We start from the raw sequence: 57671 nt of genomic DNA, 5'->3' as shown, positions 1-57671 counted from the left end.
GCCCTGCCCGGGTGCGGACGGCGTACCGGACCTCGCCCACCAGGCGCGGCAGGACCCAGTGCGCCCCGGTCACCGGCGGCACCTCGGAGAACGGGCACTCCTCGATCTCGGCGGCGTACAGCAGCCGGGCAAGGGCGGCGCGCTCGGACTCGCTCCAGCCGGTGCCCACGGCTCCGACGTAGCGCAGCCCGCCGGCGTGACGCTGTCCCATGAGGACCGATCCCGGCATGCCGGACAGCCGGCCGCCGCCGGGCAGCCAGCCGCCGATGACGACGTCCGCGGTGCGCATGTTGCGGATCTTGATCCAGTTCCGTGACCGCGCTCCGGGCTCGTACCGGGAGGTGATCCGCTTGCAGACGAGCCCCTCCAGACCGTGCTCGCGGGTCGCCCTGAGCGCCTCCTCGCCGTGGCCCACCAGGGCGCGCGGCGTCGACCAGGCCGGGCCGTCCAGCGCCAGCCGTTCGAGCTCCTGCCGCCGCTGCGCCCAGGGCAGGCCGGTCAGCAGCCGTCCGTCCAGGAACACCACGTCGAACAGGACGGCGTGGACCGGTTCCCGTACGGCCAGTCGCCGTGCCCGTGCGGGAGAGCCCGCGAGGCCCATGCGGGGCTGGAGCCGGGCGAAGTCGCTGCGCCCCTTCTCGTCGAGCACGACGATCTCCGCGTCCAGCACGGCCGCCCGGCCAGCGGGCAGCGCCCGGCCCAGCGGCAGGAGTTCCGGATAGGCGGCGGAGACGTCCTCGCCGGACCGCGAGCGCACCACGAGCGTGCCGTCACCCGCGAGATAGAGCATCGCCCTTTGGCCATCTTGCTTGGTCTCGAAGGCCCACTCGGCGTGCCTCCCGGGGGGTGGCAGCGGGCCGGGCGTGGCGAGCATCGGCGCGATACGAGGAAGATCCACGGCTCAGTCCTCACCCGAGGGGGCCACCGCTACTCCCGGATCGCGGCCGATTCAGCCATGAGGCACACGGAACCGGCGGTTCAACGGCTCGTCGCGGCCGACGCCTCCCGAGGCGACTCCCCGCTCGACTCCGCGGGCGACCTCGCGAGCATTCCCTTGGCAATTCCCACGGGCAACTGCCCGAGCACGCCGGGCAGGTGGCGCAAAGCGTGCGCCCTCGGCGCTCTTCGCGCGTCGCCTCCGGTCAGCGGGTCCTGGTTGGCGGGGCTGTGGTGCACACTTGCTGCCTGGTACAGCGCTCACGGGGAAGGCGGCGGCCGGCATGCTGACGGGGATCGAGGAGGTCGACTGGGCCTCGCTGGGCCATGCCTACGGCCCCGCGGACGATGTGCCGGGGCTGCTGCGCGGACTCGCCTCGGAGGATGCGGCGGAGCGCGAGCTCGCCCTGGACGGGATGTACGGCGCGGTGCACCACCAGGGCGACGTGTACGACTCCACGCTCGCCTGCATCCCCTTCCTGCTCGAACTCGTCGCCGATCCGAAGGTCCAGGACCGGGGCGGCATCGTCGAGTTGCTGACCAGCATCGGCGGGATCGACCTGAGCGGCGACGACGAGCTGGACCAACTCGATCCGGACGACGAGGAGTTCATCCCCGCCGCCAACTACGCGATGGCGGCCGCTGCCGTCGCCGCCGGAGCCGACGTCTTCCTCGGGCTCGTCGAGGACCCGGATCCCGAGGTGCGGCTGGCCGCCCCCTGCGCGCTCGCCTCGCTGCACCCCGACCCGGCCCGGGTCCTGACCCTGCTGCGGGAGCGGCTGACGGTCGAGTGCGACACGGAGGTGCGGCTCGCCCTGGTGGAGGCCGTCGGGCGGATCGCGCGCCGGCACGAGTCGCTGCGGGCCGAGACCGTCGAGTGGCTCGGCTGGCTCGCCCGCGCGGCCCAGGCGCCCGGGCTGCGGCTCGCCGCCCTCACCCAGCTCGCCCGGTGCGCACCGGGCGAGGTCCCCGACGACGTCGTGGAGCGGGTGACGGAGCTGCTCGACGAGGTGCGGAGCGCGCCCGCCGGGCCGGCCGCCCCCGAGCGGCCGTCCACGCCCACCCTCATCGGGCAGGTCCGCGAGCTGTTCGAGGAGTACTCCGCAGGCCGCCCGACCCCGTGGACCGACGAGCTGATGCGCACGCTCCACACCGCCCTCGACGACCGCGTGGAGGACCGGATCGCGCTGGTCCTCGCCCAGCTGCGCAGCCCCGACCGCTCTCAGAGAGCGGAGGCGATCTGGCTGTGCGGTGGGCTGATACGGGTGTGGCGCGGGCGGTACGAGGAGGTGGTGCGCCTCGTCGGGGCGCAGCTGGCCGAACCCGAGCCGCGGCTGCGCGAGGCCGCCGCCACGTTCCTCGAGGGGCTGTTCGAGCTGACCGGTCCCGCGACCGACGCCCTCGCGACGCGGCTCGCGGCCCAGGAGTCCGGGGCGTCCGGGGCGTCGGGAGCGTCCGACGGCCGCGGCAGGGAGCTGCTCGCCCTCGCCCGGTCCGGGGATCCGCGCGCGGTGCCGCTGCTCGCCCGGGCCCTGGGGGAGCCGGAGGTCCGGCGGGATCTGCTGTACGCGGTGCCCACGCTGGGCCCCGCCGCCGTCCCGCTCGCCTCCGCGCTGCGCCGCCGCCTGGCGCGGGTCGAGCTGGACGACCGGCTGTACGAGCAGGCGGCGCCGCTCCTCTTCGCGCTGGCCTCGGTGCGGGGCGTCCAGGCCCTGCCCGAGGTCCTGCGGGTGCTGCGCGGGGCGCCGTCGAACCGCAGGGACTGGGTGCAGGAGGCGGCGCTGCGGGCGCTCGCGGCCTTCGGGCCCGCCGCCCGGGAGGCGCTGCCGGACGTACGGGCCCTGCTGGACAGCGACGCGGCCGCGGTCTCGGCGCAGGCGGCGCTCGCGCTGTGGTCGGTGGAGGGCGACCGCGGGGCGGTGCTGCCCGCTCTGGAGGTCCGGCTGCGGCCGGGCGCGCCGGAGGCCGACCGGTGCGTGGCCGCTCGGGCCCTGGGCGTGATCGGCCCGGCCGCGGCCGGCTGCGCGCCGGCCCTGCTTCCCGGTCTCGCGGCGCGTGACCTGTGGGTGCGGGTGCGGTGCGCGACGGCGCTGTGGCGGGTGTCGGGGGACGTGGCCTCGGCGCTCCCCGTGCTCATGGCGGCCTGGGAGGAGAACCGGCACGCGCGCGTGGACATCGCCGAGTGCCTGGCGGAGATGGGCCCCGCGGCCTCGGCGGCGGAGGGGCTGATCCGTGCGGAAGTGGCCCGGAGTCGCCGCCACAACGTCCGCGAGAGCGGCTACAGCAGCCATGACGTGCACGAGGACGAGAAGCTGCTCACGTTCTGCCGGGCGGCGCTCGACCGGATGGAGCTTTGAATCCTCCCCTCCCTGATGGGAGGGGATTCCTGGCTCAGGCCGCCTCCTGGGGCAGCGCTCCAGGAGGTCTTCCGCCATCGGCACCAGCCGGGTTGAGACCAGCCCGGACGAGCATCACGCGTGCGGAGTTCTTGTCCCGTGGGGACACGGTTCCGCACGCGGCGCAGGTGTAGGTGCGCTCACCCAGCGGCAGTGCGTGCTTGGCTCTCGCATCGCAGTGCGCGCAGTCCATCGTGGTGTGCGCGGGGTGAACGAGGCGGATGTCCCGCCCGTGCTTGCGGCCCATCTCGATCAAAGCAGCCTTGGTTGCGCCGATGGCGGCGTCAGCGGCCTTGCGGGCCATCGTGGTCCTGGCCAGGAACTTCGGACGGAAGTCCTCCACAGCGAGGACGTCGTGGTCGCGGACAACCTTCTTGGCCCACTTGCGACCGGTGTCCTCGCGCTGCCTCGCGACCTTCTTGTACGCCTTCGCCCGCAGCTTCTTCGCCTCGCGATAGCCTTTCGATCCGGGCCGGCCCTTCTTCGGCTTGCGGCGGGCCATCATCCGGTCGTACCGAGTCAGCTTCTCCTTCGCCTTCTTGCCGTGCTCGGCGTGTGGCAAGTCGTGCGCGTCGGACGTGGTGGTCGCGGTCTCCTTCACACCCCAGTCGACGCCGAGTGCGCGGCCGGTCTCGGGCAGGTGCTGGACCTGGGCGGGCACGATGAACGAGCAGTACCAGTGCCCGAGGCTGTCCTGGTACACGCGCACCGAGGAAGGCTCAGCCGGCAATTCCCGCGACCACACCACTGTCACGACGATGCCCCCGGCCAGGTGCAGCCGGCCGCCCTTCAGGCGGAACCCGCGCCTGGTGTAGTTGAGGGTCGGCAACGCCTCGCGCTTGGTCTTCCACTTTGGCATCCCGGCCCGGCGTGCCAAAGGCAGGCGCTCTTTGATGTCCTTGTGCGCCTTCGCGCGGGAGCGGCCGAAGTCCCGGATGAGCTGCTGCTGGAGAACCGACGAGCCCTCACGCAGCCACTGCGTACGGGCCCGGGCCTCGGTCAGCATCCTGTCGAGCTGCGCCGGACCGCACGTCTGCTTCTGCCCGGTGGCCTTGTTGCGCAGGTGTACGGCCTTGGACTTGGCAACACATTCGTTCCACACCCACCGGCACCGGTCCCACTCCGCCGTCAGGGCGGTGCGGGCGATGGACGACACGCGCAGCCGGTAGGTGTAGCGGGCGTGCCCGGCCTCTGCAATCGCCCTCACCCGCGTCATCCCGCCCCCTTCACGGTCCCCCGAATCGGGCGCCATGGCATCCCGAACCCTCCGAAGGACCATACGTACGACAGCCGCACACATGCACCCCGATCCCACGACCGCCACCCCAACCAGCGATCACAGGCACACGCGTTCGCATCACCTCGGCGGTACGACAGCGGTACGGGCGCTCCGCGCCCCGAACCGGATGCGGCGACGCTCCGCGCCGCAACACCCGGATGCGATTCCTCCCCGCATGAACGCCGGGGCATCCTCGCAAGAAGCGGGTGACGGCTTCGCGGTGGCGCCTATGGGCCACTGTTACAAGGCCGCAATAGCGGACATTTAGCTTCGAATCCGTCAGCCTTCCCGCGAGGATCCGGAGCCGTCCCCATGAGCACGCCCACCGCACCCGCGCCGCAGGACCTCCGCCGCCGGTGGCCTCGGGCGCCCCGCCGCCGTCTGCTGGCCGGCTCCGCGCTCGCCCTGACCGTCGGCGGGGGCCTGCTAGCCTGCTCCACCGGCGCGGGCGCCGCCCCGGCGCCCGATGTGAGCGTGCGGAACGCGGCGGCGGCGCCGGTCCGGCACGAGGCCGACCCGATGGCGGCCTCCGAGCCGACGCGACTGGCCGTCCCGGCGGCGGGCGTGGACACCGGTCCGGTCCTCCGCCTCGGGCTCGACGCCGAGCAGGGGCTCCAGGTGCCGTCCGTCGAGCAGGCCGGTCGGGCCGGCTGGTACACGGGCAGCGTGACCCCCGGGGAGAAGGGCGCCTCGGTCCTTGTCGCGCACTACGACACGGCGAGGGGCCCGGCGCTGCTCCGGGACGTCGCCGAGGTGAGGACCGGGGACCTCATCGAGGTGGCTCGGGCGGACGGCTCCACCGCCGCCTTCGAGATCCGCGAGATCCGGCAGGTAGACAAAAAGGACTTCCCTACGAATAAGGTCTACGGGAAGACCGACCGTCCCGAGCTCCGGCTGATCACCTGCGGGGGCCCGATCAAGGACGGTCACCGCACCGACAACATCATCCTCTTCGCCGACCTGGTGAAGCGGTGACCGCAAGCCCCGGAGGAGCAGTGTGAGACAGCGCGGACGGCCGCTCGTCGCCGCCGTGGCCCTGGCCGCGGCGGCGCCGCTCGTGCTCTCCGGCTGCGGCGGCGAGGGCGGGTTGGAGAGCGCGGGCCCCACGCCCGCCGCCATCGGGCCCGTGCGCCTCTGGCCCGACCTGCCGCCCGCGACCGCGCCGCCCCTCGACTACGGGGAGACCGACACCGAGCGGGTCCCCGGCATCCCGGTCCCCGACAACGACGTCCACCGCGTCGACGCCGTGGCCGTGGTGCGGGCCGAGGTGAACGCGCACCCCGACACGTACTCCGGCGCGGACGGCATGTACGAGGAGACGGCGCGGCTGATCGGCCGGTGCGGGACGGAGCCGAAGAAGTGCCCCGTCATGCCGCCGTACTACCGCGATCTGACCGGGAACGGCCGCGACGAGCTGATCGTCGGCATCCGGATGCCCGACCAGCAGGTCGGCGTGCGGGTCTACCTCGCCGAGAACGGCAGCCTCACCCGGATCATGGCCACTGTGGACCAGGTGATCAGCGTGGAGCTGGCGGGCCGGGACGTGATCGTGCGGGCCGCCTCCGCCGGCATCCCGGGGTACGAGTACCGCACCGCCTGGTCCTGGGACGAGCAGCAGCGCGCGATGCTGCCGACCCGGGACGAGATCGTCCGCGTCAAGCCGCCGGGCCCGTCCCTCTCCCCGACCCCCGCGCCCCGTCTCGTCGAGCCGGCTCCGGCGCCGGCCCCCACCGGAGCATCCCGATGACGCCGAGAAGGCGCCCCCGCCTCCCCGCCTGGACCGCGACCCTCACCTGGAAGTCCGCGGTCTTCATCACGGTCATGTGCTGCGCCCTGGCGGCGCTGCTCGGCGTGCTCGTCCATGTCTCGGTGGCCGGGCAGACCGTGAACGACTCCCGCGAGCGGGCGCTGACCCGGCTGGCCGCCGCGAGCCGCGCCTACGAGGCGGGCGATCCGCTCCCGCGGTTCTCCGGAATCGACCCCGAGGGCCTGCCGGACTCGCTGCGCGCGCTCGCCCTGCGGGGCGAGCGCGGCACGGTGGTCGAGGAGCACCGGGGCCGGCCGACGATGTGGGCGGCGGGCCCGGCGGACGGCCGCGCCCTCGCCGTACAGCTGGACTACTCGACGAGCGCGGAGACCATCGACGGGCTGGACCGCTCGATCCTGGCCTCCTCGGTCCTGGCCATCGGGGCGACCCTGCTCGTGGGCGCCTTCGCGGTCACCCGGGTCACCCGGCGGCTGCACCTGACCGCCCAGGTCGCCCGGCGGATCAGCGCGGGCGACCTCGACGCCCGCGTCAACGACCCCCGTACGAAGGACCCTTCGCGCCCCCAGGACGAAGTGGCCACGGTCTCCGGGGCGCTCGACACCATGGCCTCCTCGCTCCAGCGCAAGCTGCAGACCGAGCAGCGCTTCACCGCCGATGTCGCACACGAGCTGCGCACCCCGCTGACCGGCCTGTCGGCCGCCGCCGAACTGCTGCCGGAGGGCCGCCCCTCGGAGCTCGTACGGGACCGGGTGAAGGCGATGCGCGGGCTGACCGAGGACCTGCTGGAGATCTCCCGGCTCGACGCCCGCAACGAGACGGTGGATCTGGCGGTGCACGACCTCGGCCCACTCGCGCGCCGCGTGGTGCGGGCGTCGGGGACGGAGACCGAGGTGCGGATCGTCCGGGACGCCACGGTCGAGACGGACAAGCGGCGCCTTGAGCGGGTCCTCGGCAATCTCGTCGCCAACGCCCACAAGCACGGCGCCCCACCCGTCGTCCTGACCGTGGAGGGCCCGGTCGTCACGGTGCGGGACCACGGCCCCGGGTACCCGGAGTACCTGCTGGTGTCCGGGCCGCAGCGGTTCCGTACGGAGAACGGCGGCAAGGGGCACGGGCTCGGGCTCACGATCGCGGTGGGGCAGGCCGAAGTGATCGGCGCGGAACTGGTCTTCGCGCCCGCGCCGGACGACGGCGGCGGGGCGCTGGCACGGCTGACACTGCCGGAGTACGTGGCGTTCGACGAGGTGGAAGCGGAGCCGGGGGCCTGAACGGCGCACCGTCACACATAAGGGATATAAGGCTTATTGCTTGCTACGTTGCGGACCATGACCGCAACGACGGCGGACGCTCCCCCGCCCGGGCCACGCACCCCGAAGCGCCGCGGCGTGGAACTCTCCCTCCTCGTCTGCGCCGTCCTCATCTCCGTGCTCGGCTACGCCGACGTCGGCCTGGCCAGGAGCGGCGCCGTGCCGCCGGACGCCGCCCGCTACGGCGCCGGGCTCGGCGCGCTCGCCCTCCTCGCCCATCTCGCCGTCCGCTTCCGCGCGCCGTACGCCGATCCACTGCTGCTGCCCATCGCCGTGCTCCTCAACGGGCTCGGCCTGGTGCTGATCTACCGGCTCGACCTGGAGACGCCCCACGACCAGGCCGCCTTCACCCAGCTCGTCTGGTCGACGCTCGGGGTGGCGCTGTTCATCGGCGTCGTCGTGCTGCTGCGCGACCACCGGGTGCTGCAGCGGTACGCGTACCTGTCGATGGCCACCGCGCTCGTCCTGATGCTCGTGCCGATCTTCTTCCCGGCCGTGAACGGCGCCAAGATCTGGATCCGGATCGGCGGACTCTCCTTCCAGCCGGGCGAGTTCGCCAAGATCCTGCTGGCCGTCTTCTTCGCCGCGTACCTCGCTGCCAACCGCAACGCGCTGGCGTTCACCGGCCGCAGGATCTGGAAGCTGCAGTTCCCCACCGGCCGGGTGCTCGGGCCGATCGTCGCGATCTGGGTGCTGAGCGTGGGCGTCCTGGTCCTCGAACGGGACCTCGGCACCTCGCTGCTCTTCTTCGGACTCTTCGTGATCATGCTGTACGTGGCGACGGGACGGACCGGCTGGATCGCGGTCGGGCTCCTCCTGGCGGCCGTCGGGGCCTTCGCCGTCGGCTCCCTCGAACCGCATGTGCACAGCCGGGTCGAGGACTGGCTGAACCCCTATCTCTCCATCGAGGCGGGCGACGGACCGGGCCAGCTCGCGCAGTCGCTCTTCTCCTTCGCCGCGGGCGGGATGCTCGGCGCCGGGCTCGGACTCGGGCACTCCATCCTGATCGGCTTCGCCGCCAAGTCCGACTTCATCCTCGCGACGGCGGGCGAGGAGCTCGGCCTGGTCGGTCTGACCGCCCTGTTCCTGCTGTACGCGCTGCTCGTCGCACGCGGCTACCGGGCCGGCCTCGCGCTGCGCGACCCCTTCGGGCGGCTCCTCGCGATCGGGCTCGCCTCCATCCTGGCGCTCCAGGTCTTCGTGATCGCCGGTGGGGTGATGGGCCTGATCCCGCTGACCGGCATGGCGATGCCGTTCCTGGCGCAGGGCGGTTCGTCCGTCGTCACCAACTGGATCATCGTGGCGCTGCTGATCCGGGTGAGCGACTCGGCCCGAGCCCCGCTCCCGGACACCGTCGAGACCGGGGTCATCGCCCCGATCGTGGAGGACGCCCGGTGATCCCGTACATCCGGCGCGCGGCCGCGCTCTGTCTCGCCCTCCTGGTGGCGCTCCTCGTGAACGCCGCACGGGTGATGGTCCTCGAGGCGGACGAGCTGGACGAGAACCCGGCCAACCGGCGCCTGGCGATCACCCGTTGGGGTCAGCCGCGCGGCGAGATCGTCGTGGACGGGCGGCCGGTGACCGGCTCGCGGGACAGCGGCCAGCAGCTGCGCTACGAACGGACCTACACGCAGGGTCCGTTGTACGCCCCGGTGACCGGCTACGCCTCCCAGACGTACGGCACCTCTTTCGTGGAGAGCGCCGAGGACGCCGTCCTCGCCGGTACAAGTCCGTTGCTCGCCCCGCTGCCGTTCTGGAACGACATCAGCCGGGGACAGCAGCCGGGCGGGGACGTGGTGACGACGCTGCGGGCGTCGATGCAGGAGGCCGCGTACCGGGGGCTCGGCGGGAAGCGCGGGGCGGTCGCGGCGATCGAGCCGTCGAGCGGGCGGATCCTGGCCCTGGTCTCCTCGCCGTCGTACGACCCGGGGGTGCTGTCCGGCACGGGCCAGACGGTCAAGGAGGCCTGGACGCGACTGAACTCCTCGCCGAACCAGCCGATGCTGAACAGGGCGATCCGGCAGACCTATCCCCCGGGGTCCACGTTCAAGATCGTGACGGCCGCGGCTGCGCTGGACGCGGGCGTGGTGACGGACGTCGACGCGGCGACGGACACCCCGGACCCGTTCGTGCTGCCGGGGACCCGGCAGGTGCTGCCGAACGCGACGAAGGGGTGCGGGAACGCCTCGCTGGCGTACGCGATCCAGTGGTCGTGCAACACGGTCATGGCCGGGCTCGGGGTGGACGTGGGCCTGACGGGGATGGTCGACGCGGCCGAGAGGTTCGGCTTCGACGACACGAGGCTGAAGGTCCCTTCCTGGGTCGCGCGGTCCAACTTCGACACGGACATGAGCGCCGACCAGCTGGCGCTGTCGTCGATCGGCCAGTTCAACACGACGGCGACCCCGCTGCAGATGGCGATGGTGGCGGCGGCCGTCGCCAACAACGGGGAGATCGCGTACCCGTATCTGGTGGAGCGGACGACGACGTCGGGCGGCACGACGGTCGACTCCACCGGCCGCCGCAGCTACCGCCAGGCGATGCGCCCCTCGACCGCGACCCAGCTCCAGCGGCTGATGGTCAAGGCGGTCGAGGAGGGCACGGGCACGAACGCGGCCATCCCCGGGGCGAGCGTCGGCGGCAAGACGGGCACGGCCCAGCACGGCCTCGGCAACACCGGGACTCCGTACGCCTGGTTCATCGCCTGGGCGCAGGCCGCGGACGCGGCGCAGCCCGCGGTGGCGGTGGCGGTCGTCATCGAGGACGCCGAGGCCAGCCGTACGGACATCAGCGGCGGCGGCAGCGCGGCGCCGATCGCCCGGGCGGTGATGGAGGAGGCGCTGCGCCCGGCCCCCTCCGAGGGCGTCAGCTGATCGGCTTGCGCATCTCCGCGCGGACCTTGGCGGTGGTCTCGGCGAGCTCGGCCAGGTCGATGTCCTTGGGGTCCGCGGTGGCCGACTCGGTGGTGACGACCGCGACGAAGGAGGCGGTGTTGTCGTCGCCCCAGGCGCACATCGGGAGGGTGGAGGTGCCGAGGGCGTCCTTCGCCTGGGTGACCTGGCAGCTGACGGTCACGTCGTGGCCGGCCGGCGTGAAGTCCTTGGGCGGGACGACCAGCGTGGTGCCCTTGTCCTTCGCGGCGCCGGACAGGATGGAGGCGCGGGTGCCCTCGGGGTCCCTGAGCCGGCCGTGGAATCCGGAGACGACGAGGACGGCACTGTCCTTGCCGGTGTACTGGGCCATGGCCGCCTTGGCGTCCTTGACCGTGGGGTCGTAGGTGTCCTCGACCTCCTTGCCCTCGGTCTCGGAGACGTCCTTGGTCAGCGTGTACTCGCCGGCGAGGAGGGTCTTGGGGACGACGAGCTCGTGCGTCGCCTCGGGGAAGGAACCGGTGACCCCGGCGCCGTCGAGCATGAGCTTGCCCGCGTAGCCGAGGCCGCCGACCAACGCCAGCGCCCCGACGACGATCCCGACGATCAGCCCCGTCCGCTTCTTCTTGGGCGGCGGCCCCATGGGCGGCTGCCCCCAGGCGCCGCCCCCGGGCCCGGGGTACTGCTGGGGGAAGCCCTGCACGGGCGGGGGGCCGTAGGCCCCGGGCTGCTGCGGGGGCGGGACGGGACCGCCGTACGGGTTGTGCGGCGGCTGACTCGGCGGTGGCGGCATGCTCATGCCGGGCACGGTACGTCACCGGCGTGAGCACCCGTGAGTCCGGGCCCCGGCACCGCCGCCTACCCCTCCGCCGCGCCCTCGGCGATCGCCTCCTCGACCTCCGCCACCCGCTCGCTCTCCTCCGTCGCGAAGCGCTCCCGGTCCAGTGCCTCGGCGATCTCCTCGTCCTGGGTCATCAGCAGGTCCAGGTTCGAGTCGCCCAGGTCGAAGACGCCCATGTCCAGATAGGCCTTCTGCAGGCGCTCGCCCCACAGGCCGATGTCCTTCACGCACGGGACGATCCGGCTGAACAGCAGCTTGCGGAAGAGGTGCAGGAACTCGCTCTGCTCGCTGAGCTCCTCGGCCTCCTTCCTCGGGATGCCGAAGTTCTCCAGCACCTCGATCCCGCGCAGCCGGTCCCGCATCAGGTAGCAGCCCTCGATCACGAACTCCTCGCGTTCGCGCAGTTCCGCGTCCGTCAGCTGCTTGTAGTAGTCGCGCAGCGCCATCCGCCCGAAGGCGACGTGCCGGGCCTCGTCCTGCATCACGTACGCCAGGATCTGCTTCGGGAGCGGCTTGTCCGTCGTGTCGCGGATCATGCCGAAGGCGGCCAGCGCCAGGCCCTCGATGAGCACCTGCATACCGAGGTACGGCATGTCCCAGCGCGCGTCGCGCAGGGTGTCGCCGAGCAGGCCCTGGAGGTTGTCGTTGATCGGGTAGAGCATCCCGACCTTCTCGTGCAGGAAACGGCCGTAGATCTCCGCGTGCCGCGCCTCGTCCATCGTCTGGGTCGCCGAGTAGAACTTGGCGTCCAGGTCCGGGACGGACTCCACGATCCGGGCGGCGCAGACCATCGCGCCCTGCTCGCCGTGGAGGAACTGGCTGAACTGCCAGGAGGCGTAGTGCCGGCGCAGTTCGCCCTTGTCCCGCTCCGTCATCTTCGCCCAGTGCCGGGTGCCGTACAGCGTCAGGACGTCGTCGGGGGTGCCGAGCGGGTCGTACGGGTCGACCTCCAGCTCCCAGTCGATGCGGGTGGCGCCGTCCCACTGCTTGTCCTTGCCCTTCTGGTAGAGGGCGAGGAGACGCTCGCGTCCGTCGTCGTAGTCCCAGCTGAAGCGGGCCTGCCCGGTCGCGGGAACGTTCCAGAGGGATTCCTTCGGGGCTTTCACGTAAAGGTCGTGCGTCGACACTGACGACTCCTTCGCTCGCCGAACGTGCTCCTTCCGGCAGGCTCACACGTTGGTAGACAGAGGGTCAACAAGTAGTGCGCAAGGGATTGACGGCCTTACTGACGAGCAGTCTCATAAGAGGCGACCCCTGGTAACTCGACCGCGTGCACAGCGAGGTGTCTCCCCGTCATGACCACTCGGACCGAGCACGACTTCACTCTCCTCCGGGACGCCCTGGGCCCCCTCCGCGACCGGGAACAGGTCGCGGCACGGCTGCTCGAGTCCTCCCTCAAGCACTCCTTCGACCCCGAGAGCGAACTCGACTGGGAGGCCCCGGTCGAGGACGGCAAGTGGTTCTGGCCGCCGGAGCTGGTGTCCCTGTACGACACCCCGCTGTGGCGGACGATGTCCGAGGAGCAGCGGATGGACCTGGCCCGGCACGAGGCGGCGTCGCTCGCCTCGCTCGGCATCTGGTTCGAGATCATCCTGATGCAACTGCTCGTGCGGCACATCTACGACAAGTCCCTGACCAGCAACCACGTGCGGTACGCACTCACTGAGATCGCCGACGAGTGCCGGCACTCGATGATGTTCGCCCGGATGATCCAGAAGGGCGGCGCGCCCGCCTACCCGGTGCCGCGGATCTACCACAACCTGGCCCGCGTCCTGAAGACCGTCTCCACCACCCCCGGCTCCTTCGCCGCGACCCTTCTCGGCGAGGAGATCCTGGACTGGATGCAGCGCCTGACCTTCCCGGACGAGCGCGTCCAGACCCTGGTGCGCGGGGTGACCCGCATCCACGTCGTGGAGGAGGCACGCCATGTGCGCTACGCCCGCGAGGAGCTGCGGCGCCAGATGATGACCGCGCCCCGCTGGGAGCAGGAGTTCACCCGACTCAGCTGCGGCGAGGCAGCCCGTGTCTTCTCCACCTGCTTCATCAACCCCAAGGTGTACGAGAACGTCGGCCTGGACCGCCGCCGGGCCGTCGCCGAGGTCCGCGCGAGCGGCCACCGCCGCGAGGTCATGCAGTCGGGCGCGAAGCGGCTGACCGACTTCCTCGACGACATCGGCGTCCTGCGGGGCCCGGGGCGCCGCCTCTGGAAGTCTTCGGGCCTGCTGGCGTGAGCGGCCGCCAGCCGCACGGGGCGGCGGCTGCCCGGGGCGGCGGGCGCCCGCTCGTCGCCTGCGTGTCGTCTCGCGGAGTTACCCTGCGAGGCATGACCAGTGCCGCCTCGCCCGCGTACCGCCGGCTCAGCGTCGAGGAGCGGCGGCTGCAGCTGCTCGCCGCCGCCCTGACGCTCTTCGCCCACCGGGCCCCGGACGAGGTCTCCCTCGACGACGTCGCCGAGGCGGCGGGCGTCTCGCGGCCGCTCGTCTACCGCTACTTCCCCGGCGGGAAGCAGCAGCTGTACGAGGCGGCGCTGCGCTCCTCCGCCGACGAGCTGGAGCGGTGTTTCGCCGAGCCGCCCGTCGGACCGCCGACCGAACGCCTCGCCCGGGTCCTCGACCGGTACCTGACCTTCGTCGACCAGCACGACGCCGGCTTCAGCGCCCTGCTCCAGGGCGGCAGCGTCGCCGAGACCTCCCGGACCACCGCCATCGTCGACGAGGTGCGCCGGGCCGCGGCCGAGCAGATCCTCGTCCACCTCGGGGTGGACGAGCCGGGCCCCCGGCTGCGGATGATGGTCCGCACCTGGATCGCGGCGGTGGAGGCGGCCTCCCTGATCTGGCTCGACGAGGACAAGCAGCCGTCCGCCGGCGAGCTGCGGGACTGGCTCGTCGACCATCTGATCGCGCTGCTCGCGGCCACGGCGGCGACCGACGAGGAGACGTCGGCGGTCGTCAAGCGGCTCCTCGCGCAGGAGACCGCGGAGGGGCCGGTGGGCACGCTGGCGCGCCGCGTGACCCCCGTGGTGAGCGAGGCCGCACACCTCATATGAGACTGGGGGCGTGAGAAGCGAGAACACCCCCTTTCGCGGCGGGCCCCTGGACGGCCGGGTCCTGCCCGTCCTCGTCGGACCGACCGGACATCCGCCGAAGTGGTACGAGGTACCGGTGCCGGACGCCGACGGCGGGCCGCCGACGGTCTACGCGTACCGCCGCGAACCGGCCGGGCACACCAAGCGGCTCGGGCTCCCGCGCGGCTGGGTCTACGAGTACGCCCCCGAGGGGCGGGAGCGCCACGAGCTGAAGTGGCCCTGGTCCAAGCCGGGACCCCAGCCGGGTCCCGAGGCCGGGTCCGGACCGGGGTCCGAGCCGGGGTCCGAGCCGGGGTCCCAGCCGAAGGGGTGAGCCGCTTAGCCCGAATCGCCCCTTTGTGAGCTCATCGCACGACCGGGCCCGCGCATCATCTCCGTGGAGGTGATGACGTGTCAGGAAGGCTGCTGCGCACGGTCTGCACGGGGATGCTCGCCGCGACGACGGCACTGGCGGGGGTTCCGGCGGCGACCGCCGACGATCCGGTGGACCCCTCGGTGGAGGCGCCGGCCGATGCCCCGGCGGAGGGGCGGACGGACCCACCGGCGAACGGCTCGGGCGACGCGGCCCGGGAGACCCCGGGCGAGCTCCCGGACGCACCGTCGGCCGACGCGGGTGAACTCCCCCTCGACCCGCCCGGCGAGACCCCGGCCGAGCAGTCGGGCGATGCCGACGATCCGGCGGCCCCCGCCGACGGGACCGACCCCGCCGCCGACCCCGCCGACGGCACCCCCCTCGACGACGCCGCCGAACTCCCGCCCCCCGGCGGGGACTCCGTCGCGAGCCTCCTCGGCCGGCTCCGGACCCTCTACCGCCAGGCCGAGCAGGCCACCGAGACCTTCAACGCCACCGACGAGGCCCTGCGGCTCCAGGCCGCCGACACCAAGAAGGTCACCGCCGCCCTCACCGTCGCCCGCGAGGCGCTCGCCCGGGGTCGGAACGCGGCCGGGCGGCTCGCGCGGGAGCAGTACCAGGGGCGGGCCACGGCCTCGTCATTCTCCTCCTACCTGCGGCTGCTGCTCTCCGACGATCCCCAGCACGCCCTGGACCAGGGGCATCTGATGGCCCGTGCGGCCCGAGAGCGGGCCGGTACCGTCACCCGCCTCACCGAGGCGGAGAAGAAGGCGGACGCGCTCGCCAGCCGGTCACGCCAGGCCCTGGACCGTCAGCAGACGCTCGCCGGGCGGCAGAAGAAGCAGAGCGCCGACGTCCAGGCCCGGCTGAAGGACGTCCAGATGCTGCTGGCCTCCCTCTCCCCCGACCAGCTCGCCCGGCTGACCGAGCTGGAGCGGACCCAGACCGCGGGGGCCCAGCGCGAGCTCCTCGAATCCGGCGTCCTGGACGTCGACCGGACCCCCACCCGCGAGGGCGGGGAGGCGCTGCGGTACGCGGTGCGGCAGATCGGCAAGCCGTACGTGTGGGGCGCCGAGGGGCCGGAGTCGTACGACTGCTCGGGGCTGACCTCACAGGCCTGGGCGAGCGCCGGCCGGGAGATCCCACGGACCAGCCAGGAACAGTGGCGGACGCTGCCCAAGGTATCCCTGCGTGAGCTGCGCCCCGGCGATCTGGTGATCTACTTCCCCGAAGCGACCCATGTGGCGATCTACCTCGGCGACGGCCTGGTCGTGCAGGCCCCGCGCCCGGGGGCGAAGGTCAAGGTCTCCCCGATCGCCGCCAACCCGCTCCTGGGAGCGGTCCGTCCCGACCCGGCCGGCAAGGCCCTGGAGACGTACGCGCCGCCCGCGCTCCCGGAGGGGGCGACGGACGGCACGGACGAGGGCTACGCCGGGGCTCGGGCCCCGTCGGCCGAGGCCGGCTAGGCCGCCGGGCCTCTCCGGGTCAGGGAGGCCGGCCCAGGAGTCCAGGGGCGTTCTGCCTGCGGGTTCCGGGGCCGCGCACCGAGGCGTCGGCCGCCGCCGGTCAGCGTAATCCGGATGGCGGGGCCCTCACTGAGGCTTGAGCCTGGCTGCATGGAGAACAACGGGACCAAGGTGGTGGTGGAGCCGCCCGACAGCCGCGGGCTGCGCAGGATCAGCGTCAGCGGCGCGACCGTGGGGAGCGCGTGGTCGCTGCGGGGGATGCGGAGAATTCTGTGGCGCCTCGGCTACCCGAAGGACATCGATGTGCGCGACCATCCGTCCGTCTCCTGGCGCGGAGGGGGCAGTGAGACGTGGCCGGACCACACGTGGCGCAGACGCGTCACCAGCACGCTCCTGATCGCCGGACTCCTCGGCTCCATGGTCCTGCTCGTCCGCATCGGCATCCCGGACGCCTTCGGAGCGCTGACCTTCTCGCAGCGACTGACCGGCTTCCTGTTCATCCTCTCCGGCGCCGTGGCGGGGGTGGCGGCACTTGCCGTGCTCGACTACTGGGGCAAACGCCGTTCGAAGTACACGGGAGGCGTGGTCCTGCTCGGGGTGCTCATCGCCCTGGCCACCACCTCGCTCCTGCTTTTCATGTGGCTCCAGGAGAGGGAGTACACCCCCTATCTCCTGATGTATCTCCCGCTCTGGTTCTGGTCCCTGTGGGCACTGTGGCTCCTCCTCCGCCAAAAAGCATGGAGGGGAATTCCCCAACCGCACAGATTCGCCGCCGGAGCGGCAGCCACGGCGCTCCTGGCCACGGTCAATCTGGCGTATTCAGCGGTGTATCAACCCAACTCCACGCCGGCCCTCCTCAAGCTGACGGCCCAGTTCGGAACACCGAGACCGGACCCCGTCCGTTCGATTGTCCACCTCCCACTGACACTTCACGTACAAAACGTCGGGAAGGTTGCGACATACATCATCAACGACGACTACTCCGTTTACGGGTACTCGGCGAAATCCACCAAGGTCAAGGGGGGACTGAAGGGGCGAAAGGAGGCCATGGAGGGGAGATTCGACGCACAACTCCATGCCGGGACACCGGTCTCGCAGACCATAAGCGCCGGACGGTTCCACAGTCCAGGCAGCTGGCTCGAGCCCGGTGAAGAGTACAAGAAGGAGAAGGTGATCCGGATACCGAAGAACGCCAAGTACGACTGGGTGGAGGTCTACTTCGGCATGGAAGCCATGCGGAAGGACCGAGGGAGAATCGACGACGAATTCTTGATCGAGCACCAGTCATGGGACGAGGAGGACGGGATGGTTTACTGCCCTCCCGAAGCGTGTGGGGACCTCTTGTTCTCGTCTCATCGCGGAAGACTGCGTCACAACAACAACATCATCAATGTGACACGCCGGCCCGTGTACGTCACTGCGGAATGGTGGCTGGACAAGGAGGACTCAAGCATGACCACTTCCATGTCATCTTCTGCCGATTTCATACCAGAAGACGAAGCCGCCGCCATAAGAGCACAGGAGGAAAGCGAAAGGGAAAAGGAAAGATACGGCGTGTTCTACGTCGACACCTCCACCGCCGTACCCTTTGCGACCCTGCTCAAGACTCCGGCGTCGTAGCGCTCCCCGGAACGCATGGGCGATCCAACGGTCACCGATGACACCACGGCCACCGTTGGACCCCTCGTCAGCGGCCCGTCAGGCTCCGGCGACCGAGGCCAGGTAGGCGGCGGTCTTCTCCGGCTCGAAGAAGAAGTTCTCGAAGTCGGCCGGGTCGTTGAAGCCGTTCGCGAAGCGGTCGGCGACCGGCTGGAGCTGACCGGCCGCGCCGATCAGGTTCAGGACGTGCTCCGGCGGGACGCCGAGCATCGCGTTCGTCCACTTGGTGACGTGCTGCGCGGTGTCCCAGTACCGGTCGAACGTGGCCTGCATCCACGCCTCGTCGAAGGGCTTGTCGCCGTTCTCGACGATCGAGGCGAGGTAGGCGGCCGCGCACTTGGAGGCCGAGTTGGAGCCCTGGCCGGTGATCGGGTCGTTGGCGACGACGACGTCCGCGACGCCGAGGACCAGGCCGCCGCCGGGGAGCCGGCCGATCGGCTTGCGCACGGTCGGGGCGTAGCGGCCGGCCAGCGTGGCGTTGGCGTCGGTCAGCTCGACCTTGGTGGCCCGCGCGTACTCCCAGGGCGTGAACTTCTCCATCAGCTCCAGGGTCAGGGCCAGGTGCTCGGAGGGGTCCTTGACGCCCTGGAAGACGTCGAGCGGGCCGCCGGGGATGCCCTCCCAGAAGAGGATGTCGGCGCGGCCGGAGGTCGTCAGGGTCGGCATGACGAAGAGCTCGCCGACGCCGGGGACCAGGTTGCAGCGCACGGCGTCGAAGTCCGGGTGCTCGGGGCGCGGGCCCAGGCCGTGGACGTACGCGACGGCCAGCGCGCGCTGCGGCTCGCCGTACGGGGAACGGGACGCGTCCCGGCCGAACATGGAGACCAGCTCGCCCTTGCCGGCGGAGACGAGGACCAGGTCGTACGTGCGGGAGAAGAAGTCCAGGTCGGAGACTGCCGCGCCGTGGATGACGAGCTGACCGCCGCGCTGGGCGAAGGTCTCCATCCAGCCGGCCATCTTCACGCGCTGGTCGACGGACTGCGCGTAGCCGTCGAGCTTCCCCACCCAGTCGATCGCGCGCGAGCTGTCCGGGGCGGCCACCGACACGCCGAGGCCCTCGATCCGCGGGGCCTGGGACTCCCAGAAGTTCAGGGCGAGGTCGCGCTCGTGCTGGAGCGCGGTGTCGAACATGCACTGGGTGGACATGACCCGGCCCGACCGGATCTCGTCCGCCGTGCGATTGGACATGAGGGTGACTTCGTACCCCTGCGACTGCAGTGCGAGGGCGAGCTGGAGACCGGACTGGCCGGCTCCGACGATGAGTATCTTCCGCATGGAGGGGGTTCCTTACGCGTCGATCAGGCTATTCAGGGGTGGCTTCGAGCGCGTGCGCGACCATCGCGAGCAAGGACTCGATCACGCTGTACCGCTTGCGCGCGTCCATGATCACGACGGGTACGTGCGGGGGCACCGTGAGGGCCTCCCGGACGTCCTCGGCCTCGAACAGCTCGGTGCCCTCGAAGTGGTTCACCGCGACGATGTACGGCAGCCCGCAGCTCTCGAAGTAGTCGAGCGCGGGGAAGCAGTCGGTCAGCCTGCGGGTGTCGGCGAGCACGATCGCGCCGATCGCGCCGCGCACCAGGTCGTCCCACATGAACCAGAAGCGCTGCTGTCCCGGCGTACCGAAGACGTACAGCACGAGGTCGTCGTCGAGGGTTATCCGGCCGAAGTCCATCGCCACGGTCGTGGTGAGCTTGTCGGGCGTCGCGGCGAGATCGTCGGTATCCTCGCTCGCCCGGGTCATCAGGGCCTCGGTCTGCAGCGGAGTGATCTCCGAGACGGCCCGGACGAAGGTCGTCTTGCCGACCCCGAAGCCGCCCGCGACGACGACCTTGGTCGCGATCGGGGCCCGGGTGTGGTCGAGCTGCCAGTCCTGCGCGCCCTCTTCGGTGCCCGCGTCCTGGGGTGCGGGCTGGGCGGGGATTCCGGCGAGGGCCGGGGCAGCGGCTTCAGAGACGGCGGAGTCCACTCAGCACCCTTTCGAGCAGCGCGCGGTCGGGCTGGCCGGTGCCGTGACCGGTCCCGTACACACGGATCTTTCCCTGGTCGGCCAAGTCGCTGAGCAGCACTCGGACGACACCCAACGGCATCTTCAGAAGCGCCGAGATCTCCGCGACGGTACGCATCCGGCGGCAGATCTCGACGATGGCCCGCATCTCCGGCATGAGCCCGCGCGCGGCCGGCCCGCCGCCCGTCAGCACCTTCCTCCCGGGCGATCCCTCCAGGGCCGCGACGAAGGTCTCGACGAGCAGGACGTGGCCGAAGCGGGTACGGCCGCCGGTGAGCGAGTACGGGCGCACGCGCGCGGGGCGCCGGCCTTCCCCTCGTACCGGCAGCTTGTGGGTGTGAAAGGCCGACGACGCAGACGTCACTGGGTGCTCTCCATCGATTTGCGCAGCTCACTGCGGAGTTCGGGGGTGAGTACATGTCCGGCGCGGCCGACGAAGAGCGCCATGTGGTAGGCGACGACGCTCATGTCGCAGTCGGGCTCGGCATGCACACCGAGCAGCGAACCGTCGCTGATCGACATGACGAAGACGCTGCCCTCCTCCATGGCCACCATGGTCTGCTTGACCCCGCCGCCGTCCATCAGCCGGGCCGCGCCGATGGTGAGGCTGCCGATGCCCGAGACGATCGTGGCGAGGTCGGCGCTGGATCCGCGCGGGCCGGTCGGGCGGTCCTCTGCGGGCGCGGCGTTCTGGACCGCCGGGTCGGACGAGAGCAGGAGCAGCCCGTCGGACGAGACGACGGCGACCGAGCGGACACCGGGCACCTCCTCGACGAGGTTGCCCAGCAGCCAGTGCAGGTTGCGGGCTTCCCTGCTCAGTCCGAATGTTCCGGTCGCAGTCAACTGCGTGCCTCCTCGACTGTGTCCCCCGTCTTCTCCTCGGTACGTGCGGTCTGCGTGTTCTGTACGGCTCCGATCTCCGCCTCGACGTCCCGGCGCCCCTCCTCGGCTCCGCGCTGGAAGCCGCCGAGCCTGCGGCGCAGCGCCTCGGCGTCCACGCCGCCCGTGCGCGGGGCGGCGGGGGCGTCGGCCTGGCGGACGACCCTCGGGGTGCGCTTGGGCAGGCCCTTGTCCGTGAGGCGCTGGGCGACCGGCTCGGTCTCCTCCGGTGCGCGCTCGTGGGTGTCGGGCTCGGGCGGCGGGTCGGGGAGGCGGACCTGGAGGGTCGTCTCGGCCACCGACGGCTCCGGGGCGGGCTCGGGAGCCTCCGCCTCGGGGACCTCGGGGGTCTCGTGGACCTCGATGACCTCCGAGGCCTCGTCCGGGACGGCGTCCGGAGTCGCGTCCGGCTCGGGAACTGCCGCGTCCGCTTCGGGAGTCGCCTCGCGAGTCGCCTCGGGAGCCACTTCGCCGGCCGCCTCCGCCTCGGCGAACGCCTGCTCCGCGGCTTCCACGAGGGGGTCCCTGGTACGGGACGGCAAGGCGTTGGAGTTCGCCTCGGCGACCGAGCCCGGGAGGTTCAGGGTGGGCGCAGAGCCGGCGACCGACACGACCGGCGGGACCGCGGTCGGCGGGGCCGTCGGAAGCAGCGGCAGCGGTAGCACGATCACGGCCGCGATGCCGCCCTGCTTCTGCTCGCGCAGTTGCACCCGTACGCCGTGGCGGGCGGCGAGCAGGGCGGTGACGCGGATGCCGAGCCCCTCCCCCGCGGAGTCGGCCGGGTCGGCCTCGGCGAGCCGCGCGTTGAGCTCGGCGAGCCGGGACTCGGTCATGCCGATGCCCTCGTCCTGGACGGAGAGCATCACCTCGCCGCTCTCCAGGAGCCAGCCGGAGAGCTGGACCTGCGCGTCGGGCGGCGAGAAGGACGTGGCGTTCTCGAGGAGTTCGGCGACCAGGTGGCTGAGGTCGTCCGCGGCGAAGCCGGCGATCTGGGCGTGCGGCGGCAGGGACTGGATGGTGACCCGCTCGTACCGCTCGATCTCGCTGACGGCGGCGCGCAGCACGTCGACGAGCGGGACCGCGCCGGGGTGGCCGTGGACGTGCTCGTGGCCGGCGAGGACCAGGAGGTTCTCACTGTGGCGACGCATGACGGTCGCCATGTGGTCGAGCTTGAAGAGGGTGGCCAGCCGGTCCGGGTCCTGCTCGCGCTCCTCCAGCTTCTCGATGACCCCGAGCTGGCGCTCCACCAGACCGAGGCTGCGCAGCGAGAGGTTGACGAAGGTGTGCTGGACGGTGTGCCGGAGTCGCTCGAGTTCGGCGGTGAGGAGGGCCGTGTGGCCCTGGAGCTCGGCGCGCTGGGCGGCGAGCTCGGTGGCGAGGGAGTCCCGGGCGCCGGCCAGGTCGGCGCGCTCGCTGTCGAGCTGTTCGGTGCGCCGGGCGAGGGCGGCCAGCTTGCCCTGGAGAGTGTTGAGGGACCGTACGACCTGGGCGAACTCGTCGTTGCGGCCGGTGAAGCGGACCGGCTCCTCGGTCTCCGGGGCGGCGGCGAGCCGCGCGGCGCCGATGCGCACCACGGCGAGCGGGCGGGTGAGGGTGCGGGCGACGAAGGTGGAGATGCCGATCGCGACCAGCAGGCAGCCGCCGAGGAAGGCGATGCGCAGTTCGAGGGCGGTCACGTCGTCGTCGCGGAGCTGGGCGAGGCGCTCCACCTGCTCGGTGGCGAGCGCCGACTCGACGCCGCGCATCTGCTCGATACGGGCGGAGAGCGCGGCCTCCAGCTTCTCGGGGTCGGTGCGCCGCTCGGCCTTGGTGAGGGTCGGCTGGTCGGTGAGCCCGGTCAGGTAGCGCTCGGCGCTCTTGACGTCGGGGCCCGTCACGGTGTGGGCGAGGGAGTCGCGGCCGGCGGCCGTGGCGGCCTGGTCGAAGTCGGCGAGGGAGGCCAGTTCGCGGACCCGGGCCTGCTGGGCTGCGGCGGTCAGGGCGCCGCGGGCACGGTCGGCCTCGTCCGCGCCCTCCGGCTCGTCGGGGACGTACGTGCCGGTGATCGGGTCGTAGTGCGTGCCGGTGGACTCGGGCTGGGGTACGGCGAGGGCGGCCAGGAGCAGTCCGCGGGCGGCGGAGGCCTGTTCGACGGCGCGGCCGAGCGCGGCGGGGGCCCTGGTGGCCTCGGCGGCGCGGGCGGGGGTCTGCTCGGCGAGCTCGTCGGCGAGGTCCTGGAGCTTGGCGATGACGTCCGAGTACGCCTTGTGGGCCTCCAGGGCGGTGCCCTTGCCGGTGAGCGCGGTACGGCGGACGGCGGACAGGTCCGCGAGGTCGCGACGGAGTTCGGCGGGGGCGGCGGGCCGGATCTCGTCGATCTGCCGGTCGACCCGGGTGGACCGGGCGCTGGTGATCTGCCGCTTCTTCTCGGTGTCGCCCTGCTGCTCGTCCCGGCCCGCGGCGATGTACGCGACGACCTCGTCGCGCTCGTCGGCGAGCGAGTGCGCGAGGGTGACGGCCTGGCGGTCCAGCTCGGCGAGGGTGACCAGGCTCTGGGAGTCGTTCAGTTCGCCGGAGGCGGTGAGGATCGCGGGGGCGCCGGCGGCGAGGACGGTGACGCCGACGAGGGCGACACCGGCGACCAGGCGGTTGCGGACACGCTTGGGTCGCCCGGCGGGCACGGCGGGAACGCCGGAGGCACCGGCGTCGGAGCCCGTGGCCCCGCCCGTGGTCAGCGGGTCACCGGGGGTCTGGCTCCGCGTGCCGTTGTTGCTCCGAGGCCGCTTCTTCTGCACCGGTGCTCGCATTCTCGACTCGTCCGCCCATGAAGCAGAGGTGACGACCGGTCACACGCTAGAGCGCCCCCACCCCTGGTACGGCTTCCGACCATTCCAGCGCTTTTGGGAAGGGGACGCGCATCGGCCGCTCCGCCACCCGAACGAGTGAACATCACTCATGAGTTGGCGAACAACTTCGCGCGAGGGGCTTCCCGCGCCCGTGCGGTGTGCCGGTTGGATCTTCCGCGCGGGCTTTGGCAGGATGCCCGCCCGCAGCTTCCCGGAGGCCTTCCTTCCGTCTTGCGCGCACCCCTCGGAGGGTTGGTACAGGCCAGATTCGGCCGTTTGGAGACGCTGTGAAGGAGTGATGCAGGCCGGCTCGGCCCGGGGGCAGACTGAGGATCATGCGCACCGAAGCGGTCACCCTCCCCGGCAGCCCCGAACGCCCCAACGAGGACTGGGCGGCGACGGCTCTCCCCTCGTACGGCGGGGGCGGAGCGGTCGTGGTGCTCGACGGGGTGACACCGCCCGCCGGCGACGACGGCTGTGTGCACGACGTGCCCTGGTTCACCGCGCACCTCGGCGGCGCATTGACCGAACTATCCGCTTCGCGCCCCGATCTGACGCTGTCCGAGATCCTGGCCATGGCAATCCGGCGCACCGCGGATGCCCACCGGGACACCTGTGACCTTTCTCACGTACGCACTCCGCAGGCGACCGTCGCGATGGCCCGCTGGGACGCGACCTCGGTCGAGCATCTCGTCCTTTCGGACTCCGCGCTGCTCCTCGAGGCGCCGGACGGGTCGGTACGGGCGGTGCTCGACGACCGTCTCGACCGGATCCCCGACGAGATCCGCCGCTCCCTGGAGGCGACGGACCGTCTGCGGAACCAGGAGGGCGGCTTCTTCACGGCCGCGGCGGATCCGGAGGTGGCACGGCGCGCGGTGACGGGGACGACGCCCCGGTCGGCCGTACGGGCGCTGGCGGCGCTCACGGACGGAGCGACGCGGTGGGTGGAGCTGTTCGAGCAGGGCGGCTGGGCGGACTGCTTCGGGGTGCTGAGGAAGGAGGGGGCGCACGGGCTGCTCGCGCGGGTCCGGGCGCTCGAGGCGGAGGACGAGGTGGCGGGCGGCAGCCGCCGCTGGAAGCTGCACGACGACGCGACGGCGGTGTACGCGGAGCTGTAGGCGGAGCTGCCGGCGGAGCTCCGGCGGACGCGGACGGGCGCTCTCCGCGAACCGGCGGCTGCGGACCGGATTGCAGCGCCCGACCACCCGGCCGTCCGGGCCTCAGCCCTCCGCGCGGGTGTTCAGCTGGTGGAGCAGGCGGGCCAGTTCGGCGACCTCGCCCCGGTCCCAGTCCGCGAGCTTGCGGACGTACCGCCCGCGCCGGGCGTCCCGTACGCGTCGGAAACGGTTCCTGCCCTCCTCCGTCAACCGCACGAGCGAGGCGCGCCCGTCGGCCGGGTCGGGGTCGCGGGCGACGAGGCCGAGCTCCTCCAGGGCGCGCAGTTGGCGGCTCATCGTCGCCTTGCCGACGCCGAAGTAGCCGGCGAGATCGGTGGCGCGCTGCGGGCCGGTGTCGTCGAGCCGTACGAACAGGCCGTAGGCGGCGGGCTCCAGTTCGGGGTGGACCTCGCGGGCCATCTCGCCGGACTGGGAGCGGGCGCGCCGCAGAAAGACCGCCAGTTCACGTTCCAGGGCGAGGAATTCCTGGTCCACACCACTCCTGCCGGTGGGCTCGCCTTCACTCCCCGTACCGCTTCCGTGCACGTCAGCACCCCTCGCGCGCTTTCCGGTCGCTGAAAGTTTCTTTCGGCCGCGGCCATCGCCGCAGCTCCTCCAGTATTTCGCAGGCGTAGACCAACGGCAGCACCCAGGCCCCCTTCCGTCGGGCGGGTCTACGTGCGTAGCGTCTTCCCCAGCGGCTTCGCTGACATGTCCATACCAGGTCATGTCTCCACCCCCACCGCCTTTCGGAGGCACGCAATGCCCGTGCACAGATCCGGAAAGACTCTCGCCGGCGCCGCGTTCGCGGCCCTGGCCCTCCTTCTCCCCCTCACCCTCTCCGGTCCGGCGAACGCGGCCGACACCGAGGCCGCGCCCCCGCGCGGCTCCGCCCACATGGGTATGGGCGTCATCGAGCACGACGGACAGAGCGGAACCCCGGGCACGCCCCGGGCCGTCCAGACCGAGGGCGTGGACGTCTCCAGCCACCAGGGGAACGTGGCCTGGTCGACCCTGTGGAACAGCGGGGTGAAGTGGGCCTACGTCAAGGCGACGGAAGGCACCTACTACAAGAACCCCTACTTCGCGCAGCAGTACAACGGCTCGTACAACGTGGGCATGATCCGCGGCGCGTACCACTTCGCCACCCCGGACACGACGACGGGCGCGGCGCAGGCCGACTACTTCGTGAACAACGGCGGCGGCTGGTCCAGGGACGGCAAGACACTGCCGGGCGCGCTGGACATCGAATGGAACCCGTACGGGGCGACCTGCTACGGCAAGACGCAGTCCGGGATGGTCGCGTGGATCCGCGACTTCCTCAACCGCTACAAGGCGCGGACCGGTCGTGACGCGGTGATCTACACGGCGACGAGCTGGTGGACGCAGTGCACCGGCAACTACTCCGGCTTCGGCGCGAGCAACCCGCTGTGGATCGCGCGGTACGCGTCGACGGTCGGCACGCTCCCGGCGGGCTGGCCGTACTACACGATGTGGCAGTACACCTCGTCCGGCCCGACGGTCGGCGACCACAACCACTTCAACGGCGACCTCTCGCGCGTGCAAGCGCTGGCGAACGGCTGAGCCCGACCGCCCCTTCGGCGGCCTCCCGGGTGCGCGGCGGCGCGCCCGGGAGGCCGCCTTCGCCTTTCTCCGCCCACCCCCTTGCCCATTGGTATGGACCAATGCGACGCTCTTGGGCGACGCGTACGGCTTTCAACTTCCGTACGTGACCCGCTCGTTGCTCGTCCCGTACTCCCCCACGCACGAGAGAGAGCCCCGCATGCCGTCGTACCGTCGCACCGCAGCAGCCGTCACCCTGTCCGCGGCCGCGCTGATCCCCCTCACCCCGTCCACCGCCGGCGCGCACGGTGCCGTCTTCAACCCGGTGAGCCGGGTGGCGGCCTGTTACGCGGAGGGGCCGGAGACGCCGAAGTCGCAGGTCTGCAAGGACCTGGTCGCCGACTCCGGTACCCAGCCGCTCTACGACTGGAACGAGGTGAACATCGCCAACGCGGACGGACAGCACCAGGCGGTCATCCCCGACGGCAAGCTCTGCTCGGCCAACCGCGAGAAGTACCGGGCGCTCGACTGGGCCCGCACGGACTGGCCGGCCACGGCGGTCGGGGCGGGCTCCTTCGACTTCAAGGTACGGGTGACGGCGCCGCACTCGGGCACGATGACGGTCTACATCACCAAGCAGGGCTTCGACCCGACCCAGCCCCTGAAGTGGTCGGACCTGGACGCGACCCCGGTCGCCACCTACGCCACCACCCGCACCGCGACGGACGGCCACTACACCTTCACCGGCACCCTGCCCGCCCGCACCGGCCGCCACATCGTCTACAAGGTCTGGCAGCGCAACGACAGCCCGGAGGCGTTCTACAGCTGCTCGGACGTCACCTTCGGCGGTACGACGGCGGCCTCGGCCCCGAGCGAGGCGAAGATCGCCGCGGGCGCCGACCGCTCCACCGTGAGCCACGCGGGCCACGGCGGAGACGAGCAGGCCCCCGCCCTCTCCTCCGAGACCGCGCAGGCGTCCCCGTCCCCGCTCCCGCTCGCCCTCGCGGGCGCCGGCGCCCTGGCGGCCTTCGGGGTGGGCAGCCTGCTGCTGGCGCGCCGCCGGAACTCCTGACGTACGCCTGACCGACGACCACGTACGACGAAGCGGGGCGCCCCTACGAAAGGGGCGCCCCGCTCCTCGTACCGAACCGGCTTACGCCGCCGCGCTCACCGCGACCTCCGCCGGGGAGAGTGCGATCTCCAGGACCTGGCGGACGTCCGTGACCGGGTGGACCTCCAGCTTCTCCAGGATCTCCGCCGGGACGTCGTCCAGGTCGGCCTCGTTGCGCTTCGGGATCACGACCGTCGTGATGCCCGCGCGGTGGGCGGCCAGGAGCTTCTGCTTCAGGCCGCCGATCGGGAGGACCCGGCCGGTCAGCGACACCTCACCGGTCATCGCCACGTCCGTCCGGACGAGCCGGCCGGAGAGCAGCGAGGCCAGCGCGGTCGTCATCGTGATGCCCGCGCTCGGGCCGTCCTTCGGGACCGCGCCCGCCGGGAAGTGGATGTGCACGCCCCGGTCCTTCAGACCGGTCACGGGCAGCTCCTGCTCCGCGCCGTGCGAGCGCAGGAAGGAGAGCGCGATCTGCGCCGACTCCTTCATCACGTCGCCCAGCTGGCCCGTCAGGGTGAGCCCCGCCGCGCCCGTCTCCGGGTCCGCGAGCGACGCCTCCACGAAGAGGACGTCACCGCCCGCGCCCGTGACGGCGAGCCCGGTCGCCACACCCGGCACCGACGTGCGCCGCTCGGCCGGGTCCTGGGCCGACTCGGGCACGTGGTGCGGGCGTCCGATCAGTCGGCGCAGATCGTCCACACCGACCGAGAACGGCAGCTCCCGGTCGCCCAGTTCGTGCTGCGCCGCGACCTTGCGCAGCAGGCGCGCGATGGACCGCTCCAGGTTCCGTACGCCCGCCTCGCGGGTGTACTCCCCCGCCAGCTTCCGCAGGGACGCGTCCTCAAGGACCACCTCGCCGGGCTCCAGGCCCGCCCGCTCCAGCTGCCTCGGCAGCAGGTGGTCACGGGCGATGACGACCTTCTCGTCCTCCGTATACCCGTCGAGCCGCACCAGCTCCATCCGGTCGAGCAGCGCCTCCGGGATGGCCTCCAGGACGTTCGCCGTCGCCAGGAACACGACGTCGGAGAGGTCCAGTTCGACCTCCAGGTAGTGGTCGCGGAAGGTGTGGTTCTGCGCCGGGTCCAGCACCTCCAGGAGAGCGGCCGCCGGGTCGCCGCGGTAGTCGGAGCCGACCTTGTCGATCTCGTCGAGCAGGACCACCGGGTTCATGGACCCGGCCTCCTTGATGGCCCGGACGATCCGGCCGGGCAGCGCGCCGACGTACGTACGCCGGTGGCCGCGGATCTCCGCCTCGTCCCGGACGCCGCCGAGCGCGACGCGGACGAACTTCCGCCCCATGGCGTGCGCGACGGACTCGCCCAGGGAGGTCTTTCCGACGCCGGGCGGACCGACGAGCGCCAGGACGGCGCCGCCGCGCCGGCCGCCGACCACGCCGAGACCGCGCTCGGCGCGCCGCTTGCGCACCGCCAGGTACTCGGTGATCCGCTCCTTCACGTCCTCCAGGCCCGCGTGCTCGGCGTCGAGGACGGTCTTCGCGCCCTGGATGTCGTACTGGTCCTCGGTCCGCTCGTTCCACGGCAGTTCGAGGACGGTGTCGAGCCAGGTGCGGATCCAGGACCCCTCCGGGGACTGGTCGCTGGACCGCTCCAGCTTCTCGACCTCCTTGAGGGCGGCCTCCCGCACCTTCTCGGGCAGGTCGGCGGCCTCCACCCGGGCCCGGTAGTCGTCGGACTCGTCGCCCTCCGTCTCGCCGTTGAGGTCGCGCAGCTCCTTGCGTACGGCCTCCAGCTGGCGCCGCAGCAGGAACTCGCGCTGCTGCTTGTCGACGCCCTCCTGGACGTCCTTCGCGATGGACTCGGCCACGTCCTGCTCGGCCAGGTGCTCGCGCAGCTGCGCCGTGGCGAGCTTGAGGCGGGCGACCGGGTCGGCGGTCTCGAGGAGTTCGACCTTCTCCTCGACGGTGAGGAAGGGGGAGTAGCCGGAGTTGTCGGCGAGCGCGGAGACGCCGTCGATCTGCTGGACCCGGTCCACGACCTGCCACGCGCCGCGCTTCTTCAGCCAGCTGGTGGCCAGTGCCTTGTACTCCTTGACCAGTTCGGTCACGGCGCCGGGCAGCGGCTCGGGCACGGTCTCCTCGACGACGCTGCCCTCGACCCACAGGGCCGCACCGGGACCGGTCGTACCGGCGCCGATCCTGACGCGGCCGCGACCACGGATGAGCGCGCCGGGGTCGCCGTCGGACAGCCGGCCGACCTGCTCGACGGTGCCGAGGACGCCGGTCCCGGCGTAGGTGCCGTCGATGCGGGGCACGAGGAGCACCCTGGGCTTGCCCGTATCGGATCGCGCGGCGGCCTGGGCGGCCTCCACCGCGGCGCGTACGTCGTTGTCGGACAGGTCCAGCGGCACCACCATTCCGGGCAGCACGACCTCGTCGTCGAGCGGCAGCACAGGCAGGGTGAGCGGTGAGGACGTCGAAGCCATGATCTCCCCTTCGGCAGTCAAGTTGAGCTATGTGGACTCAATGCACGCGCCCCGCCGAATGTTCCCCCGCCCCCGTTCGCTCTGAGCGATCACCTCTGGCGCGGGGCGGAGCACCCGCCTTGTAATACCTCCATGGATATGGCGTCTATTACATCCGCATGGGTGGCCGGCTGGACCGTCTCGCGGGGCACCCCGCCCGCCGTCGTCGAACCCTGGGGCTACCGGATCGACGTCGGCCTGCCGACGCACGTCTTCCGGCATGTGCTGCCGGCGCCGGACGCGGTGTCCGTGGGCAAGCTCTGCGCGGAGATCACCGAGCCGAACGCCTGGTTGAAGGTGATGGCCGGGCCGGAGGAGGTCGAGGAGTGGATCACCCCGGGATGGACCATCCCGGACGATCCCGGCTTCATGATGACCAAGGCGCTCGACGCGGGTGCGCGGCCGCCGGCGCCGGAGGGGTACGCGCGGACGACGGAGACCCGGGACGGGGTGATTCGGGTCCGGATCGTGGCACCGGACGGCACGCTCGCCGCCCGCGGCCAGATGGCCCCGACGGGCGCGACGGCGGTCGCCGACCAGATCGAGACCCACCCCGACCACCGCCGCCGCGGCCTCGGCGCGAACGTCATGCGCACCATCGAGGCGGCGGCCGCACAGGCGGGAGCCGTGACAGGAGTCCTCTCGGCGACGACGGACGGCCTGGCGCTCTACGACACCCTGGGCTGGCGCCACGAGGGCCCGCTGACGGGGATCGTGCGGGACGCCTGACGAGGGGGCGGGGGGCGGGGGCGAGGGGCGGGGTCGGCGTGGCCGGGCCGCACCCGAACTCCGCCGCGGCCGCGGGCGGGCGCGGGGCGGAGCGCCGTGCGCCCCCCGGTGCGCCCGGCGCTCCGGGATGGTGACGGAAAGGTGCGCGGAACTGCAACCTCCGGGTCCACCCCGTGCGTTCAGTCGTCGTGACGACCAGCTACCCCGGGTGCGGGCAGTGCATCGAGGACGGTAACCCCGGCGGACCACCACCCGCCGGAGGCGACGTGGGCCGTGCCGAGGAGGACTCGTGCGACGCCCACCTCGTCCACGCCGTCGCCGACGGCGACAAGGACGCCCTGTCGCGGCTGTTCGCCCGGCACGCCGGCGCCCTCTTCGCGTATCTGCTCAACCGCGGATTCCCCGCCCAGACCGTCGAGGACGCCGTCCAGGAGACCTTCCTGACGGTGTGGAAGAGCGCGTCCGGCTTCCACGAGGGCAGCGTTCCGGCCTGGCTGCGGCGAATAGCCCAGTGCCGCGCGATCGACCTCGAACGCGCGGCGGGCCGCCACCGCGCCCTGGAGGACCGGGCCCGTGAGCACACCCCCGCCTCCGCCCGGACGGCCCCCTCCGCGGAGGACTGCCTGCTCGCCTCCTCGCCCCGCTACGCCGCCATAGCCTTCGCCCTCGCGGGGCTCCCCGCACCGCAGCGCGAGGTGATCGAGCTGCGCTACCTCCAGCAGTGCAGCGTCCGTGAGACCGCCGAGCGCCTCGCCGTCCCGGAGGGAACGGTCAAGGCCCGCGCCGCCCGCGGCTGTGCCCGCCTGCGCGAGTGGCTCGCGGCCCAGCGGGACGCGGAGACGCCGGACGACGACGCGTTGGGAGGAGGTGCGTACGACGTCCAGGACCGAGCCCATGGCCGGGGCAGGGACAAGGACCGGGACCGGGAGCGGGTCCCGCGCCCCCGCCCGTGACCCGCTCCCTCGCCCCGACGCACACGCCGCCACTCCCGAAAGCAGCCCTCGCATGACCGAGCTCTCGCCCCCCACGACCAGCCCGGCCCCCACCTCGCCCGGTCCGGGCCCCGACCACCGCCATCTCCCCGAGCGCTGGGTGGCCTTGTACGCCCGCGGGGAGCTCTCCCCCGACGTCCTCGGCCATGCCGAGGCCCATCTCGAACGGTGCCGCGCCTGCGTGGACGCCGTCGATCTCGCGGTACGCGGCGGGCCGCACGGCCCCCGTCTCGACGCCCTGCACGCGGCTCTGGTCAACAGGATCGGCTGAGGGCATGCTCGGAGCCATGGTGCTCAGGGACGTGGTGCGCAGGAGGCGGTACGCGGTGCTCTGGGCCGCGTCGGCGGTGCTGGTACCGGTGCTGGCGGTGACCGGGTGCAGCGACCAGGGCACCCCTCCGCCACCGGTGGCGACCCAGGGAGGGACCCCGGACGGAAGCGCGAAGCCTCCGCCGCCCGGCACCGGGACCGTCCCCGCCCCACCCGTCCCGACCGGTCCGGACGGGACCGTGACGAACGACGAGGAGCCCGGCCCCCGGGAGGTCCTCGTCGAGGTGAACGTCGACGGCGGTCTCGCCGGCGTCTCCAACCAGCTGATCGTCCACTACGACGGCAGTTACACGACCCGCACCGGCACCAAGCCGCCACGGACCGGCCGCATGACCCCCGCCGAAGTGGCGGAGCTGCGCGCGGCGCTGGAGGACCCGGCCTACTCCAAGGTGCCCGCACGGCCGAGCGGGAAGCCGGTGTACGACGGCTTCAGGTACGTGATCTCGTACGACCACCGGGTCGTCGTCGCCGCGGACGGCGAGCGCCCGACGGCGCTGCAACGCGTCTTCGCGGCGCTGCCCGACGGCGGCCCGCCGACCGGCCACTGACTCCGGTCGGCCGCCCCTGCCTCGGCGTCGGCCGTCGCGTGAACCGCCGACCGTCGGCCGAGCGATAGAGGGGCGTGAGACTGTTGCGCCCCGAACGGGGAGAAGACCGGGACGACTCCGCGCTGTTGCGCGCGGTCGCCCGGGGCGACGCCGAGGCGCTGGCCGTGCTGTACGACCGGCACGCGGGCTGGCTGCACGCCCGGCTGGCCCGGCGCTGCACGGACGAGGAGACCGTACGGGAGGTCCTCCAGGACACCTTCGTCACGGTCTGGCGCTCCGCCGGTTCCCACCGGGGCCGGGGTGAGGCCGGGGGCTGGCTGTGGGTCGTCGCCGCGCGCCGCCTGGTCGACGCCCAGCGCGTCCGGGCCCGTGCGGAGCGCGCCGCGCCCGAACCGATCGCCCCCGCCCCCTCGGCGGAGGACCGGGTCCTCGCGGGCCTCGAGTACGGAGACGTCGGCGCCGCGCTCGACCGGATCTCGCCCGAGCTGCGCGAGGTGCTGCGGGCCACGGTCGTCGACGGCCTGACCACCCGCGAGACGGCCCGGCTCCTGGGGATACCGGAGGGCACGGTCAAGACCCGCGCCCTGCGGGCCCGTCGCGAACTGCGCGCCGCCCTCGGCCCGCACCCCCTGGGAGGCACCGCATGAGCGCGCCGTGGCACGTGACCGATTCCCTGGCCGCCCGCTACGCGTCGGGTTCGGCGGCCGAGCCCGACGCCTGGTCCCTGGAGAAGCACGTCGAGGTGTGCGGCGGCTGCGCGGCCCGCGTGTCGACGGCGGTCCGCGCGGGGGGCGCGGGCCCGGTCCTGGCGGACGTCCGGACGGCGCTCCTGGAGACGGTACGCACGGAGGCGGCCGACGCGCCCCGCCGCCGGGGCACGGGCCTTCGGCTCGCCCCCGCCTCCCGCTGGGCGCGCGTGCTCTGGGCCGCGGGCCCCGCGCTGCGCGGGTCGTGGCTGGTGGCGGTGCTCGTCGTGGTCGCCGCCGCGGCGGGGCTCGCGTACGGCGCCGGGTTCCGGGGGGCGCGGCCGGTCCTGCTCGCCGTCGCCCCGGTCCTGCCGCTCGCCGGGGTGGCCGTCTCGTACGGACGTCACGCCGACCCGATGTACGAGATCGGCGTGGCGACACCCTCCGGCGGGCTGCGCCTGCTGCTCACCCGGGCGGCGGCCGTGCTCGGCGTGTGTGTGCCGGTGCTGACCGCAGCCGGAGCGCTGCTGCCACCGGTCACGGGCGTACCGGGCGCGGCGGCCTGGCTGCTGCCCGGGCTCGCGCTGACGCTGGCGGCCCTGGCCCTCGGCTCGTTCGTGGGCTGCCGCGCGGCCGCGCTCACCCTCACCGGCGGCTGGCTGCTCGCAGTGACCGGACCGGTGCTCGGACGGCCGGACGCCACGGCCGAGTTGGCCCGCTACCTCTCGGGCCCGGCCGCACAGGGCGGTTGGGCAGCCGCCGCCGTCGCCTGCGCGGGCCTGCTGGCGTTGCGACGCCGTTCCTTCGACCATCTGGAGACCCGGTGACCACACGGACCACACCGAGCGCCGCACTCACCACCGTCACGGCGACCGGTCTGACCGTCCGGCACCGCCGCACGGTCGCGCTCGACCGCCTCGACCTGACCCTCGGTCCCGGCGTCCACGGCCTCCTCGGCCCGAACGGCGCCGGAAAGACCTCCCTCATCCGTGTCCTCGCGACCGTGGCCGCCCCGTCGGACGGCCGGGTGGAGCTCCTGGGCCGGGACGCCGGGGCCCACCGCGAGCGGTCGGAGATCCGCCGCCGACTGGGCTATCTGCCCCAGGAGTTCGGGTACTACCCGGGCTTCACGGTCCGCGAGTTCGTGGCGTACGTGGCCTGGCTCAAGGAGATGCCCGCGGACCGCACCCCGGCCGCCGTGGAGCGCGCCGTGGAGCGGGTGGGCCTCGCCGAGCGCATCGACGCCCGGCTGAAGACCCTGTCCGGCGGCATGGTCCGGCGGGCCGGGATCGCCCAGGCGATCGTGAACGAACCGGAGTTGCTCCTCCTCGACGAACCGACGGCGGGACTCGACCCCGAACAGCGCGTCGAGTTCCGAACGCTCCTGAAGGAGATCGGCGCCTCGTCCACGGTGATCGTCTCCACCCACCTGGTGGAGGACGTGGCCGCCGCCTGCTCGGAGGTCACTCTGATCGAATCGGGCCGCGTCGCGTTCCGCGGCACGACCGCGGAACTGACGGCCCTGGGCGAGGAGTCGGCGACCTCGGCCACTGCCGGGGACGGCGCCAACGCGATCGAACGCGGCTACACGGCGGCTCTCCGCGCCCACCGCGCGCCGCAGGCCACGTCGGACCCTTCGGCATCAGACGCGGAGGCAGCGGTGACTCTTCACGCAACGGCCGCGGTGGACGACCCGGGCGGGCGGACGCCCCGGCCGGACCCCTCCGCCGCCCTCGCTCCCGTCTCCCCCGAGGAGACCCGGTGACCGCGACCGCCACCCCGCCCCGCGAGGCCACCGATCCGCCCCGCACCTCCGCCCTCCGCACCGAGCTGCGGCGGGGGGCCGGGCCCTGGGTCGGCGCCGCCGTCGCGGTCACGATCCTCGTGACGATGTACGGCAAGGCGCCCGACTGGCAGTCGCGTTGGACCGACGCCACGGACACGCTGCACGTCGCCACCGGGCTGCTCGCCGGCCCTCTCGCGCTCGCCGCCGGCTGCTGGCAGGGCGGCCGGGAGCGGCGGCGCGGGACGCTGGAGCTGCTGCGTTCCGTCCCGCGCGGCCGGCTGCGCCGTACGCTGCTCGCCGTCGCGCCCTCCGCGCTCTGGCCGGCCGCCGGGCAGCTCCTCGCCACGGCGGTGTGCCTGCTGGCGACCTGGCCGTACGTCGGTGGCGGCCGGCCGTATCTCGAGCTCGTCGCCGCCGACGCCGTCGCGCTCGCCGCACTCGGCACGCTCGGCCATCTCGTCGGGCTGCTGGTGCCGTGGCGGCTGACGGCACCGCTGCTCGCGGTGGCCGGGTATGTCGGGCTCGGGATCGGCGCGTACACGGAGAGTCCCGCCCGCTGGCTCAGCCCGGCCGCCGAGCACTCCTCCCCCTGGGAGGAGCCCGTGTGGTGGTTCGCCCCCGCCTCGGCCGTCTGGACCGGAGGTCTCGCCCTGGCGGCCCTCCTCGCGTACGCGGCGCGCCCCGCGCGGCTGCGGCTGCTCGCCCTGCTTCCGCTCGCCGCCGCGGTCGCCGCGGCCGTGCCGGTGCTCCGGCTTCCCGACGAGGGGGCGTGGCGCCCGGACCGCGAGGCGATCCGTCCGGTCTGCGACGGCGGATCGCCCCAGGTCTGTGTGCCGGCCCTGGACCGCGGACTGCTGCCGGACATCTCCCGCGCGCTCGCTCCGCTCAACGAGCGGCTGCGCGGGCTGCCGGGCGCCCCGGTCCGCTGGGTGGGCGGCCCGAGCGGCCCGGGCGCGGGGGAGATCGAACTGCCGGACCCGATGTCGGACGCGGTACGGGGCCGGCTCCGGAGCCCCGACCTGTACCTCAACTCGGCCGTCCAGTTCCTCTTCTCGGAGACCTGCCGCTCCGAGGACTTCGCCGGACCGGACGTCGAACGGCTCGGCGAGATCCATCTCGCCGTGTCCGAGTGGCTGGCGCCGACACCGGAGGACTACGGCATCCCCGTGGGCCCGGTCGCGCAGCGGGACCTCGACGCCCTGCGCGCCAAGTCCCCGGCCGCCCAACGGGAGTACCTCGCCCGCTACATGGCGGCGGACCGCTGTCGCCCCGAGGAGGTGCCGATCCCATGAGCGGCCTCGGCACCGGCCTCGTCCTCTACGCACGCTCGCGCACGCTCCCCGGCGCCGTCGCCGCCCTGTTGGGCACGGCTGCCGCGGCCGCCTGGGCCGCGGCCTGGCTCCGGTCCCATCCGGGCTTCGACCACACCGCCCGCGTGCCGGTCGTCGTCCTCGGCCCGCTGTTGGCCGCTTCGGTGGTCGGGGCGAGCCTGTACGCGGCGAGCGACGAGCTGGACCGTACGGCGACCCGCCCGTGGCCCCTGCGCCGCACCGCGCACCTGCTCGCCCTGACCGCCCTGGCCGTCGTCACGCTGGCGCTCGCGGTGCCGGGTCACCCGGAGGAGTTCGGTGGGCCGGCGATCGTCCGCAACACCCTGGGCTCGGTGGGTGTGACGGCCGCCGCGGCGGCGCTGATCGGCGCCCGGCCGAGTTGGCTGCCGATGACGGCGTACGTCGGCTCGGTCTACGTGGCGGCGCCGCCGGCGCCCGGGGGCGGCGCCGCGCTGTGGGCCTGGCCGATGCAGCCGGGTCCGCAGGCGGGCGCCTGGGCGGTGGCGCTGGGGGCGTTCGCCGGGGGCGCGGCGCTCTACACGTTCCGCGGCGCCCGCCCTCCCGTACGGCGCTGAACCCGACCGTCCTCCCACACGGAGCTGAACCGACCCGACCGCCTCGGCGTCGCCGACGTATCCGTTTGTCCCGGCCGCCCCCGCCCCGCGAGGATGGCCCGGACAGACCGTCTGCCGAGACCGGGAGTGAGTGAACATGTCCAGCCCCGTCACCCTCGACCGCCGCGAGGGTCCGTACGGAGAAGTCGTGCTGCGCCGACGCGACGAGCACTTCGAGATCATCGCCAACGGCACCTTCCTGATGGACACCTCGGACGGTCGCTCCGAACGGCTCCTGATCGACGCGGCGATGGACGCCCTCGGCGGACGCACCGCCGCCTCCGTGCTGATCGGCGGTCTCGGCGTCGGTTTCTCCCTCGTCCACGCGGCCGCCGACCCCCGTTGGGGCCGGATCGCCGTCGTCGAGCGCGAGCAGGCCATCATCGACTGGCACCGCGAAGGGCCGCTGGCCGCGATTTCCGGACAGGCATTGGCCGATCCGCGCAACGTGATCCTGCACACGGACCTGGTCGAGTTCGTCCACAACTCCCCCGACACCTACGACGCGCTCTGCCTGGACATCGACAACGGGCCCGATTGGACCGTCACCGAGGGCAACCAAAGTCTGTACTCCGCCGAGGGGTTGGCGGCCTGCGCGGCCCGCCTGAACCCCGGCGGGATCCTCGCCGTGTGGTCCGCGCAACCCTCTGCCGATTTCGAAGCGTCCTTGCGGAATGCCGGATTCAGCGGGGTACGGACGGAAGAGATCCCGGTTGCCCGGGGCGTCCCGGACGTGGTGCACCTCGGCATCAGGCCTGCGTAGCCGGGATGCTCCCGGTGCCTCTAGGCTGCTGGCCGACACCAGCGATGCGAGGCGGGGCAATGGAGCAGACACACACCACTCACCACGGTGCGGCGCCCACTCCGGGTGCGCAGCGGCGGGTGCTGGTCGTCGAGGACGACACGACGATCGTGGATGCGATCTCCGCGCGGCTGCGCGCGGAGGGGTTCCTCGTCCAGACGGCGACCGACGGCCCGGCCGCGGTGGACGCGGCCGAGGCGTGGCAGCCGGACCTGATGGTGCTCGACGTGATGCTGCCGGGGTTCGACGGCCTGGAGGTGTGCCGCCGGGTCCAGGCCCAGCGGCCGGTCCCGGTCCTGATGCTCACGGCGCGCGACGACGAGACGGACATGCTGGTCGGACTCGGCGTCGGCGCCGACGACTACATGACCAAGCCGTTCTCGATGCGTGAGCTGGCCGCCCGGGTGCACGTGCTGCTGCGCCGGGTGGAGCGGGCGGCGCTGGCGGCCGTGACGCCGCGGAGCGGGATCCTGCGGCTCGGCGAGCTGGAGATCGACCACGCGCAGCGCCGGGTCCGGGTCAGGGCCGAGGACGTGCACCTGACGCCGACCGAGTTCGACCTGCTGGTCTGCCTGGCGAACACGCCGCGTGCGGTCCTCTCCCGCGAGCAGCTGCTCGCGGAGGTCTGGGACTGGGCGGACGCCTCGGGGACCCGGACCGTGGACAGCCACATCAAGGCGCTGCGCCGGAAGATCGGGGCGGAGCGGATCCGTACGGTCCATGGCGTCGGATACGCGCTGGAGACCCCGGCGCCATGAGCCGACGGGGGCCGCGCCCCGAGCGCCGCGGCAGGCGCCGGATCCTCATCTCGATCAAGACCAAGCTGGGCACGCTGGTCGTCGGGGCGGTCCTGCTCACCTCGGGCCTGGCCCTGGTGGCGATACGCACCTCCACGGAGTTCCGCTACATCACGATCTTCGCGATGATCGCGACCCTCCTAATCACCCAGTTCGTGGCGCAGTCCCTGACCGCGCCGCTGGACGAGATGACCACCGTGGCCGGGTCGATCTCGCGCGGCGACTTCAGCCGGCGGGTGCGCGGAGCGGACCGCCGCGACGAGCTCGGCGACCTCGCCTCGACGATCAACCGCATGGCGGACGACCTGGAGGCCGTCGACCGGCACCGCAAGGAGCTGGTCGCCAATGTCTCCCACGAGCTGCGCACCCCCATCGCCGCGCTCCGCGCGGTCCTGGAGAACGTCGTGGACGGGGTCTCCGAGGCCGACCCGGAGACCATGCGGACGGCACTGAAGCAGTCCGAGCGGCTCGGCCGGCTGGTGGAGACCCTGCTCGACCTGTCACGTCTTGACAACGGTGTCGTCACGCTCAAGGCACGCCGTTTCGAGGTCTGGCCGTACCTCTCGGGGGTGCTCCGGGAGGCCAATCTGGCCGCGTCCCAGCGCGGCCTGTCCTCCACGTCCGGGCTGCACAACCGTACGGACGTCCATCTGCACCTCGACGTCTCGCCGCCCGAGCTGACCGCGCACGCGGACGCGGAGCGGCTGCACCAGGTGATGGCGAACCTCATCGACAACGCGGTGAAGCACTCGCCGCCGCACGGCCGGGTGACCGTACGGGCCCGGCGCGGGCCGTGGCCGGACTCGCTGGCGCTCGAGGTCGAGGACGAGGGCCCCGGTATCCCGGAGGCGCTGCGGCACACGGTCTTCGAGCGGTTCAACCGTGGCCAGGTGCCGGCGCAGTCCGGTCCGGGCAGCGACGGCGGTACGGGTCTCGGGCTCGCGATCGCCCGCTGGGCGGTGGATCTGCACGGCGGGGAGATCGGAGTGGCCGAATCGTCACGCGGCTGCCGGATCCAGGTCACTCTTCCGGGAAGCCTTCCGGCGCGGGATTGACGTAGGGTCGAACCGGAAGCACATGTTCTGCGTGTACGTGATCAGGACGTGGTCAGGGTTGTTCCGCGGAGCGGGGGGCAACCCCGTTCTCTCGTACCCGCGAGAGGGCAGAACCACGCTTGTTTCCCGCCATTCCCTGCCCCGAAACACCGTGTCAAGTGTGACTTGCGCGACGTTGGAGCGCCCGGCCTGCACCTCTCGGCCAGGGAGGCGTAGCCTTTATTTCCGCTGTCCATCACCTTGTGAAGCGGAAGAGGGCGGTTACCGCCGTGTCGTCTCAGTCCCCCAGTACCCCGAGTACCTCCACCGGCCAAGACGGGCAGGGTCAGAACCCTGCGACCGCCTTCGGCGCCAATGAGTGGCTCGTCGACGAGATCTACCAGCAGTACCTCCAGGACCCGAATTCGGTCGATCGTGCCTGGTGGGACTTCTTCGCCGACTACAAGCCCGGTGCCACGGAGAAGACTCCGGCCGCCGCGCCGCAGGTGAGCCCCGCACAGGCTGCACCTGCCGCACCCGCCGCTCCGGCGCCCGCGCCCGCCACGGCCGCTCCGGCCCCGGCTGCCGCCGCCGCGGCTCCGGCCGCCGCCCCGGCTCCGGTGAAGCCCGCTCCCGCCGCCCAGGCGCCCGCGGCGCCGGCCAAGCCCGCCGCCGCGCCTGCCGCGAAGGCCCCGGCTGCCACCGAGGCGCCCGCCGGTCCCGAGCTGATCACGCTGCGCGGTCCCGCCGCCGCCGTCGCGAAGAACATGAACGCCTCGCTGGAGGTGCCGACGGCCACGTCCGTCCGCGCCGTCCCGGTGAAGCTGCTCTTCGACAACCGGATCGTGATCAACAACCACCTGAAGCGCGCCCGGGGCGGGAAGATCTCCTTCACGCACCTCATCGGCTACGCGATGGTGCAGGCGATCAAGGCCATGCCGTCGATGAACTACTCCTTCGCGGAGAAGGACGGCAAGCCGACCCTGGTCAAGCCGGACCACGTGAACTTCGGCCTCGCGATCGACCTGGTGAAGCCGAACGGCGACCGCCAGCTCGTCGTCGCCGGCATCAAGAAGGCCGAGACGCTGAACTTCTTCGAGTTCTGGCAGGCCTACGAGGACATCGTCAAGCGCGCCCGCGTCGGCAAGCTGACGATGGAGGACTTCACCGGCGTCACCGTCTCGCTGACCAACCCCGGCGGCCTCGGCACCGTCCACTCCGTGCCGCGTCTGATGCCCGGACAGTCCGTGATCATGGGCGTCGGCTCGATGGACTACCCGGCCGAGTTCCAGGGCACCTCCCAGGACACCCTGAACAAGCTGGGCATCTCCAAGGTCATGACGCTGACCTCGACGTACGACCACCGGGTCATCCAGGGCGCCGCCTCCGGCGAGTTCCTGCGGGTCGTCGCGAACTACCTCCTCGGTGAGGAGGGCTTCTACGACGACATCTTCAAGGCCCTGCGCATCCCCTACGAGCCGGTCCGCTGGCTCAAGGACATCGACGCCTCGCACGACGACGACGTCACCAAGGCCGCGCGGGTCTTCGAGCTGATCCACTCCTACCGGGTCCGCGGCCACGTCATGGCCGACACCGACCCGCTGGAGTACCGCCAGCGCAAGCACCCCGACCTGGACATCACCGAGCACGGCCTCACCCTGTGGGACCTGGAGCGCGAGTTCGCGGTCGGCGGCTTCGCCGGCAAGTCGATGATGAAGCTCCGCGACATCCTCGGTGTGCTGCGCGACTCGTACTGCCGCACCACCGGCGTCGAGTTCATGCACATCCAGGACCCGAAGCAGCGCAAGTGGATCCAGGACCGTGTCGAGCGCTCGCACTCCAAGCCGGAGCGCGAGGAGCAGCTGCGGATCCTGCGCCGCCTGAACGCGGCCGAGGCCTTCGAGACCTTCCTGCAGACCAAGTACGTCGGTCAGAAGCGGTTCTCCCTGGAGGGCGGCGAGTCCGTCATCCCGCTGCTCGACGCGGTCATCGACTCCGCCGCCGAGTCCCGCCTGGACGAGGTCGTCATCGGCATGGCCCACCGCGGCCGCCTGAACGTCCTCGCGAACATCGTGGGCAAGTCGTACGCGCAGATCTTCCGCGAGTTCGAGGGCAACCTCGACCCGAAGTCGATGCACGGCTCCGGCGACGTGAAGTACCACCTGGGCGCCGAGGGCACCTTCACGGGCCTGGACGGCGAGCAGATCAAGGTCTCGCTCACCGCCAACCCCTCGCACCTCGAGGCGGTCGACCCGGTCCTCGAGGGTGTCGTCCGCGCCAAGCAGGACGTCATCAACAAGGGCGGCACGGACTTCACCGTCCTGCCGGTCGCCCTGCACGGTGACGCGGCCTTCGCCGGCCAGGGTGTCGTCGCCGAGACGCTGAACATGTCGCAGCTGCGCGGTTACCGCACCGGCGGCACGGTCCACATCGTCATCAACAACCAGGTCGGCTTCACCGCCGCCCCGGAGTCCTCGCGTTCCTCGATGTACGCGACCGACGTGGCCCGCATGATCGAGGCGCCGATCTTCCACGTGAACGGCGACGACCCGGAGGCCGTGGTCCGCGTCGCGCGGCTCGCCTTCGAGTTCCGCCAGACGTTCAACAAGGACGTCGTGATCGACCTCATCTGCTACCGCCGCCGCGGTCACAACGAGGGCGACAACCCGCAGTTCACCAACCCGCAGATGTACAACCTGATCGACAAGAAGCGTTCGGTGCGCAAGCTGTACACCGAGTCGCTGATCGGTCGCGGCGACATCACCCTCGAAGAGGCGGAGCAGGCGCTCCAGGACTTCCAGGGCCAGCTGGAGAAGGTCTTCGCGGAGGTCCGCGAGGCCACCTCGGCGCCGGCCCCGGCGCACGTCCCGGACGCCCAGGCCGCGTTCCCGGTCGCCGTCACCACCGCGGTCTCCCAGGAGATCGTGAAGCGGATCGCCGAGTCGCAGGTCAACATCCCGGAGCGGATCACGGTCCACCCGCGTCTGATGCCGCAGATGCAGCGCCGCGCGGCCTCCATCGACGACGGGACGATCGACTGGGGCTTCGGCGAGACCCTGGCCATCGGCTCGCTGCTCATGGAGGGCACCCCGGTCCGGCTGTCCGGCCAGGACTCCCGCCGCGGCACCTTCGGCCAGCGTCACGCGGTCCTGGTGGACCAGGAGACCGGCGAGGACTACACCCCGCTGCTCTACCTGGCCGAGGACCAGGCCCACTACAACGTCTACGACTCGCTGCTCAGCGAGTACGCGGCGATGGGCTTCGAGTACGGCTACTCGCTGGCCCGCCCGGACGCGCTGGTCATCTGGGAGGCCCAGTTCGGTGACTTCGTCAACGGCGCGCAGACCGTCGTCGACGAGTTCATCTCCTCGGCCGAGCAGAAGTGGGGCCAGACCTCCGGCGTCACGCTGCTCCTGCCGCACGGCTACGAGGGCCAGGGCCCGGACCACTCGTCCGCGCGCCCGGAGCGCTTCCTCCAGATGTGCGCCCAGGACAACATGACGATCGCCATGCCGACCCTGCCGTCGAACTACTTCCACCTCCTGCGGTGGCAGTCGCACAACCCGCACCACAAGCCGCTGATCGTCTTCACCCCGAAGTCGATGCTGCGTCTGAAGGCCGCGGCGTCGAAGGTGGAGGAGTTCACCACCGGCGGCTTCCGCCCGGTGATCGGCGACGACACGGTCAACGCGGCCGACGTCCGCAAGGTCGTCTTCTGCTCCGGCAAGGTCTACTACGACCTGGAGGCCGAGCGTCAGAAGCGCGGTGTCACGGACACGGCGATCATCCGTCTGGAGCGCCTGTACCCGCTGCCGGGTGCCGAGCTCCAGGCCGAGATCGCCAAGTACCCGAACGCCGAGAAGTACCTGTGGGCGCAGGAGGAGCCGGCGAACCAGGGTGCGTGGCCGTTCATCGCGCTCAACCTGATCGACCACCTGGACCTGGCGGTCGGCGCCGACATCCCGCACGGCGAGCGCCTGCGCCGGATCTCGCGTCCGCACTCCTCGTCCCCGGCGGTCGGTTCGGCCAAGCGCCACCAGGCCGAGCAGCAGCAGCTGGTCAACGAGGTCTTCGACGCCTGATCCGCTGCACCGGTACGTGTACGTCGAGAGGCCCGGCACCCCGCGAGGGGCGCCGGGCCTCCGGCGTTCACCGGCCGGGGTTACACGTACGCCTCGAAGTCCCAGTACGGGCGGATCCGCTGGCGGGCCGAGAGCGTGTGCGGGTGCTGGGCCCCCAGAGTCCTCGTCAGGGTGAGCAGCGCGTCCTCCTCGACCTTGCCTGCCTCCTCGACCTCGCGCAGACCCCGCAGATCGGCGGCGAGCGCGATCTGGCAGGACAGGGTGAGCGGGTGGTCGTTGCCGAGGGTGTGCCGGGCCCTGCGCAGCGTCTCCCGGCTGAGCTCGGTCGCGTCGGCGACCCGGCCGTTGAAGTTCCGGGCGCCGGCCGCGTTGAGGGCGCAGCCGAGGACCCAGGGGTGGTCGGGTCCCAGGGAGGCGGTGAGTCCGGCGAGGGAGGCCTCCAGCATGGCCATGGCGTCGGCGCGGTCGCCGCGGGCCTGCATGACGAGTCCGGTGCTGGAGAGCATGCCGGTGGCGAAGGGGTGGGCCGGGCCGAGGAGCGCCCGGTAGCCCGACTCGGCCTCGTCGATGAGGTCCCTGGCGGCGGCGAGGTCACCGTGCTCGCGCAGATAGTTGCCGTAGTCGTTGATGAACGCCAGGGTCATGTAGTGCCCACGCCCGTGGACCTGTTCCAGCTGGTCGAGCACGCTGGACATGGTGGCGCTGATGTCCTGCTGCGAGCCGCCCTCCCGGCGCCGGCACAGGGCCAGCTGGGCGCGGGCCTTGAGCGTCTGCGGGTGCAGCGCGCCGAGGACCTGGACGTGCATCTTGAGGGTGGACTCCTGGCGGGCGAGCGCGTCGCGGTAGCGGCCGAGCAGCCGCAGGTCCTGTGCGCAGGCGATGGAGGAGTTCAGGGTGTTGGCGTGCCGGGGCCGCAACAGGGTCTCGCGCCGGGCCAGGGTCTCGACATCGAGGTCGTACGCCTCCTGGTAGCGGCCGAGCAGCCGCAGCCCCACGCCGAGATTGAAGCGGGCCACGAGGGTGACGAACTCGGTCTCGCCGAGGAGCCGTTGGGCCTCGTCGAGGACCTCGCGCTGGAGGGCCTCCGCCTCCGCGTACTGGCCGAGGTGGCGCAGGTCGCTGGCGATCGCGCCGTTGCAGAGCATCATGCCGAGCTCATGGGGCGGGGTGGCGGCGCGCAGTCGCTCCTGAAGGGCGTGGTCGAGCTGGTACGCCTCCCGGAACCGGCCGCTGGAGCGCAGGACGTTGCCCTCCTGGGTGGTGAGGTCCATCATCGGCTGGGCCAGCGGGTCCATGAACTCGCTCCAGCTGGAGCGGATCTTCTCGGCGAGCCGGGCGCCCGCCTTGAACTCCCCGCTGCGGTAGCAGTAGCGCAGGCAGTTGAGGACGGCGTTCTGGATGCGCGGGTCGCGGCTGGCGAGGGCGCCGGACGGCTCCAGGTGGGGCAGGAGTTCGGCGTAGCGGGGCCAGTGGCGGCTGTCCATCGGGTTGCCGGGGTCGGCCTCGGCGAGCAGGTTGCGGACGGCCTTGCGGTGGGCGGCCCGGGTGGGGCCGTCGGTCAGCCTGGAGACGATGTCGTGGACCAGCCGGTGCATGTGCACGGACTCCTGGTGCGGTCCGATCTCCGTGCTGGTGACGGGGCCGCGCGACTCCCGGGTGAGGACCGAGTAGTTGACCAGGGTGTCCAGGGCCCGGGTCCAGGCGGCGAGGTCCGCGTTCATCCATCGGAGGTCCTCGGGGACATCGGCCTGGGGGTAGGCGCGGACGATGCCGAGGGGGATGCGGCCGGGGGCGAAGGAAGCGCACAGGCTGAGGATCTCGACGGCCTGCGGCTGGGCACGCCGGAGCCGGTTGATCAGTATCGACCACGAGGTGAGGGAGGCGTGCGGGAAGCCCTCGCCCGCCGCGGTCTCGTCGACGGTGGAGAGCCGACCCTCCCGGACCATCCGCAGATACTCGGCGACCTCCATGCCGGACTCGCCGAGCCAGGAGGCGGCCTGGACGAGCGGCAGGGGTACGTCGCCGAACTCGGCGGCGACCTCGTCGGCCTCGACTCCGCTGATGTGCGGGGCGCGGCGCATCAGATAGCCGGTGGACTCGGCACGGTCGAAGCTGGGCACCTGGACGATGTCGGTGTGGTCGCGCCAGGCCAGGTTGCGCGAGGTGATCAGGACGTGTCCGGTGCCGTGCGGCAGCATCACGTCGATGCCGTCGGTGTCGTCCCAGCCGTCGAAGATGACCAGCCACTTGGACCGCGGGTCGCCGCGGCGCAGCGCCTCGCGCACGGCGCGGATGCGTTCACCGGGTTCGTTTCCGACGGCCAGGCCGAGCTCGGCGGCGAGTTCACCGAAGCGGTCGCGCTGGACGTTGCGGTCGTCGGAGTTGACCCACCAGACGACGTCGTAGTCGGGGCTGAAGCGGTGGGCGTACTCGGCGGCGATCTGGGTCTTGCCGATGCCGGACATGCCGAGCAGGGTGCAGGCCGCGTTGCCGCGTTCGGCGTCCATGAGCCGTTCCTGGAGCTCGGTCAGGAGGTCGTCGCGGCCGGTGAACCGGGGGTTGCGGCGCGGGATTTCGCCCCAGATCTCGGGAGGCGTGTCCGGGTAGCGGACGGGCGGTCCCGACACTCCGCGCCGGCCCGCGGGGCGGCGCGCCTCGACGGTGAGTCGGGCGAGCAGGCGGGCCTCGGCCTCGTCCTCGCCGACGCCCCAGAGGCTGACGGGTTCGAGGACGGCGGTCGCGGGGAGCAGGGGCCGGTTGGTGAGGTTGACGGCGGCGAAGCGCTCGGCGTGGGCCGCGACGAAGCCGCGCAGGACGTCGTTCCACTCGCCGGCCGGGCGCGGTCCGAGCTCGAAGAACCAGTCGTTGAGGACGAGGAGGACCTGGCCGCGGGCGAGCAGCAGGTCGCCGAGCGAGTCCTCGAGCGGCACCTCGCGCGGCGGGTCCCAGCGTTGCAGGGTCGACCTGACCCCGTGCGCTTCGAGACGCTGTGCGATCCAGGCGGCCCAAGGGCGGTGATAGCCCGGGAAGACCACCAGGACATGCTCGGGCGCCGCCGCGGCGCCACCCGTACGCCCTTGTTCCGCCATCAATGTCTCCCTATCCCGCTCACGCGCCACGTAGTGTCATCTCTCGTCGACACAGTGTTACTCAAGGGGTCTACGGACCGCGCCGAGGCTCGCATGATGCCTCTTCATTTGGTTCGCGAACTCCCGTCCTGCGATGGTCAGTTCATCGGATTCAAGCAGGATCTCCAGCGCTCCGCCCACCTGATCGTGGAAGCGCTCGAACCGCTGTCCCGCAGCCGAGCGCCAGGACTCGGGCGCCCTCGGGGCCACGGCGGCCCGCCGCCACAGGTCGGTGAGCGCGAGGTGCGCGTACGCGCCCTGGAGGACACCGGCGATCGGTCGGGGATCGGTCCGCCAGCCGACCCGGTGCACCGCGGTCCGGCCCGGACGGTGCAGCGGTACGAGTTCGTGCAGGGCGGCCAGCTTGCTGTGGTGGATCTCGTGGACCAGCGTCTCCGCCATCGCCCGCGCGCTCGACGGCAGCGAGGCGAGCACGGCCCCGGGCGCCGCGCGCAGGGTGGCGCTCATCGGCACCGGCGGCTGTCCTCCCCCGGACAGCGGGACGACCGCCCGCACGACGCGCCGGACCTCGCCGGCGCGGACGGGGTCGACGCGTTCCAGGAGCTGGTGGGCGCCGCGCCAGCGGGTGGACCAGGCGCCCGCGTCGGTGGCGGCTCTGTCGGTGGCCGCCCGCGGTGGGGCGCCGACTCCGCCGGGCGGCACACGGTACGGGTCAAGGTCGTCGAGCAGGGCGACGGTCCCCGGCAGGGCGTGCAGGCCGGTCCAGGCGGGGCCCAGGCCGGTGAGGCGGCCGGTGCAGGGGTGGGAGAGGAGGAGGGCGCCGCAGCTCGCGCGGGATCCCTCGGGCCCGATGCGTACGATACGGGCGCGAGCCCGTATCCGTACCCGCTCGGCCCCCACGTGGAGGCGGCCCGCGCCGGTCAGGGAGAGCGTGCCGGTGGGCGTGGCGACGGTGAGGTCGAGGGGGCAGCCCGCGCGCAGTGCGGCCGTGACGGCGATGGACTCGAGACGGTCGAGCCTGCGGTCGAGGGCCTGGCCGACCGGGGCGGCGAGCGCGGTCGCGAGCCAGGCCCCGGTCGTCGGGTAGTCCAGGACGTCACGCACCACTGCGGGGTGGGCCCGTTCGGCCTGTTCGAGCAGGTGCCAGGCGGCTTCGAAGCGGCGGGCGACCGCACCGTCGACGCTCTCCCGTTCGCGCTGAACCCGGATGAGCAGGGCCTTGAGCAGGAGCAGTCGGCGGCCGCGCAGGCCCGTGTGGAGCGCGGACATGCCCACCGGCGCGGGACCGGTCCTGGCCAGCTCGGCGAAGTCGGCTGCGGACAGGGGGGTCGTCGTCATCGTGCGCCCTCGGCGCCGGCCGGTGGCCGGCGCCGGAAACTGACCTGAAAGCGCCGGTGCGGGCCGGGCCCTTCAGGGATTTCCCTCACTGACCCAGGATTCGCCCAGTTCCCGGCAGTGGCCGAGCACCCGCTCGACCTCGGCGACGAGCTCGGGATGGTCCATGCCCCGCAGGGTCCGCAGGTCGACGGCGGCGAGGTCGGGCAGGGGCGGAGGCTGTGCGGCGTCCTGGTCGACACCGGTCGCCCACCCCGTGTGATCCAACACCCTCGGCTCCTCCTCACCGACGTCTGTCCCCCACGGTCGTAGCGGCGGAGCGGTTCTTCCCGACGCCGGGAAGTCAGAAACCCGTTCGACTCAACTGCGCCCATTCACGCCCCCGTTATCCAGCCGTTCTCCGTATCGCCTCTCCGGCCGCCGCCTAGTCCGCCGTCTCGCTCCAGGCCCACCAGGGCGGCGCGATCCGGCGGCGGTCCTCGCCGGACAGCGGCGCCCCCAGCGGCCCTTCCGCATGCTCGACCTCGGTGAGCAGCGACCTGGTCCGTTCGACGTCGCTCCAGTCCACCTCCACCAGCGCGCCCGCCAGCCGCTGCCACTGCTCGGCGGCGGCGCGCAGCACGCTCTTCGCCCGTCCGTTCCTGCCCATCAGGAACAACACGGCTCCCTGCGCGTGCAGCGCACGCGCGCCGGTGATCGTGCCCGGGGTGTCGCCGTGGGCGGACCGGGCGTCCTCCGAGGACCGTTCGTATGCCGTGAGCGCGTCGCCGAGCACGCTGTCCCGGGCCAAACCGCTCAACTCCAGTCTCACCCGTCCCAGTTGCAGCCACACCTCGGACCGCAGTCCGATGTCCCGCGTCGTGCGGGCGGCCTGTTCCAGGAGGTGGCGGCCCTCGTACAGGTCGGGCAGGAACCCGGCCCGGTGGAAGCGCAGGGCCAGCACGCTGCCGATCAGGATCCTGGCCCGGGCCCGGTCGGGCGCCCCGGCCGGGAGGCGGGTGAGGGCCTCGCGCAGGACGCTCTCGGCCCGGTCGACGGGGGCCTGGCCGGAGGTGGCCGCCGCGCGGCGCATCAGGGACTCGCCCCAGGTCATCAGGATCCGCCCGCGTTGCCCGCTGTCGGCGGGGGCGAGCAGGGTGGCTTCCTCGTAGGCCGTGTCCGCGGCCGCTCCGTCGCCGGCCGTGTCGTAGAGCCGGGCGCGCGCCGTCGTCCAGCGCAGCCGGAGGGCGCTGCCGTCGCCGAGGAGTTCCCCCGCCCGGTCCAGGACGGGGGTGATCTCGGCCGGGTCGGCGCCCGCGAGGTGGAGGGCGTCCGCCAGGTCGAGGAGGGCGGGGCAGCTCTCCCGGAGGGAGAGCGCGGTGGTGAGTTCGGCCGCCGCTCCGGCGCCGTCGCCGCGCGCGAGGAGCAGTCGTCCGCGGCGCAGGTGGAGGGTGTGGTGGTGGGCCTCGGGCCAGTCCGGCACGTCCCCCGCCAGGGCGGTGAGGGCGTCGTCCAGGTGTCGGGGGTCGGCGGTGTGGCGCCACAACCCGTGGTGGACGACGGCCTGTTCGAGCCGGGCCTCGGCCCACTCCGCACCACCCGGCTCGGCGATCCCGCCGACCCGGTCGAGCTCCGTCAGCGCGCGGGTGAGCAGCTCCTGGCGGCGTTCGGTGCCCCGGACGGCGGCGGTGCCGGCCTCCGCGTACAGCACCCGCCCGAGCAGGATCCCGGCCTGGACCGGGTGGTCCGGCTGTGCCGCCTCGGCCTGCTGCCGGGCCCGGATCAGCAGCGAGGGGTCGGACTGGTCGCGCCACTGGTCGAACAGCCGCCGCGCCGCGGCCAGCGGATCGGGGGTGATCAGGTCCGGGTGGTAGAAGCGGAGCACGCGCGCGGGGATGCGGGCGAAGAGTTCGGGTTCCGTGCCCGTGGGGCCGGTGGGCTCGTCGGTCTCCTCCACCGTGCCGGGCGCGGCCGCCGGGTCCTCGTCGGCAGGGTGGCCGGCCAGCCGGGCCGCCGCGAGCGCCGGGAAGTTGCGCATGCCCTGGCCGAAATTGCGTTCCACGTACTCGGAGCAGTGCTTGAGCACGAGCGCGGCGGCGCTGCGGTCGAGGGAGCCGAGGAGGTGCTGCTGGACGCCGGGCGGGTAGCTGAAGCACGGATAGGGGGCGGGGCCGGGCAGCTGCCGCAGCAAGCCGCTGAGCAGGACTTCGGCGAGCTCCATGGGGCCGGTGTCGGGCAGCATGGCGCGCTGCACGAGCTGCATGACGGGAAGGGCGAGCGGGGCGGCGGCGAGGTGGACGGCGAGCCGGAGGGCGCCGGGCGAGGCGCCGGCGCTGAAGGCGCGCAGCAGCTCCTCGTCGCTGCGCGGGGTGCGGGGCCGACCGGGGGCCGCGGTCGGAGCGGAGGTCCGCGGCGCGTCGGGGGCGATCATGGCCGCCCAGCCGCGGACCGCGCCCGAGCCGTGGCCGCCGTGGAGCCGGGCCCAGGAGGCGAACGCCTCGGGTGTGGGCGTGAGCACGGGCACCGCGCGCGTCTCCGCGGCGACCGGCTCCCACGGCTCCTCGTCGGGCTGGAAACCGGTGTGTCCGCCGGGGGACGCGGGGCGCAGCAGGAGTCCCGGCTCGACGGACAGCGCGGTACGGGGCCAGAGCCTCGGGGGCAGTGGCTGGACGAGGGCGAGCGGCGACTGCCGGGGCCACTGGTGGATGAGCCGCTGGGCGGCGCCGCGCTGCCACAGGGGTCCGACGCAGTCGCTGACGATCAGGGTGAGGCGGCGGCCGGTGGGGTCGTGGAGCTGGTCACCGGGGCGCAGCCGGGGCCGTCCGTCGGGTCCCGAGGTGGTGGTGACGAGCGGCGCGCCCTCGCCGGTGTCGTACAGGCGGTGGACCTGGACGTCCCGGAAGGCGCCGGACTGCTGGCAGGCCTGGCGCAGCTCCTCGACCATCCGGGTCCAGACGACCATGGCGGGGCCGGTGTCCATGAGGAGCTGGATGTCGGGGCGGCGCCCCGCGGCCGGGCGCAGGACGAGGGTGAGGATGCCCGCGGCGGCGCTGCGTTCGGCCGTCGCCTCCTCGTCGAGGAGGCCTTCGCCGGGCCGGACCGGGAAGTGGGCGTAGTGGCGCAGCGGGCGGAGCGCCTTCTGGAGGCCGAGCAGTCCGGGCAGGGCGTTGGCACCGGGCGCGCGGACGGGCAGGGCCCTGCCCCGTTCCGTACGTAAGCCGTCGCCGTGGGTCGGGGGGCGGACGTACAGGGAGAGGCCGACGCTGTCGGAGGCGTGGACGGGCCGTGCGTCGTCGTCCGCCGTTCCGGCGCCGACGCGGGTGCGGGTGCCGCGTCCGGGGTCGTGCTCGTCGTCGATCCCCGTACCCGTACGGGGATCGGTGGCATCGCCGCTCTCGTCGATGGCCGGATTTCGCCCCTCCTCCGGCGATTCGGGTCGCCCCGAGTCGGCCGACCGGTCCGCCGACGGATCCGAAGCCGTACCCTCCGCCGGGTCCGGGGACCCGCGCGGCAGCCACTGGGCGAGCCAGACGGCGTCCGCGACCTCCTCGGCGGTGGGGTCCTGGCCACCGGCCCGCAGTCTGCGGGTGAGTTCTTCCAGATGCATCCGGTGCATCCGGCCATCACCTCGGCTGATCGAGCGGCTGCATGAGCATGTCCGCGATGCGTTCCCGGGTCACCCGCTCGGTGCGCGGGGCGTGCTGGGTCAGGTAGATCGCGTTGAGGAGCTGGTCGGTGGCGATGACCTCGCCGGGCTCTCGGTTCAGGAAGCGGCTGACCAGACCCTCTTCGCCGGCTGCGGCGTCGGGCCCGAGATGCGCCTCGATCATGGCGCCCAGCTGCTCCTCGCCCGGCGGTTCGAGCTCCAGGCGGATGCAGCGGCGCAACAGGGCGGCGGGGAAGTCGCGTTCGCCGTTGGAGGTGAGCACGATGAACGGGAAGGTGGAGCAGCGGATCCGGCCGCCCCGCACCGGGACCTTGCGGCCGTCGTCGGTGAGCACCTCGACCACGGGCTCCCGGTCGGCGAGCCGCTCCAGCTCGGGGATGGCGAACTCCCCCTCCTCCAGGGCGTTCAGCAGGTCGTTCGGCAGGTCCAGGTCGCTCTTGTCGAGCTCGTCGATGAGCAGGACCCGAGGCTGCTCGGAGGGGAGCAGCGCGGTGCCGAGCGGCCCGAGCCGGATGTACGAACCGATGCCCGCCGGGGTCGCGGCGGGCACCGTCGACCCGGCCTGGGCGCGCTCCAGCTGGACGTCCTGGAGCCGGCCGATGGCGTCGTAGCGGTAGAGGCCGTCCTGGAGGGTCGAACGGGAGACGATCGGCCAGCGCAGCACCCGGCCGAGGCCCAGTTCGTGGGCGACGGCGTGGGCGAGCGTGGACTTGCCGGTGCCGGGGTTGCCGGTGACCAGGAGCGGCCGGCGCAGATAGAGCGCGGCGTTGACGGCGTCGGTCTCGGCGGGTCGGGGGTGGTGGTTCTGGACCAGGCGGCGGCGCACGCCGAGCCGCCGGTCGGAGCCGGCCAGGGTGTCGTCCGCTCCGCCGGTCGAGAAGTCCCGCCACGGCGGCGGTGCGGGCAACCGCCGTATCTCGTCGTGCGGGTGGCCGGCACCACGGTAGATCCGCCAATCGTTCACGATGGACTCCTCCTGGCTGTGGTGTCATGGCCCGGCCGGTCGAACGTACCGCCCCTGCACAAGGGCTGCCGACGCGGAATCCGGACCATCTGTCCGGCGGTTCGGGGGGTCACCACTCCTCCTCGCCGAGCATCGGCGGGCCCTGGAGCGGATCTTCGTGCGGCGGGCGGTCGGGCGGATCGAACAGAACGGCGAGATGCGCGGCCCAGGCGTGCTCGGAGGGGGCCGGCGGGCCTGCTGCGTCGCCGGTGCGCGGGCCCGCGCCCCCGTCCGCGGCGATGTCCACGTCCCAGGCCGCGTCCGCGTCAGTGCCCGTGTCCGCGTCCCCGTCCGCGTCCGGCGTGGGGTCCCCGTCCGGAGCGTCCATCGCGGCAGCCGCCTCCACATCGGCGGCCAGCCGCTTCCGCAGGGAGATGACGGGCCCGTGCAACCCGTCGGCCGTGCCGGCCTCCACGAGCAGCCGGTCCGCCCGCTCATGGAACTCGGCACAGTCCGTGTGGTCGTGGGAGCCGCTCCGCCACAGGGCGATGGGATGGCCGGCGGCGAGCGCGGCGGCCATCGCCTTGAGGCCGTCACCGCTGCCCACGGGACCGCAGTAGACCGGCACCGAGCCGTCCTCGGCCTCGGAGAGACGTACCCACGCCTGCCTCGGGGACTCGCGGCGGATCCGTGCCGCGTGGACGTCCGGCCCCGCCCCGAGCGCCTCGGCGCGCAGCGGCACTGCCCGCAGCGGCCCCAGACCGGCCGTCCGCCATCGCTTGTACCACTCGGGCGCGGGCGGCCGCTTGTGCCGGCCGGCGTCCCGTATGACGACGATCCGACGCTGTCCGAGGGGCAGTGAGCGTTCGTCGAAGAGCTCGTCGTCGGGCGAGAGCCGCCAGGTGTCGAGGGGTTCGTCGAACAGCTCGCGCGGCAACAGCGCCTCGACGGCGGCCAGGTGCTCGCCGCGGTCGCCCTGGGCCAGCGCCTCCGCGAGGGGCTCGCGCAGGGTGTCGCGGAGCCGCTCGCGCTCGACTCCCCGGTCGTCCCCGTGCAGCGGTCTGATCGTGCGCCCGTCGAAGAGCAGCTTCACCCGCCAGGGGAACCGCCGCCCGTAGGGCGGGGTGTCGATCTCGATCAGGACGTCGGCCCGTGCCCCCTGGTCCCGGGTCGAGCGCGGCGAGACGGGGAGGGTGCGGGTGGTGCGGCCGGCCTTGAGCAGCCCGGCGATCGTCTGGCGGATGACGAGCGGCGTCTCCGCCGCGACGTCGGTGACCCAGTCGGTCAGGCTCTGGATCGCCGCGCTGTCGCCGTGCCGCTCCCTGACGTGCCGGGCGACGGCCGCCGCGTACACGAACACGGCGTTCAGACCGAGGTCGGAGGCCGACTCCTGGTTCGGTTCGTGGAGTTCGTGGAGCAGTCCGACGCCCTCGCGCCAGGTGTGCGGTTCGGCTTCGAGCAAGGGGCGGACGTTCCTGCCCAACGTCAGCTCCCTGACCTCGTCGACGAGGTGCAGCACGTCGCCGGGTCCGGTGGGCGGGGGCAGTTCGGCGAGCCGACCGTAGAGATGGATGCGGCGTCCGGGGTCGAGGCCCTGGGTGGTCGGGGGCCGGTGCCGGAGCTGCGCCCTGGTCCAGTCGGGCTCGCCGGAGAGCGAGCGGAAGCGGTCGAAGTGGTGCCGGTCGTGCTCCCGGATGACCTCGGAGAGCAGCGCGCCGCCCCGTGCCCGGTACAGCTGGCGCAGGGAGGTGATCGGAACGGCGGCGCCTTCCGTCGCGCCGCGTCCCTTGTTGAGCCCGACGACGGCCGCGCGGTTCAGGTCGACCACGGGGCCGCCGGAGAGTCCCTCCACGGGCTGTGTCCCGCGCAGCAGGAGGGCCTCGCCGTCGACGCCGTGGACCTCGCCGACGGCTTCGCGGATCCCGAGCCGGCCGGTCTCCCGGGACCAACCGTGCAGACCGACCGGGACGGGCTCGGCGATGACGGGCATGCGCTCGCTCAGCCGTACGCAGCTCGCGTCCCGGGCATCGGGGACGCGGACGAGCGCGAGGTCCGGGAAGTCCCAGCGGTCCAGGGTCTGTTCGGGCAGGGCGGGCCGCGGCTTGGCCAGGGCGACCTCGCCGGTCGTCACGCCGCCGTCCCAGACGATGCCGACGGCCCGCTCGCCTCTCCACACCGCGCTTCCCCCCTTTGCCACGACGTGGGCGCAGGTCAGCACCCAGCCGGGGGCGATGAAGAAGCCGGTGCCCCAGTACCGGTCGCCGTGCGGGTCATACCCGTCTCCGGGAGCCGCGATACGTACCAGTGCGGGGCGCACGAGGGATTCGAAGGCGCTCATACGGCGCCATCGGCCGCCGGTCGGTGGTGCGGACCGGTGTCGGGGGCCGGCGCGGGCGCGGGCACCGGAGCGGACGCGGGCGCCGTGGCCGGGGTGTCCGGGTCGGGGGCGGGGGTCGGGCCCGGTTCGGTCCAGGTCAGGGAGACCGAGATCGACGCCGTGCCGCCGCCGTCCGCGAGGACCCCGATCACCTTGCCGGCCTGCGCGGACAGTTCGATGCCGAAGCTGACGGCGACCTCGACCGGTGCCTGCGGGTCGAGTCCGGCCCGCAGCGAGCCGACGACCCCGCGCACGACGTCGGTGAGTCCGCCGGCCATCGAGACGACCCGGTCGCCGATGCCGGTGTCCTGGAAGCCGCTGCCCCGGCCCAGTTCGTCCGGCTCGCTGATCCGGGCCCAGACCGGCGTCCCGTCGTCCAGTCGTATACGAGCGATCCCATGCGTCACAGCGGCCCCCCGCTCCCCGAAACGATGATGAAGAAGGCTAATCGCTGGCACCGACGAGCGCGAGGGGCCCGTCAGGCCCACGGCCTATCCTGATCGCATGTACTTCACTGACCGTGGCATCGAGGAACTGGAGAAGCGGCGCGGCGAGGAGGAGATCTCCTTCGAGTGGCTCGCCGAGCAGCTGCGTACGTTCGTCGATCTCAACCCCGACTTCGAGGTGCCGGTCGAGCGCCTCGCGACCTGGCTGGCCCGTCTGGACGACGAGGACGAGGACGAGTGACGTCGGGCAACGCCCCGTTCTCGGGTCACTGACCGCGCAGTTCCCGGGTCACCGACCCGCGCAGGCGGTCGTACGCGAGCCCCAGGGCGCCGTGCGCGACGAGCAGCGCCCCGGCGGTCGCCCAGCCGCCGCTGCGGCGGCCGATGCCCCAGGCGAGCAGCGGCACACCCGCCCCGAGCTGGACCGCGCCGAGCAGCCGGGCCTTGGGGCCGCGCAGGTACGGGCCGTAGGGGCCGCCCTCCACCGCGTCGAGTTCGGCGCGTACGGCGTCGCGCCAGCCGGACCACTCGAGCTGTTCGGCGCCCTGCGCCAGGGCCACCGAGCGGAGCCGGTCGGCGCTCTCGCCCGGGGTGAGCCCGGTGGGCAGGTGGAGGCCCGTCCGGGCGAGGACCGCGGTCAGGCCGATGAGCCTGGAGTGCGCGTCGGCGTCCTTGTCGGGTTCGGTGAGCGGCTCCAGGGCCTGGAGATCCAGGACGGGGTCGAGGGCGAGGCGGGCCGCGAAGGTACGCATGGCCTCGTCCTCGCCGACCGGGGTGCCGTCGGCGAGCCAGGTGTAGCCGACGGTGCGGCGGAATCCCGCGGCGAGGGTGAATCCGGCCCGGTCCGCCTCCCACCAGAGCGCGAGGACGGGCCAGGTGGCGGCGGAGACGGCCAGCGCGGTGGCCCAGCCGGTGACGACCCGTTCGACGGGTTCGCCGCCGTGGAGCCAGGGCTTTCCCTCCGGGACGACGACGCTCCAGTCCGTTCCGGCCGGGGCGAGGAGCAGCTGTTCCCGCAGCAGCTGGGCCGGCGGGCGGACCGCGGCGGGCTCGGCACGGCAGAGCAGCAGCGCCCCGACGGGGCGCGGTCCGGATGTCGCGTTCATGGCCCATACGCTAGGCCAATTTGTCCAGGTACGAGGGTGAATGCCCCCGCGAGCCATCGAGGAACGGGGGTTGACTTCCCCGCACCGCGATATATCGTGTCTATCGAGAGACGCGATATGTTGCGTCGTCGAAACGGGAGGTCAGCACGATGACAGAGTGGTCCGTGGCCGAGCCGACGAAACTCGCGCTGACCGATCCCGTGACGTGCCTCCGGGTCCGTGTCGTCAACGGCACGGTGAACGTGGTGGGCACCGACGAGAGCGCCGCCCGCCTGGAGGTCTCCGCGATCGCGGGCCCGCCGCTCACCGTCACGCAGGAGGGCTCGACGCTGACCGTCACCTATGACGACCTGCACTGGAAGGGCTTCCTCAAGTGGTTCGACCGCCTGGGACTCCGCCGCCGGGCCGTCGTCTCGGTGGCCGTCCCGGCCGGCACGGACGTCGAGGTGGGCGTGATCGGGGCCGGCGCGGTGATCTCCGGCATCAAGGGGCGTACGGACGTCCAGGGCGTCACGGGTGACACCACCCTGGTCGGGCTCTCCGGCCCGGTCCGCGCGGAGAGCATCTCCGGCTCCTTCGAGGCCCACACCGTCACGGGCGCGCTGCGGGTCAACACGGTGAGCGGCGATCTGACCGTCATCGACGGTTCCGGCTCCTCCGTGAAGGCCGACACGATCAGCGGGGACATGGTGATCGACCTCGACGCCGGCGAGCCGGCAGGACCGCCCGCCGACATCCGCCTGAGCAGCGTCTCCGGCGAGATCGCGCTCCGGATTCCGCACCCGGCGGACGCCGAGGTCGAGGCCAGCACCACGAGCGGCGCCGTCTCCAACGCCTTCGAGGACCTGCGGGTCACCGGGCAGTGGGGCACGAAGAGCATCACCGGCACGCTCGGCGACGGCCGCGGCAAGCTCAAGGCCACGACGGTCTCCGGCTCGATCGCCCTCCTGCGCCGCCCGGACCCGGCCACGTCCGACGACTTCGAAGCCACCTCCTCCGGAAAGGTGCTGTG

Annotated in this window: 47 protein-coding genes and 1 pseudogene (2 of these 48 running past the window's edge); 29 read left to right on the top strand and 19 right to left on the bottom strand. The window is 72.6% G+C overall.

The genetic code is table 11. The features are described from left to right. On the bottom strand, positions 1–898 hold the 5' portion of the coding sequence (locus ACFV9D_RS02725; protein ID WP_385139811.1) for an ATP-dependent DNA ligase. The gene continues 74 nt to the left of window position 1, outside the view; only the first 898 of its 972 coding nucleotides appear in the window; the start codon lies at positions 896–898; its stop codon lies beyond the left edge, outside the window. Between the two features lie 322 nt (positions 899–1220). Here ACFV9D_RS02725 and ACFV9D_RS02720 point away from each other — a divergent pair, with 322 nt between their 5' ends. Beyond that, complete coding sequence (locus ACFV9D_RS02720) at positions 1221–3293, top strand: PBS lyase (protein WP_385140440.1); 2073 nt, start codon at positions 1221–1223, stop codon at positions 3291–3293. Positions 3294–3327: 34 nt separating this feature from the next. Here ACFV9D_RS02720 and ACFV9D_RS02715 read toward each other — a convergent pair whose 3' ends face one another. Next, positions 3328–4539 carry an RNA-guided endonuclease InsQ/TnpB family protein gene (locus ACFV9D_RS02715; RefSeq protein ID WP_385139808.1) on the bottom strand — a complete coding sequence of 404 codons (1212 nt, stop codon included), beginning with the start codon at positions 4537–4539 and terminating at the stop codon, positions 3328–3330. A 384-nt stretch (positions 4540–4923) separates the two neighbouring features. Between ACFV9D_RS02715 and ACFV9D_RS02710 the strand changes: the two genes are divergently transcribed. Genes ACFV9D_RS02710 through ACFV9D_RS02690 form a run of 5 tightly spaced genes read left to right on the top strand, consistent with a single transcriptional unit; the run spans position 4924 to position 10559 of the window. Then, positions 4924–5586, top strand: coding sequence for a class F sortase (locus tag ACFV9D_RS02710; protein ID WP_385139805.1), 663 nt, complete (start codon positions 4924–4926; stop codon positions 5584–5586). A gap of 22 nt (positions 5587–5608) precedes the next feature. Then, entirely contained in the window at positions 5609–6358 is a 750-nt protein-coding gene (locus tag ACFV9D_RS02705; protein WP_385139802.1) for a hypothetical protein, read from the top strand. Beyond that, on the top strand, positions 6355–7647 hold the full coding sequence (locus tag ACFV9D_RS02700) for an ATP-binding protein (protein WP_385139800.1): 1293 nt from the start codon (positions 6355–6357) through the stop codon (positions 7645–7647). Before ACFV9D_RS02705 ends, ACFV9D_RS02700 begins: the two co-directional genes overlap by 4 nt. Positions 7648–7704: 57 nt before the next feature. After that, positions 7705–9084 (top strand): FtsW/RodA/SpoVE family cell cycle protein, encoded by a 1380-nt coding sequence (locus tag ACFV9D_RS02695; protein WP_385139797.1) that lies wholly within the window; start codon positions 7705–7707, stop codon positions 9082–9084. Continuing rightward, entirely contained in the window at positions 9081–10559 is a 1479-nt protein-coding gene (locus ACFV9D_RS02690) for a penicillin-binding transpeptidase domain-containing protein (RefSeq protein ID WP_385139795.1), read from the top strand. Before ACFV9D_RS02695 ends, ACFV9D_RS02690 begins: the two co-directional genes overlap by 4 nt. Here ACFV9D_RS02690 and ACFV9D_RS02685 read toward each other — a convergent pair. Continuing rightward, the gene (locus tag ACFV9D_RS02685) at positions 10552–11355 is read right to left on the bottom strand and encodes a hypothetical protein (protein WP_385139793.1); all 804 of its coding nucleotides are present in this window, start codon (positions 11353–11355) and stop codon (positions 10552–10554) included. The two genes, ACFV9D_RS02690 and ACFV9D_RS02685, sit on opposite strands and share 8 nt — an antisense overlap. Positions 11356–11414: 59 nt before the next feature. Then, positions 11415–12524: a ferritin-like domain-containing protein gene (locus tag ACFV9D_RS02680; protein WP_385139791.1), complete on the bottom strand. Its 1110-nt coding sequence runs from the start codon at positions 12522–12524 to the stop codon at positions 11415–11417. A 168-nt stretch (positions 12525–12692) separates the two neighbouring features. Between ACFV9D_RS02680 and ACFV9D_RS02675 the strand changes: the two genes are divergently transcribed. From ACFV9D_RS02675 to ACFV9D_RS02655, 5 genes are all read left to right on the top strand, one after another. Beyond that, positions 12693–13628 carry a diiron oxygenase gene (locus tag ACFV9D_RS02675; protein WP_385139788.1) on the top strand — a complete coding sequence of 312 codons (936 nt, stop codon included), beginning with the start codon at positions 12693–12695 and terminating at the stop codon, positions 13626–13628. A gap of 92 nt (positions 13629–13720) precedes the next feature. Further along, positions 13721–14443 (top strand): TetR/AcrR family transcriptional regulator, encoded by a 723-nt coding sequence (locus tag ACFV9D_RS02670; protein ID WP_385139785.1) that lies wholly within the window; start codon positions 13721–13723, stop codon positions 14441–14443. Positions 14444–14453: 10 nt separating this feature from the next. Next, on the top strand, positions 14454–14795 hold the full coding sequence (locus ACFV9D_RS02665) for a hypothetical protein (RefSeq protein ID WP_385139783.1): 342 nt from the start codon (positions 14454–14456) through the stop codon (positions 14793–14795). A 77-nt stretch (positions 14796–14872) separates the two neighbouring features. Beyond that, positions 14873–16300 carry an NlpC/P60 family protein gene (locus ACFV9D_RS02660; RefSeq protein WP_385139780.1) on the top strand — a complete coding sequence of 476 codons (1428 nt, stop codon included), beginning with the start codon at positions 14873–14875 and terminating at the stop codon, positions 16298–16300. Between the two features lie 150 nt (positions 16301–16450). Then, positions 16451–17920: a hypothetical protein gene (locus ACFV9D_RS02655; RefSeq protein WP_385139777.1), complete on the top strand. Its 1470-nt coding sequence runs from the start codon at positions 16451–16453 to the stop codon at positions 17918–17920. A 78-nt stretch (positions 17921–17998) separates the two neighbouring features. On the opposite strand, the gene ACFV9D_RS02650 is transcribed toward ACFV9D_RS02655, so the two are convergent. From ACFV9D_RS02650 to ACFV9D_RS02630, 5 genes are read right to left on the bottom strand one after another with little or no spacing between them, the layout of a single operon-like run. Next, positions 17999–19234 carry a styrene monooxygenase/indole monooxygenase family protein gene (locus ACFV9D_RS02650; protein WP_385139775.1) on the bottom strand — a complete coding sequence of 412 codons (1236 nt, stop codon included), beginning with the start codon at positions 19232–19234 and terminating at the stop codon, positions 17999–18001. Between the two features lie 28 nt (positions 19235–19262). Further along, positions 19263–19928, bottom strand: a complete 666-nt coding sequence (locus ACFV9D_RS02645; protein WP_385139772.1) for an ATP/GTP-binding protein — start codon at positions 19926–19928, stop codon at positions 19263–19265. Beyond that, positions 19909–20331 (bottom strand): DUF742 domain-containing protein, encoded by a 423-nt coding sequence (locus ACFV9D_RS02640; protein ID WP_385139769.1) that lies wholly within the window; start codon positions 20329–20331, stop codon positions 19909–19911. The genes ACFV9D_RS02645 and ACFV9D_RS02640 overlap by 20 nt, the downstream gene beginning before the upstream one ends. Beyond that, a complete protein-coding gene (locus tag ACFV9D_RS02635) occupies positions 20328–20810 on the bottom strand; it encodes a roadblock/LC7 domain-containing protein (protein WP_385139766.1) in 483 nt (160 codons plus the stop codon). The genes ACFV9D_RS02640 and ACFV9D_RS02635 overlap by 4 nt, the downstream gene beginning before the upstream one ends. Beyond that, complete coding sequence (locus ACFV9D_RS02630; protein ID WP_385139763.1) at positions 20807–23632, bottom strand: nitrate- and nitrite sensing domain-containing protein; 2826 nt, start codon at positions 23630–23632, stop codon at positions 20807–20809. Before ACFV9D_RS02630 ends, ACFV9D_RS02635 begins: the two co-directional genes overlap by 4 nt. A gap of 374 nt (positions 23633–24006) precedes the next feature. On the opposite strand from ACFV9D_RS02630, the gene ACFV9D_RS02625 reads away from it, so the two are divergent. After that, positions 24007–24789, top strand: coding sequence for a hypothetical protein (locus tag ACFV9D_RS02625; protein ID WP_385139760.1), 783 nt, complete (start codon positions 24007–24009; stop codon positions 24787–24789). A 102-nt stretch (positions 24790–24891) separates the two neighbouring features. Here ACFV9D_RS02625 and ACFV9D_RS02620 read toward each other — a convergent pair whose 3' ends face one another. After that, positions 24892–25374, bottom strand: a complete 483-nt coding sequence (locus ACFV9D_RS02620; protein WP_385139757.1) for a MarR family winged helix-turn-helix transcriptional regulator — start codon at positions 25372–25374, stop codon at positions 24892–24894. 216 nt (positions 25375–25590) lie between these two features. Between ACFV9D_RS02620 and ACFV9D_RS02615 the strand changes: the two genes are divergently transcribed. Together ACFV9D_RS02615 and ACFV9D_RS02610 are read left to right on the top strand one after the other, a co-directional pair. Beyond that, entirely contained in the window at positions 25591–26412 is an 822-nt protein-coding gene (locus ACFV9D_RS02615) for a lysozyme (protein WP_385139755.1), read from the top strand. A gap of 199 nt (positions 26413–26611) precedes the next feature. Continuing rightward, positions 26612–27463 (top strand): lytic polysaccharide monooxygenase, encoded by an 852-nt coding sequence (locus ACFV9D_RS02610; protein WP_385139752.1) that lies wholly within the window; start codon positions 26612–26614, stop codon positions 27461–27463. An 81-nt stretch (positions 27464–27544) separates the two neighbouring features. Here ACFV9D_RS02610 and lon read toward each other — a convergent pair whose 3' ends face one another. After that, positions 27545–29947 (bottom strand): endopeptidase La, encoded by a 2403-nt coding sequence (lon, locus tag ACFV9D_RS02605; protein ID WP_385139749.1) that lies wholly within the window; start codon positions 29945–29947, stop codon positions 27545–27547. 132 nt (positions 29948–30079) lie between these two features. On the opposite strand from lon, the gene ACFV9D_RS02600 reads away from it, so the two are divergent. From ACFV9D_RS02600 to ACFV9D_RS02540, 13 genes and pseudogenes are all read left to right on the top strand, one after another. Then, the gene (locus ACFV9D_RS02600) at positions 30080–30715 is read left to right on the top strand and encodes a GNAT family N-acetyltransferase (RefSeq protein WP_385139746.1); all 636 of its coding nucleotides are present in this window, start codon (positions 30080–30082) and stop codon (positions 30713–30715) included. Positions 30716–30903: 188 nt separating this feature from the next. Further along, positions 30904–31668, top strand: a complete 765-nt coding sequence (locus ACFV9D_RS02595; protein ID WP_385139743.1) for an RNA polymerase sigma factor — start codon at positions 30904–30906, stop codon at positions 31666–31668. Positions 31669–31720: 52 nt separating this feature from the next. After that, complete coding sequence (locus ACFV9D_RS02590; protein ID WP_385139740.1) at positions 31721–31978, top strand: hypothetical protein; 258 nt, start codon at positions 31721–31723, stop codon at positions 31976–31978. 16 nt (positions 31979–31994) lie between these two features. Continuing rightward, positions 31995–32585: a hypothetical protein gene (locus ACFV9D_RS02585; protein WP_385139737.1), complete on the top strand. Its 591-nt coding sequence runs from the start codon at positions 31995–31997 to the stop codon at positions 32583–32585. Positions 32586–32659: 74 nt separating this feature from the next. Beyond that, positions 32660–33232: an RNA polymerase sigma factor gene (locus ACFV9D_RS02580; RefSeq protein ID WP_385139734.1), complete on the top strand. Its 573-nt coding sequence runs from the start codon at positions 32660–32662 to the stop codon at positions 33230–33232. Further along, positions 33229–34098, top strand: a complete 870-nt coding sequence (locus ACFV9D_RS02575; protein ID WP_385139731.1) for a zf-HC2 domain-containing protein — start codon at positions 33229–33231, stop codon at positions 34096–34098. The genes ACFV9D_RS02580 and ACFV9D_RS02575 overlap by 4 nt, the downstream gene beginning before the upstream one ends. Next, a pseudogene (locus tag ACFV9D_RS02570) lies at positions 34095–34895 on the top strand (ABC transporter ATP-binding protein); the annotation flags it as partial. The gene ACFV9D_RS02575 and the pseudogene ACFV9D_RS02570, both read left to right, overlap by 4 nt. A 137-nt stretch (positions 34896–35032) precedes the next feature. Beyond that, the gene (locus ACFV9D_RS02565; RefSeq protein WP_385139728.1) at positions 35033–36349 is read left to right on the top strand and encodes a hypothetical protein; all 1317 of its coding nucleotides are present in this window, start codon (positions 35033–35035) and stop codon (positions 36347–36349) included. Continuing rightward, positions 36346–36963, top strand: a complete 618-nt coding sequence (locus ACFV9D_RS02560) for a hypothetical protein (RefSeq protein WP_385139726.1) — start codon at positions 36346–36348, stop codon at positions 36961–36963. Before ACFV9D_RS02565 ends, ACFV9D_RS02560 begins: the two co-directional genes overlap by 4 nt. A 136-nt stretch (positions 36964–37099) precedes the next feature. Beyond that, on the top strand, positions 37100–37765 hold the full coding sequence (locus tag ACFV9D_RS02555) for a spermidine synthase (protein WP_385139723.1): 666 nt from the start codon (positions 37100–37102) through the stop codon (positions 37763–37765). Between the two features lie 59 nt (positions 37766–37824). Next, complete coding sequence (locus ACFV9D_RS02550) at positions 37825–38562, top strand: response regulator transcription factor (RefSeq protein WP_137993380.1); 738 nt, start codon at positions 37825–37827, stop codon at positions 38560–38562. Next, positions 38559–39656 (top strand): ATP-binding protein, encoded by a 1098-nt coding sequence (locus ACFV9D_RS02545; RefSeq protein ID WP_385139719.1) that lies wholly within the window; start codon positions 38559–38561, stop codon positions 39654–39656. The genes ACFV9D_RS02550 and ACFV9D_RS02545 overlap by 4 nt, the downstream gene beginning before the upstream one ends. A gap of 269 nt (positions 39657–39925) precedes the next feature. Next, positions 39926–43717, top strand: coding sequence for a multifunctional oxoglutarate decarboxylase/oxoglutarate dehydrogenase thiamine pyrophosphate-binding subunit/dihydrolipoyllysine-residue succinyltransferase subunit (locus tag ACFV9D_RS02540; protein WP_385139716.1), 3792 nt, complete (start codon positions 39926–39928; stop codon positions 43715–43717). Positions 43718–43797: 80 nt separating this feature from the next. Here the strand turns inward: ACFV9D_RS02540 and fxsT are convergent, their stop codons facing one another. The 7 genes from fxsT to ACFV9D_RS02505 form a co-directional block, all read right to left on the bottom strand. Beyond that, a complete protein-coding gene (gene fxsT, locus ACFV9D_RS02535) occupies positions 43798–46806 on the bottom strand; it encodes an FxSxx-COOH system tetratricopeptide repeat protein (RefSeq protein ID WP_385139713.1) in 3009 nt (1002 codons plus the stop codon). Between the two features lie 57 nt (positions 46807–46863). Next, positions 46864–48144, bottom strand: coding sequence for an aKG-HExxH-type peptide beta-hydroxylase (locus ACFV9D_RS02530; protein WP_385139710.1), 1281 nt, complete (start codon positions 48142–48144; stop codon positions 46864–46866). Between the two features lie 72 nt (positions 48145–48216). Continuing rightward, entirely contained in the window at positions 48217–48411 is a 195-nt protein-coding gene (locus ACFV9D_RS02525) for a hypothetical protein (RefSeq protein ID WP_385139707.1), read from the bottom strand. 154 nt (positions 48412–48565) lie between these two features. Then, the gene (locus tag ACFV9D_RS02520) at positions 48566–51736 is read right to left on the bottom strand and encodes an SAV_2336 N-terminal domain-related protein (RefSeq protein ID WP_385139704.1); all 3171 of its coding nucleotides are present in this window, start codon (positions 51734–51736) and stop codon (positions 48566–48568) included. Positions 51737–51743: 7 nt separating this feature from the next. Continuing rightward, the gene (locus ACFV9D_RS02515; protein WP_385139701.1) at positions 51744–52751 is read right to left on the bottom strand and encodes an AAA family ATPase; all 1008 of its coding nucleotides are present in this window, start codon (positions 52749–52751) and stop codon (positions 51744–51746) included. Positions 52752–52860: 109 nt separating this feature from the next. Further along, positions 52861–55068, bottom strand: coding sequence for a trypsin-like peptidase domain-containing protein (locus ACFV9D_RS02510; RefSeq protein WP_385139698.1), 2208 nt, complete (start codon positions 55066–55068; stop codon positions 52861–52863). Next, a complete protein-coding gene (locus tag ACFV9D_RS02505) occupies positions 55065–55514 on the bottom strand; it encodes a CU044_2847 family protein (RefSeq protein ID WP_385139695.1) in 450 nt (149 codons plus the stop codon). The genes ACFV9D_RS02510 and ACFV9D_RS02505 overlap by 4 nt, the downstream gene beginning before the upstream one ends. A 97-nt stretch (positions 55515–55611) precedes the next feature. Here ACFV9D_RS02505 and ACFV9D_RS02500 point away from each other — a divergent pair, with 97 nt between their 5' ends. Next, complete coding sequence (locus ACFV9D_RS02500) at positions 55612–55794, top strand: DUF6104 family protein (protein WP_385139692.1); 183 nt, start codon at positions 55612–55614, stop codon at positions 55792–55794. A 25-nt stretch (positions 55795–55819) separates the two neighbouring features. Here ACFV9D_RS02500 and ACFV9D_RS02495 read toward each other — a convergent pair whose 3' ends face one another. Continuing rightward, entirely contained in the window at positions 55820–56659 is an 840-nt protein-coding gene (locus ACFV9D_RS02495; RefSeq protein WP_385139689.1) for a hypothetical protein, read from the bottom strand. 149 nt (positions 56660–56808) lie between these two features. Here ACFV9D_RS02495 and ACFV9D_RS02490 point away from each other — a divergent pair, with 149 nt between their 5' ends. After that, positions 56809–57671 carry the 5' portion of a DUF4097 domain-containing protein gene (locus ACFV9D_RS02490; RefSeq protein ID WP_385139686.1) on the top strand. Its footprint extends 1 nt past the window's final position, so only the first 863 of its 864 coding nucleotides appear in the window; the start codon lies at positions 56809–56811; only part of the stop codon is in view: it crosses the right edge, with 2 bases visible at positions 57670–57671.

Source organism: Streptomyces sp. NPDC059875 (assembly GCF_042731085.1).
Taxonomy (GTDB): Bacteria; Actinomycetota; Actinomycetes; order Streptomycetales; family Streptomycetaceae; genus Streptomyces.
The sequence above is the reverse complement of the archived record's forward strand: the minus strand, read 5'-3'. Positions and strand labels throughout refer to the sequence as shown.

What these genes read in the sequence shown, in the direction of transcription:
- ACFV9D_RS02720 (WP_385140440.1), top strand. Translation starts at nt 1,221, where the DNA reads ATGCTGACGGGGATCGAGGAGGTCGACTGGGCCTCGCTGGGCCATGCC.
- ACFV9D_RS02710 (WP_385139805.1), top strand. Translation starts at nt 4,924, where the DNA reads ATGAGCACGCCCACCGCACCCGCGCCGCAGGACCTCCGCCGCCGGTGG.
- ACFV9D_RS02700 (WP_385139800.1), top strand. Translation starts at nt 6,355, where the DNA reads ATGACGCCGAGAAGGCGCCCCCGCCTCCCCGCCTGGACCGCGACCCTC.
- ACFV9D_RS02695 (WP_385139797.1), top strand. Translation starts at nt 7,705, where the DNA reads ATGACCGCAACGACGGCGGACGCTCCCCCGCCCGGGCCACGCACCCCG.
- ACFV9D_RS02685 (WP_385139793.1), bottom strand. Translation starts at nt 11,355, where the DNA reads ATGAGCATGCCGCCACCGCCGAGTCAGCCGCCGCACAACCCGTACGGC.
- ACFV9D_RS02675 (WP_385139788.1), top strand. Translation starts at nt 12,693, where the DNA reads ATGACCACTCGGACCGAGCACGACTTCACTCTCCTCCGGGACGCCCTG.
- ACFV9D_RS02670 (WP_385139785.1), top strand. Translation starts at nt 13,721, where the DNA reads ATGACCAGTGCCGCCTCGCCCGCGTACCGCCGGCTCAGCGTCGAGGAG.
- ACFV9D_RS02655 (WP_385139777.1), top strand. Translation starts at nt 16,451, where the DNA reads ATGGAGAACAACGGGACCAAGGTGGTGGTGGAGCCGCCCGACAGCCGC.
- ACFV9D_RS02650 (WP_385139775.1), bottom strand. Translation starts at nt 19,234, where the DNA reads ATGCGGAAGATACTCATCGTCGGAGCCGGCCAGTCCGGTCTCCAGCTC.
- ACFV9D_RS02630 (WP_385139763.1), bottom strand. Translation starts at nt 23,632, where the DNA reads ATGCGAGCACCGGTGCAGAAGAAGCGGCCTCGGAGCAACAACGGCACG.
- ACFV9D_RS02625 (WP_385139760.1), top strand. Translation starts at nt 24,007, where the DNA reads ATGCGCACCGAAGCGGTCACCCTCCCCGGCAGCCCCGAACGCCCCAAC.
- ACFV9D_RS02615 (WP_385139755.1), top strand. Translation starts at nt 25,591, where the DNA reads ATGCCCGTGCACAGATCCGGAAAGACTCTCGCCGGCGCCGCGTTCGCG.
- ACFV9D_RS02610 (WP_385139752.1), top strand. Translation starts at nt 26,612, where the DNA reads ATGCCGTCGTACCGTCGCACCGCAGCAGCCGTCACCCTGTCCGCGGCC.
- lon (WP_385139749.1), bottom strand. Translation starts at nt 29,947, where the DNA reads ATGGCTTCGACGTCCTCACCGCTCACCCTGCCTGTGCTGCCGCTCGAC.
- ACFV9D_RS02600 (WP_385139746.1), top strand. Translation starts at nt 30,080, where the DNA reads ATGGATATGGCGTCTATTACATCCGCATGGGTGGCCGGCTGGACCGTC.
- ACFV9D_RS02590 (WP_385139740.1), top strand. Translation starts at nt 31,721, where the DNA reads ATGACCGAGCTCTCGCCCCCCACGACCAGCCCGGCCCCCACCTCGCCC.
- ACFV9D_RS02585 (WP_385139737.1), top strand. Translation starts at nt 31,995, where the DNA reads ATGGTGCTCAGGGACGTGGTGCGCAGGAGGCGGTACGCGGTGCTCTGG.
- ACFV9D_RS02575 (WP_385139731.1), top strand. Translation starts at nt 33,229, where the DNA reads ATGAGCGCGCCGTGGCACGTGACCGATTCCCTGGCCGCCCGCTACGCG.
- ACFV9D_RS02560 (WP_385139726.1), top strand. Translation starts at nt 36,346, where the DNA reads ATGAGCGGCCTCGGCACCGGCCTCGTCCTCTACGCACGCTCGCGCACG.
- ACFV9D_RS02555 (WP_385139723.1), top strand. Translation starts at nt 37,100, where the DNA reads ATGTCCAGCCCCGTCACCCTCGACCGCCGCGAGGGTCCGTACGGAGAA.
- ACFV9D_RS02550 (WP_137993380.1), top strand. Translation starts at nt 37,825, where the DNA reads ATGGAGCAGACACACACCACTCACCACGGTGCGGCGCCCACTCCGGGT.
- ACFV9D_RS02545 (WP_385139719.1), top strand. Translation starts at nt 38,559, where the DNA reads ATGAGCCGACGGGGGCCGCGCCCCGAGCGCCGCGGCAGGCGCCGGATC.
- fxsT (WP_385139713.1), bottom strand. Translation starts at nt 46,806, where the DNA reads ATGGCGGAACAAGGGCGTACGGGTGGCGCCGCGGCGGCGCCCGAGCAT.
- ACFV9D_RS02530 (WP_385139710.1), bottom strand. Translation starts at nt 48,144, where the DNA reads ATGACGACGACCCCCCTGTCCGCAGCCGACTTCGCCGAGCTGGCCAGG.
- ACFV9D_RS02520 (WP_385139704.1), bottom strand. Translation starts at nt 51,736, where the DNA reads ATGCACCGGATGCATCTGGAAGAACTCACCCGCAGACTGCGGGCCGGT.
- ACFV9D_RS02510 (WP_385139698.1), bottom strand. Translation starts at nt 55,068, where the DNA reads ATGAGCGCCTTCGAATCCCTCGTGCGCCCCGCACTGGTACGTATCGCG.
- ACFV9D_RS02500 (WP_385139692.1), top strand. Translation starts at nt 55,612, where the DNA reads ATGTACTTCACTGACCGTGGCATCGAGGAACTGGAGAAGCGGCGCGGC.
- ACFV9D_RS02495 (WP_385139689.1), bottom strand. Translation starts at nt 56,659, where the DNA reads ATGAACGCGACATCCGGACCGCGCCCCGTCGGGGCGCTGCTGCTCTGC.